The 57,671-nt window shown below is 28.9% G+C and carries 54 protein-coding genes and 2 riboswitches (2 of these 56 cut by a window edge); of the genes, 8 read left to right on the plus strand and 46 right to left on the minus strand.

Annotated elements, in window-relative coordinates:
- The 6 genes from IC173_RS11305 to IC173_RS11330 form a co-directional block, all read right to left on the minus strand.
- Nucleotides 1-943, minus strand: the 5' portion of a protein-coding gene (locus IC173_RS11305) for an acetyl-CoA hydrolase/transferase C-terminal domain-containing protein (protein WP_227855563.1). 365 nt of this gene lie to the left of the window's left edge; only the first 943 of its 1,308 coding nucleotides appear in the window; it begins with the start codon at nucleotides 941-943; the stop codon falls past the left edge of the window.
- 25 nt (nucleotides 944-968) lie between these two features.
- A complete protein-coding gene (locus IC173_RS11310) occupies nucleotides 969-1,244 on the minus strand; it encodes a hypothetical protein (protein WP_227432694.1) in 276 nt (91 codons plus the stop codon).
- Nucleotides 1,245-1,386: 142 nt separating this feature from the next.
- Nucleotides 1,387-2,883: a 4-hydroxyphenylacetate 3-hydroxylase family protein gene (abfD, locus tag IC173_RS11315; protein ID WP_227432693.1), complete on the minus strand. Its 1,497-nt coding sequence runs from the start codon at nucleotides 2,881-2,883 to the stop codon at nucleotides 1,387-1,389.
- Nucleotides 2,884-3,077: 194 nt separating this feature from the next.
- Nucleotides 3,078-4,469, minus strand: a complete 1,392-nt coding sequence (locus IC173_RS11320) for an aldehyde dehydrogenase family protein (protein WP_227482796.1) — start codon at nucleotides 4,467-4,469, stop codon at nucleotides 3,078-3,080.
- A gap of 31 nt (nucleotides 4,470-4,500) precedes the next feature.
- Nucleotides 4,501-6,045: an acetyl-CoA hydrolase/transferase family protein gene (locus IC173_RS11325; RefSeq protein ID WP_227824131.1), complete on the minus strand. Its 1,545-nt coding sequence runs from the start codon at nucleotides 6,043-6,045 to the stop codon at nucleotides 4,501-4,503.
- Between the two features lie 26 nt (nucleotides 6,046-6,071).
- Nucleotides 6,072-7,475 (minus strand): hypothetical protein, encoded by a 1,404-nt coding sequence (locus IC173_RS11330; protein ID WP_227855564.1) that lies wholly within the window; start codon nucleotides 7,473-7,475, stop codon nucleotides 6,072-6,074.
- A gap of 427 nt (nucleotides 7,476-7,902) precedes the next feature.
- Here IC173_RS11330 and IC173_RS11335 point away from each other — a divergent pair, with 427 nt between their 5' ends.
- Nucleotides 7,903-8,775 carry a LysR family transcriptional regulator gene (locus IC173_RS11335; RefSeq protein ID WP_227824132.1) on the plus strand — a complete coding sequence of 291 codons (873 nt, stop codon included), beginning with the start codon at nucleotides 7,903-7,905 and terminating at the stop codon, nucleotides 8,773-8,775.
- Between the two features lie 186 nt (nucleotides 8,776-8,961).
- Here the strand turns inward: IC173_RS11335 and IC173_RS11340 are convergent, their stop codons facing one another.
- The 11 genes from IC173_RS11340 to IC173_RS11390 all read right to left on the minus strand — a co-directional run bounded on the left by IC173_RS11340 (nucleotide 8,962) and on the right by IC173_RS11390 (nucleotide 21,595).
- Nucleotides 8,962-9,570: a hypothetical protein gene (locus tag IC173_RS11340; RefSeq protein ID WP_227482799.1), complete on the minus strand. Its 609-nt coding sequence runs from the start codon at nucleotides 9,568-9,570 to the stop codon at nucleotides 8,962-8,964.
- A 113-nt stretch (nucleotides 9,571-9,683) separates the two neighbouring features.
- The gene (locus IC173_RS11345) at nucleotides 9,684-10,763 is read right to left on the minus strand and encodes a M24 family metallopeptidase (RefSeq protein ID WP_227482800.1); all 1,080 of its coding nucleotides are present in this window, start codon (nucleotides 10,761-10,763) and stop codon (nucleotides 9,684-9,686) included.
- Nucleotides 10,764-11,110: 347 nt separating this feature from the next.
- The gene (gene grdD, locus IC173_RS11350) at nucleotides 11,111-12,256 is read right to left on the minus strand and encodes a glycine/sarcosine/betaine reductase complex component C subunit alpha (protein WP_227855565.1); all 1,146 of its coding nucleotides are present in this window, start codon (nucleotides 12,254-12,256) and stop codon (nucleotides 11,111-11,113) included.
- A gap of 10 nt (nucleotides 12,257-12,266) precedes the next feature.
- On the minus strand, nucleotides 12,267-13,799 hold the full coding sequence (gene grdC / locus IC173_RS11355; protein ID WP_227432685.1) for a glycine/sarcosine/betaine reductase complex component C subunit beta: 1,533 nt from the start codon (nucleotides 13,797-13,799) through the stop codon (nucleotides 12,267-12,269).
- Between the two features lie 252 nt (nucleotides 13,800-14,051).
- Entirely contained in the window at nucleotides 14,052-15,362 is a 1,311-nt protein-coding gene (gene grdB, locus IC173_RS11360) for a glycine reductase complex selenoprotein B (protein ID WP_227432684.1), read from the minus strand.
- 31 nt (nucleotides 15,363-15,393) lie between these two features.
- Nucleotides 15,394-15,867 (minus strand): glycine/sarcosine/betaine reductase complex selenoprotein A, encoded by a 474-nt coding sequence (grdA, locus tag IC173_RS11365; protein WP_227432683.1) that lies wholly within the window; start codon nucleotides 15,865-15,867, stop codon nucleotides 15,394-15,396.
- A gap of 134 nt (nucleotides 15,868-16,001) precedes the next feature.
- The gene (locus IC173_RS11370; RefSeq protein ID WP_227482802.1) at nucleotides 16,002-17,288 is read right to left on the minus strand and encodes a glycine/sarcosine/betaine reductase component B subunit; all 1,287 of its coding nucleotides are present in this window, start codon (nucleotides 17,286-17,288) and stop codon (nucleotides 16,002-16,004) included.
- 268 nt (nucleotides 17,289-17,556) lie between these two features.
- Nucleotides 17,557-17,874 carry a thioredoxin TrxA gene (gene trxA / locus IC173_RS11375; RefSeq protein ID WP_227432681.1) on the minus strand — a complete coding sequence of 106 codons (318 nt, stop codon included), beginning with the start codon at nucleotides 17,872-17,874 and terminating at the stop codon, nucleotides 17,557-17,559.
- A 76-nt stretch (nucleotides 17,875-17,950) separates the two neighbouring features.
- Nucleotides 17,951-18,898, minus strand: coding sequence for a thioredoxin-disulfide reductase (trxB, locus tag IC173_RS11380; RefSeq protein WP_227432680.1), 948 nt, complete (start codon nucleotides 18,896-18,898; stop codon nucleotides 17,951-17,953).
- Nucleotides 18,899-18,995: 97 nt separating this feature from the next.
- Nucleotides 18,996-19,367 (minus strand): GrdX family protein, encoded by a 372-nt coding sequence (locus IC173_RS11385; RefSeq protein WP_227432679.1) that lies wholly within the window; start codon nucleotides 19,365-19,367, stop codon nucleotides 18,996-18,998.
- Between the two features lie 103 nt (nucleotides 19,368-19,470).
- Nucleotides 19,471-19,581: riboswitch (glycine riboswitch) on the minus strand.
- Nucleotides 19,582-19,900: 319 nt separating this feature from the next.
- Entirely contained in the window at nucleotides 19,901-21,595 is a 1,695-nt protein-coding gene (locus tag IC173_RS11390) for a M3 family oligoendopeptidase (RefSeq protein WP_227855566.1), read from the minus strand.
- 506 nt (nucleotides 21,596-22,101) lie between these two features.
- Here IC173_RS11390 and yidA point away from each other — a divergent pair.
- Complete coding sequence (gene yidA, locus IC173_RS11395) at nucleotides 22,102-22,923, plus strand: sugar-phosphatase (RefSeq protein ID WP_227432677.1); 822 nt, start codon at nucleotides 22,102-22,104, stop codon at nucleotides 22,921-22,923.
- Between the two features lie 127 nt (nucleotides 22,924-23,050).
- Here the strand turns inward: yidA and saoL are convergent, their stop codons facing one another.
- From saoL to nadA, 12 genes are all read right to left on the minus strand, one after another.
- Nucleotides 23,051-23,692 (minus strand): MerB-like organometallic lyase SaoL, encoded by a 642-nt coding sequence (gene saoL, locus IC173_RS11405; RefSeq protein WP_255606497.1) that lies wholly within the window; start codon nucleotides 23,690-23,692, stop codon nucleotides 23,051-23,053.
- 12 nt (nucleotides 23,693-23,704) lie between these two features.
- Complete coding sequence (gene saoA / locus IC173_RS11410) at nucleotides 23,705-24,457, minus strand: ABC transporter ATP-binding protein SaoA (protein ID WP_227855567.1); 753 nt, start codon at nucleotides 24,455-24,457, stop codon at nucleotides 23,705-23,707.
- Nucleotides 24,457-25,263, minus strand: a complete 807-nt coding sequence (gene saoP / locus IC173_RS11420) for an ABC transporter permease subunit SaoP (protein ID WP_255613372.1) — start codon at nucleotides 25,261-25,263, stop codon at nucleotides 24,457-24,459. Before saoP ends, saoA begins: the two co-directional genes overlap by 1 nt.
- The gene (gene saoB / locus IC173_RS11425; RefSeq protein WP_255613373.1) at nucleotides 25,224-26,021 is read right to left on the minus strand and encodes an ABC transporter substrate-binding (seleno)protein SaoB; all 798 of its coding nucleotides are present in this window, start codon (nucleotides 26,019-26,021) and stop codon (nucleotides 25,224-25,226) included. Before saoB ends, saoP begins: the two co-directional genes overlap by 40 nt.
- A 4-nt stretch (nucleotides 26,022-26,025) precedes the next feature.
- A complete protein-coding gene (gene saoX, locus IC173_RS11435; protein WP_227855570.1) occupies nucleotides 26,026-27,114 on the minus strand; it encodes an ABC transporter substrate-binding subunit SaoX in 1,089 nt (362 codons plus the stop codon).
- A 35-nt stretch (nucleotides 27,115-27,149) separates the two neighbouring features.
- On the minus strand, nucleotides 27,150-27,608 hold the full coding sequence (gene saoC, locus IC173_RS11440) for a Cys-Cys-COOH (seleno)protein SaoC (RefSeq protein ID WP_227855571.1): 459 nt from the start codon (nucleotides 27,606-27,608) through the stop codon (nucleotides 27,150-27,152).
- Nucleotides 27,601-28,686: an efflux transporter SaoE gene (saoE, locus tag IC173_RS11445; protein WP_227482810.1), complete on the minus strand. Its 1,086-nt coding sequence runs from the start codon at nucleotides 28,684-28,686 to the stop codon at nucleotides 27,601-27,603. The genes saoC and saoE overlap by 8 nt, the downstream gene beginning before the upstream one ends.
- Nucleotides 28,687-28,712: 26 nt before the next feature.
- Nucleotides 28,713-28,970, minus strand: coding sequence for a thioredoxin-like (seleno)protein SaoT (saoT, locus tag IC173_RS11450; protein ID WP_255612853.1), 258 nt, complete (start codon nucleotides 28,968-28,970; stop codon nucleotides 28,713-28,715).
- A gap of 87 nt (nucleotides 28,971-29,057) precedes the next feature.
- Nucleotides 29,058-29,390: a DsrE-related protein SaoD gene (gene saoD, locus IC173_RS11455; RefSeq protein WP_227855572.1), complete on the minus strand. Its 333-nt coding sequence runs from the start codon at nucleotides 29,388-29,390 to the stop codon at nucleotides 29,058-29,060.
- Between the two features lie 305 nt (nucleotides 29,391-29,695).
- Nucleotides 29,696-30,532 (minus strand): carboxylating nicotinate-nucleotide diphosphorylase, encoded by an 837-nt coding sequence (gene nadC / locus IC173_RS11460; protein ID WP_227432665.1) that lies wholly within the window; start codon nucleotides 30,530-30,532, stop codon nucleotides 29,696-29,698.
- Entirely contained in the window at nucleotides 30,513-31,814 is a 1,302-nt protein-coding gene (locus IC173_RS11465; protein ID WP_227835359.1) for an L-aspartate oxidase, read from the minus strand. The genes nadC and IC173_RS11465 overlap by 20 nt, the downstream gene beginning before the upstream one ends.
- 12 nt (nucleotides 31,815-31,826) lie before the next feature.
- Nucleotides 31,827-32,741 carry a quinolinate synthase NadA gene (gene nadA / locus IC173_RS11470; RefSeq protein ID WP_227830724.1) on the minus strand — a complete coding sequence of 305 codons (915 nt, stop codon included), beginning with the start codon at nucleotides 32,739-32,741 and terminating at the stop codon, nucleotides 31,827-31,829.
- A 419-nt stretch (nucleotides 32,742-33,160) separates the two neighbouring features.
- On the opposite strand from nadA, the gene IC173_RS11475 reads away from it, so the two are divergent.
- The 3 genes from IC173_RS11475 (at nucleotide 33,161) to IC173_RS11485 (ending at nucleotide 35,642) form a co-directional block, all read left to right on the plus strand.
- The gene (locus IC173_RS11475) at nucleotides 33,161-34,618 is read left to right on the plus strand and encodes a carbon starvation protein A (protein ID WP_227432662.1); all 1,458 of its coding nucleotides are present in this window, start codon (nucleotides 33,161-33,163) and stop codon (nucleotides 34,616-34,618) included.
- Between the two features lie 225 nt (nucleotides 34,619-34,843).
- Nucleotides 34,844-35,272: a hypothetical protein gene (locus tag IC173_RS11480; protein WP_227432661.1), complete on the plus strand. Its 429-nt coding sequence runs from the start codon at nucleotides 34,844-34,846 to the stop codon at nucleotides 35,270-35,272.
- A 61-nt stretch (nucleotides 35,273-35,333) separates the two neighbouring features.
- Complete coding sequence (locus IC173_RS11485; protein ID WP_021385244.1) at nucleotides 35,334-35,642, plus strand: DUF1540 domain-containing protein; 309 nt, start codon at nucleotides 35,334-35,336, stop codon at nucleotides 35,640-35,642.
- A 142-nt stretch (nucleotides 35,643-35,784) separates the two neighbouring features.
- On the opposite strand, the gene IC173_RS11490 is transcribed toward IC173_RS11485, so the two are convergent.
- The 11 genes from IC173_RS11490 to IC173_RS11540 all read right to left on the minus strand — a co-directional run bounded on the left by IC173_RS11490 (nucleotide 35,785) and on the right by IC173_RS11540 (nucleotide 49,846).
- Nucleotides 35,785-36,807 (minus strand): AI-2E family transporter, encoded by a 1,023-nt coding sequence (locus tag IC173_RS11490; RefSeq protein ID WP_227432660.1) that lies wholly within the window; start codon nucleotides 36,805-36,807, stop codon nucleotides 35,785-35,787.
- A gap of 170 nt (nucleotides 36,808-36,977) precedes the next feature.
- Nucleotides 36,978-37,484 (minus strand): NUDIX hydrolase, encoded by a 507-nt coding sequence (locus tag IC173_RS11495; RefSeq protein WP_227432659.1) that lies wholly within the window; start codon nucleotides 37,482-37,484, stop codon nucleotides 36,978-36,980.
- A 60-nt stretch (nucleotides 37,485-37,544) separates the two neighbouring features.
- Nucleotides 37,545-38,246: a YczE/YyaS/YitT family protein gene (locus IC173_RS11500; RefSeq protein WP_227432658.1), complete on the minus strand. Its 702-nt coding sequence runs from the start codon at nucleotides 38,244-38,246 to the stop codon at nucleotides 37,545-37,547.
- 216 nt (nucleotides 38,247-38,462) lie between these two features.
- Nucleotides 38,463-39,533 carry a butyrate kinase gene (gene buk, locus IC173_RS11505; protein WP_227432657.1) on the minus strand — a complete coding sequence of 357 codons (1,071 nt, stop codon included), beginning with the start codon at nucleotides 39,531-39,533 and terminating at the stop codon, nucleotides 38,463-38,465.
- A gap of 53 nt (nucleotides 39,534-39,586) precedes the next feature.
- Nucleotides 39,587-40,162 carry an indolepyruvate oxidoreductase subunit beta gene (locus IC173_RS11510; protein ID WP_227432656.1) on the minus strand — a complete coding sequence of 192 codons (576 nt, stop codon included), beginning with the start codon at nucleotides 40,160-40,162 and terminating at the stop codon, nucleotides 39,587-39,589.
- 1 nt (nucleotide 40,163) lies between these two features.
- Nucleotides 40,164-41,951 (minus strand): indolepyruvate ferredoxin oxidoreductase subunit alpha, encoded by a 1,788-nt coding sequence (iorA, locus tag IC173_RS11515; protein WP_227855573.1) that lies wholly within the window; start codon nucleotides 41,949-41,951, stop codon nucleotides 40,164-40,166.
- A gap of 60 nt (nucleotides 41,952-42,011) precedes the next feature.
- Entirely contained in the window at nucleotides 42,012-43,271 is a 1,260-nt protein-coding gene (locus tag IC173_RS11520) for an aminotransferase class I/II-fold pyridoxal phosphate-dependent enzyme (RefSeq protein ID WP_227855574.1), read from the minus strand.
- Nucleotides 43,272-43,531: 260 nt separating this feature from the next.
- Nucleotides 43,532-45,523 (minus strand): sigma 54-interacting transcriptional regulator, encoded by a 1,992-nt coding sequence (locus IC173_RS11525; protein WP_255613374.1) that lies wholly within the window; start codon nucleotides 45,521-45,523, stop codon nucleotides 43,532-43,534.
- Between the two features lie 21 nt (nucleotides 45,524-45,544).
- Nucleotides 45,545-47,371, minus strand: a complete 1,827-nt coding sequence (locus tag IC173_RS11530) for a diguanylate cyclase domain-containing protein (RefSeq protein ID WP_413927128.1) — start codon at nucleotides 47,369-47,371, stop codon at nucleotides 45,545-45,547.
- Nucleotides 47,372-47,454: 83 nt separating this feature from the next.
- The gene (locus tag IC173_RS11535) at nucleotides 47,455-49,296 is read right to left on the minus strand and encodes a GGDEF domain-containing protein (RefSeq protein WP_227855575.1); all 1,842 of its coding nucleotides are present in this window, start codon (nucleotides 49,294-49,296) and stop codon (nucleotides 47,455-47,457) included.
- A 130-nt stretch (nucleotides 49,297-49,426) separates the two neighbouring features.
- Complete coding sequence (locus tag IC173_RS11540; RefSeq protein ID WP_227855576.1) at nucleotides 49,427-49,846, minus strand: DUF3785 domain-containing protein; 420 nt, start codon at nucleotides 49,844-49,846, stop codon at nucleotides 49,427-49,429.
- Nucleotides 49,847-50,171: 325 nt separating this feature from the next.
- Here IC173_RS11540 and IC173_RS11545 point away from each other — a divergent pair, with 325 nt between their 5' ends.
- Entirely contained in the window at nucleotides 50,172-50,354 is a 183-nt protein-coding gene (locus tag IC173_RS11545; RefSeq protein ID WP_227432649.1) for a hypothetical protein, read from the plus strand.
- Between the two features lie 332 nt (nucleotides 50,355-50,686).
- Nucleotides 50,687-51,703 carry an alpha-hydroxy-acid oxidizing protein gene (locus IC173_RS11550; RefSeq protein WP_227432648.1) on the plus strand — a complete coding sequence of 339 codons (1,017 nt, stop codon included), beginning with the start codon at nucleotides 50,687-50,689 and terminating at the stop codon, nucleotides 51,701-51,703.
- A 124-nt stretch (nucleotides 51,704-51,827) separates the two neighbouring features.
- On the opposite strand, the gene IC173_RS11555 is transcribed toward IC173_RS11550, so the two are convergent.
- From IC173_RS11555 to IC173_RS11565, 3 genes are read right to left on the minus strand one after another with little or no spacing between them, the layout of a single operon-like run.
- Nucleotides 51,828-52,424 (minus strand): peptidoglycan-binding protein, encoded by a 597-nt coding sequence (locus IC173_RS11555; protein ID WP_227432647.1) that lies wholly within the window; start codon nucleotides 52,422-52,424, stop codon nucleotides 51,828-51,830.
- A gap of 16 nt (nucleotides 52,425-52,440) precedes the next feature.
- Complete coding sequence (locus tag IC173_RS11560) at nucleotides 52,441-53,592, minus strand: M56 family metallopeptidase (RefSeq protein ID WP_227855577.1); 1,152 nt, start codon at nucleotides 53,590-53,592, stop codon at nucleotides 52,441-52,443.
- Nucleotides 53,585-53,959, minus strand: coding sequence for a BlaI/MecI/CopY family transcriptional regulator (locus tag IC173_RS11565; protein WP_255612849.1), 375 nt, complete (start codon nucleotides 53,957-53,959; stop codon nucleotides 53,585-53,587). The genes IC173_RS11560 and IC173_RS11565 overlap by 8 nt, the downstream gene beginning before the upstream one ends.
- A 716-nt stretch (nucleotides 53,960-54,675) precedes the next feature.
- Nucleotides 54,676-54,772: riboswitch (cyclic di-GMP riboswitch) on the plus strand.
- A 48-nt stretch (nucleotides 54,773-54,820) separates the two neighbouring features.
- Between IC173_RS11565 and IC173_RS11570 the strand changes: the two genes are divergently transcribed.
- Complete coding sequence (locus IC173_RS11570; RefSeq protein ID WP_227432645.1) at nucleotides 54,821-54,997, plus strand: hypothetical protein; 177 nt, start codon at nucleotides 54,821-54,823, stop codon at nucleotides 54,995-54,997.
- Nucleotides 54,998-55,548: 551 nt separating this feature from the next.
- Here IC173_RS11570 and IC173_RS11575 read toward each other — a convergent pair.
- The 3 genes from IC173_RS11575 to IC173_RS11585 all read right to left on the minus strand — a co-directional run.
- On the minus strand, nucleotides 55,549-56,559 hold the full coding sequence (locus IC173_RS11575; protein ID WP_227432644.1) for a biosynthetic peptidoglycan transglycosylase: 1,011 nt from the start codon (nucleotides 56,557-56,559) through the stop codon (nucleotides 55,549-55,551).
- Nucleotides 56,560-56,686: 127 nt separating this feature from the next.
- Nucleotides 56,687-57,193, minus strand: coding sequence for a PolC-type DNA polymerase III (locus tag IC173_RS11580; protein ID WP_227432643.1), 507 nt, complete (start codon nucleotides 57,191-57,193; stop codon nucleotides 56,687-56,689).
- 158 nt (nucleotides 57,194-57,351) lie between these two features.
- Nucleotides 57,352-57,671, minus strand: the 3' portion of a protein-coding gene (locus IC173_RS11585; protein ID WP_227855578.1) for a hypothetical protein. It continues 352 nt past the right edge of the window; 320 of the gene's 672 nt are visible here — the last part of the coding sequence; the start codon falls outside the window, past its right edge; its stop codon occupies nucleotides 57,352-57,354.

The following is a 57,671-nucleotide window of genomic DNA, read 5'->3' on the forward strand; positions in this document are numbered from 1 at the left end:
CAACTTGTATAGCAGAATTTATAGACACCATTTTATGTTGTTTCATTATAACTGCTGGATGATTTACATAGTCTACAGGTTTCACTTCAACTACTGGGTTATTATTAGCAAAATCATATAATTTTTTAGTTCCCATTAAAAATGTAACTGTCATTTTTTCTTTATCAACATTTTTATATTTACCATTTATAACACCTTTTTCATAGAGAGCTAGGGTTCCATCTGAAATCATTTCTGAATGAATTCCTAAATCTTTTTTATCTGTTAAAAATAGCATAACTGCATCTGGAATTCCACCAATTCCAAGTTGTAAAGTAGAACCATCTTCAATTAGAGAAGCACAATTTTTACCTATTGCTTCTTCTACTTCTCCAATCTTAGCAGGTTGCAGTTCATATAAAGGTTGTGACTTTTCAACTATATAGTCAAACTCTGATACATGAACTACTTCACCATAAGTTCTAGGAAATTGGTCATTTACTTGAACAATTACTGTTTTAGCAGTTTTAATAGCTTCATAAGTATAATCAACTGATGTTCCTAGGCTACAATACCCATGTTCATCTGGTGGAGTTACCTGAGCTAAAACAACATCACATTTTAATCTTTTCTCTCTAATTAATTTTGGTACTTCATGAAAGAATGCAGGAGTAAAATCTCCATCTCCATTTTCAATTGCCTTTCTTACATTTCCACTTACAAACATTGGATTTACTCTAAAGTGAGTTTCCATTCCCTCACCAGTATATCCACCACTGCCTAGACTTACCATATGCTTAATCTCAACATTTTTATACTGTTTTGCATTTTCAATCATTGCCTCTACTAGTGCAGGTGGCTCACCTACACAATGTGCAAATACTACTGTATCCCCATCTTTAATATGCTTTACAGCCTCTATAGCAGTACATAACTTACTTTGATACAATTCTCGCCAATTCAATGAAATCACCCCATCTAACTCTTATTTAAGCCTCACAAATCGCTGATTCTATTATATTTATAGCTCTTTCTATATGACTAAAATCCCAAATTTTAATATATGATTTCTTAACTTTATATTGTTGGTAGGATGCACATAAAGTTGTGCATCCTCCAATTATAAGTAATAAATCATATTCTACATCTTCTTCTGCTACGCTAAAATCTACTCTACCATTGAAGTGCTCTTTGATTATTGCTAGAGCCTTCCCTCTTTCGTATCTAGGGTTACAGCCCCCACAAAATCTAACTCCACAGGTCATGTGTAAATTCTCCTTCTAAAATCTCTTTTTATAACTCAAACTACTACTTTATAATCATTCTTATACGATATATTTTTTCATTAATTAGTATAAGTCAATATATTTTCCCATTTATATATCAACTTTTTTATATATTAACTTTTTATAAATTTAGAGCTTTTTCTTTTTTTATTCCTGCAATTGTCTTAGCTAATTCTTTCTTCTGATTTATATTTCCTTGTCTTGAAATCATTATTCTTTGTGCCTGTGGTGAACCTGCTCCATGCATTGACTCAGTTCTATAACCAACAGCAGATGAGCCAAGACATATATTTTCTAAGAATCTTAATATTCTCATTCTTTCTTCTGTTGAAGCTACTGAAGAAGCTTTAAAATATTTATTACATACTTCACCTATTGTCATTCCACTTGTTCCAACTTTTAAATCTGACTTGAAGTCTTTTTCTGAAGGCATAGTAACCATAAGCCCACCAGCTATATCTTCTGCAAGTCTCACTATTTCATAAGGGAATCTAGTTACATTTTGTTTACATACATTTGCAAGAAGTAAATCTATTTGATAGTTTCCAGCCTCTGTCTTATGTCCTTCTGATGAACATGCTATACCACAACAATATAAGCTTTCATTAAGGTGAGTCATTTCTATTAATTTATCTTTTATATGAGAAGCTTTGTTTGCTCCATTGTAATCAGCTGCTAAAGCTGCTGCTCCTATTATTACATCACCTACTCCAACTTTACATCCACCATAACTTTGTCTATGATATCCAGCAAATCTTTCTACCAACATACCAGAGAAATCCCACTCTCCGCATAAGAAGATTCTATCATTTGGAACAAATACATTATCAAATACTACTAGAGCTTCTTGACCTCCAAACTCTTTATTTCCTAAGTCAACATCTGCTCCCTCTTCTAATTTTCTAGTATCACAAGATTGTCTTCCATAAATCATAAACACACCTTCAGCATCTGAAGGAACTGCAAATGATACAGCATAGTCTTTATCTGCTTCAGTCATGCTTATAGTAGGCATTATAAGATGTTCATGTGAATTTATTGAACCAGTTTGATGTGCTTTTGCTCCTCTTACCACTATTCCATCTTCTCTTCTTTCAACTATGTGAAGGAACATATCTGGGTCAGGTTGAGCACTAGGTGATAATGCTCTATCTCCCTTAGGGTCAGTCATAGCTCCATCAACTACTAAATCGTTTTCTTGTATATAAGTTAAGTATTTTACAAAATTATCATGATAATTAGTTCCATGCGCTTTGTCGCACTCAAATGTTGTTGAATATACCGCATTAAAAGCATCCATACCTACACATCTTTGAAAACAAGAAGCTGTTTTTTGACCACATAGTCTTTGCATTTTAACTTTTTTTATCAAATCATCAGTACTTTGATGAAGATGACCAAATCTATTTATTTTTTCTCCTGTAATATTTGAAGTAACTGTCATTAAATCTGCATATTCTGGGTCATGTGCCAAATCATAAGTAGCTGCTACACAATTTATAGATGGTCTAATCATTGGATGGTCAACCCAATTTTTAACCTCTTCACCAAACATATAAACTTTAGTATTTAATTTTCTCAAACTTTCAATATATTGAGCTCCTGTCATTAATGCCATAATAAAACCACTCCTTCTCTTTTATAATAATTTTTATTTATGTTAATTTATAATACTTCCTTCTTTTGTTCGTCTTTCAATCTTCTAAATTTACTTCAATATTTTAAATTAAATTCATTTTTAGTTTAGATTCATTCTAAATTAAAATATATTTCTATTTTAATTTAGAATGAATACTTTTTTATATTTGAATTTTATCCCCAAAGTTCTTCATCTGTAGGTACTTCATTTTCTGGCATATAATAAGCAATTCTAGAAATATTAATTAAATGTTTGTAGTCAAGATTTTCAGAAATACTATTATTTCCCCAAGAACCACAACCTAAGGTATTTGTAGGTGCAAGACCATTAAAGAAGCTTCCTCCAGCACTTGTAGCACAACATTGATTAATTACAAATCTTGATACTTCTATATTTTCTCCTGCATATTCTATGTTCTTAATTGTATTTGAATGTATAGATACACTATGTCCTTTTCCTTCTACATTTAGATTTGCTTTTGCAATAGCTACTCCTTCTTCAAAGTCTTTATACTTATATGCAGATATAACTGGACACATTTTTTCTTTTGCAAGTATGTCTTCTTCACCTGGTCCATCTGCTTCTATTACTATTATTTTTGTATCTTTTGGTATTTCAACTCCTGCAATGTTTGCGATTGCATGAACTGATTGTCCTACTGCATCTTTATTCATAGATTTATTCACAAACATGGCATTTCTAAAAGCTTCTTTTTGTGCATTATCTCTAACTATAAATCCTTTGTTACTTTCAAATTCATCCATTACTTTATCAAACATTTCTTCTGCCACTATCACTGATTGCTCACCTGAGCAAATTATACCATTATCAAATATTCTTCCAGCTATGATTTTAGGTACTGCTTCTTTAATATCTACATCTCTGTCTATAATACATTGGACATTTCCTGCTCCTACACCAAGAGCTGGTTTTCCACTTGAATATGCAGCTCTTACCATTCCCATTCCACCAGTAGCAATTACTACATCTGCTGATGAAATTAAATTTCTCGTATTTTCTCTTGATTGTTGGTCAAGTATTTGTATTAGATTTTCTGGTGCTCCTATTTTTTCTAATTCTTCATTAATCATATCAACAGTCTTAGTACTACATCCAATTGCTTTATGATGTGGTGTTATAATAATTGCATTTCTTCCCTTTAATGCAAACATAGCATTACTCATAGGTGTAACTATTGGATTTGTACAAGGAGTTATTGCTGCTACAACTCCAATTGGTTTAGCTACTTTTGTTATTCCTGTTTCTCTATCTATATCAATTATACCAACTGATTTCTTATCTTTTAAATTATTATATATAACTTTCGCTTTACTTTTATTTTTAGCTACTTTATCTTCATATACACCCATTCCAGTTTCTTCTACTGCAAGTTTAGCTAAATATTCGGCGTTATAGTATACTACCTTTCCAACTATCTTCACTATTTTATCCACTTGTTCTTGAGTATAACATTCAAACTCCCTTTGAGCTTTTCTAGCCCTCTCAATGTATCCATTAATATATTCTTTGCTTAAATCTTCAAAGTTTTCTACTGCTTTTTCCATTTTTAATATTCCTCCAATTTATTAAATATTTTTATAATGCACTTTCAAAAGTTTCTGACTTCTTCATTGTACCTGTACTCATAAATTTACTATGCCATGATAAAGCTTCGTCTAATATATGAGGAGTTTGTTTTGCTCCATTTTGACATGCTCTATTTAGGTAATCCATAAGTTGATCTTTATAATCTGGATGAACACAATTTTCTATTATCTTAATAGCTCTTTCTCTAGGTGCAAGACCTCTTAAATCAGCATATCCTTGTTCTGTTACAATTACCATTACATCATGTTCAGTGTGGTCTACATGAGATACCATAGGTACTATTGATGATATATCACCATTTTTTGCAATTGATTCAGTACTAAATATAGTTATGGCTCCATTTCTAGCAAAATCACCAGAACCACCGATTCCATTCATCATCTTTGAACCCATGATATGAGTTGAGTTTACATTTCCATAAATATCAACCTCAATTGCAGTATTCATTGCAATTACACCAATTCTTCTAGCTATTTCTGGGTTGTTACTAATCTCTTGAGGTCTCAATATAATCTTATCTTTAAAGAAATCTATATCATTTTCAAATTTTATTAATCCTTCTGGTGATGGGCTTACAGATGTAGTTGATGCCATTGTAACTTTACCCATTCTTATTAAGTCCAACATAGAGTCCTGCACAACCTCTGTATAACAAGTTAAATTCTCAAATTCAGATTCACATAGTCCATATAAAACTGCATTTGCTACACTTCCTACACCAGATTGAAGAGGAAGTAAATTTTTTGACAATCTACCTGATTTTACTTCTTCTCTAAGAAATGCAATAATATTATTTGATATTTTTTTTGAAGCTTCATCTACAACACCCAATGGACGTGTTTTATCTTGCATATTAGTGATTACTATTCCTGCAATCTTATCTAAACCACAAGGTATATATGTCGTTCCGATTCTATCTTTAGGATGATTTATTTCTATTGGTTTCCTGTTTGGCGGATTTTCTGTAATATATATATCTGCCATACCTTCCATCTCCATTGGTTTTGCCAGATTTATTTCAACAATTACTTTGTCTGCACTTTTTACAAAAGATGGTGAATTTCCTATCCCACTAGTTGGTACAATATCTCCATTTTCAGTTATGGCAAGTGCTTCTATTATCGCTACATCCACTTTAGGTATAGTTTTATAGTTTAAAAATTGAGTAGAATGACTTAGATGCATATCTATATAATTGACATCACCTTTATTAATACTGTTTCTAAGTATTGAATTAGTTTGATAAGGAAGTCTTCTTTCAATTATTCCTGCTTCTGCCCATGCTCCATCTACTTCTGGTCCTAAAGATGCTCCTGAATATACAGTCAATTTTATCTTATCTCCACTTTTAACCCTTTCTGAAACCGCTAATGGTACTGCTTTTGGGTAACCTGAAGGTGTGAATCCACTAAGTCCAACAACCATCCCATTATTTATAAGTTTAGCAGCTTCATCTGCATTCATAATTAAATCACATAACTTTTTATTTCTTAATCTTTCGCTTAATTCTTCAAATACTCCTTCATTATTCATAAATATCCCCCCATATAAAATCTTATTTACATTGGAAGTTTGTGTAAAACTATAACCAATATAACTTTAGTTAACAGTGCAAATGGATAGGTAGCACCATACCCTGCTGCTGGGTCATCACTATCAAGAGCATCAACAGCAGCTCCAAGACCTGGTGTTGATGTCATACCACCACAGACAGCTCCAGATAACAAAATCCAATTTAGTTTGAATACATACTTACCAACTAAAAATCCAATCATCATAGCTGTAATTCCTACTACTATAGCTACTAAAGTTAGATGCATCCCAGATGTCATAATTGAATCAACAACTTTACCACCATATCTTAATCCAACTATTGCTAAGAAAAATACTAGCCCTATTTGTTTTAGAATATTTAATACTTTTTCTTCCATTCTGAAATTTACTATACCTATCTTACCTATATATCCAAGTATTAGAGATACAATTAAAGAACCACCAGTTGCCCCTAATGTAAAGTATCCTAATGGTCCCATGAACACGTGTATTCCTCCAACTAAATATCCGGCAAGACATGTTAAGAAAAATGTTATTATATTAAATGGAACTTCTGGTATCGTTTTACCACCAACGCTATCTCTAGCTTCTTTCATTTCTTTTTCATATTTTCTTCTTTCTTCTCTAAGGTCCATTCTAAATATTTTAGGAAGGAAATTTACTCCTAAAATCACTATTAATACTCCAAAAGGATAGGCAACTGCATGCCCTATACCAACACCTGCTTCAGCATATGCGATATACTTATCTATTTGCTCTTGAGTTAGTGATGTAGTTGTAGCTACATCCAATTTTCCCTCTGGATCAACTACTTTTAATATTTCTTTTTTATCTTTTATTGATGCTTTCTCAAACTCTTTTGATACATCTTCTGCATGTTTACCAGCTGTTTCTAGAGCAGCAGCTAGACCAGGAGAACTTGTTAGTGCTCCTGTATAAACACCAGAAACCTCATATGCACTACTTCCTTTATTACTTGATAGCAAAGTCATTGCATAAGTCATAGAGCCTCCTATAAAAGTTATAAGCACTCCTAAAACTACAAATCTAGCTCCATACTTCTTAAGTACAGCTTTCATATCCTTAGCAGCCAATAAACCAACTGCTGCAACAAATATAATTAGAAAAAAATCAAAGAAATCAGAAGAAATAATTCCATTGCCCATCATGATAGTTGCTGCCTTATACCCTGCTGCTGTCTCTCCTTTTGCTATTACTGAATTTCCTAAGCTATACACAAGCCATCCAATAAATAATCCTGTAAATAACGCTCCTGACACTCCAAAATTAAACTTCCCAAATTTAATTTTTCCAAATAATATTCCTGTAATTACAGCAGCGAACATAAGGACAAAAGGGTTCATTAAAAAATCCATTAACTCAAATTTCACCAAACCACTCCCTTTCATATTTTGTTATTAAATTAACGATATTTATTAAAAAATATATCTCTCCCCTCTTTGCAAACTTTACAAAATTATATTTTGTTATTAAATTAACATTTCTAATTAAAAAAATTTCATCCCTCTAACATTAGTTTTTTATGTTACAATTTAGTTAACAGTTAAATTACATAAATGCTAATTATTTTTAGATAGTTAAATTTTTAATATTCATTGATATAACTAGGTTTTAAATAGTTGTTACCTAAATTATATCAGCTATCATCTTTTGTTAATTTAATAATAGCACTATTCTTAATAGATTGAAAATATCAAAAACTTATGATATGATAGTTTAAAACTATTCTATTTTTCTACAATAATATACAAAACTTATATTGTTGTTAATTATATACTTGTCACTAATTACATAAATGAAAGGAACTATTAACCAATGAACATAAATTATCTATATTATTTCCAAACTGTTTGTAAATATAAAAACATGACTAAAGCAGCAGAAAGTATTCATATTTCTCAACCATCTATAACCTTAGCTATTAAAGAATTGGAAAAGGAACTCGGTTTTGAACTTTTTTTTAGAATAGGTAATAAAATAGATTTAACTCCTGAAGGTAAGATTTTCTTAGATAAGTCAATAAATTTCACGAGACAATTTGAGGATTTTCAAAGTGATGCACTAGATTTAGGAAAAAAAAGAAAAGCATCTCTAAAAATAGGAATTCCTACAGTTTTAGGTACTTTTTTACTTTCAAAAATACTACCTAGATTTAATGTAATTTATCCAGATATTGAGCTTAAAATTTTTGAAGTCCCAACCTTTGTGGGTGCCAAAATGATTGAAGAATCTACACTTGATTTTTGCATTGGTATAATTGATAGTGATATTTATGATGATATAGATTCAAAAACAATATATAAAACAGAATTATATTTAGTTACAAATCCTAAAAATGAATTAGCAAAACAGTCCATTATTTCAAACTATATGTTGAAAAATATTCCTTTTGTCATACTATCTGAAGGTTCTTATCACTACAAAATTATTACAAAAAGACTTGAGAAGGTTAAACCAAATATAATTTTACACTCAAATCAACTTTCTACTATTCGTTATTTATTAGAAAATGATTTAGCTTCAACGATACTATATAAAGAAATATTCCAGAATACCGAAAATCTCTGTTCAATTCCTTTAGAACGTGCAATTACTGCCAATATTGGTGTTCTTTGGAGAAAACATCAATATATATCTCATAGTATGAAACTTTTTATTGAATATATGGCTTCTATTCATATAAATTAATATTTCTACATATTATGTAAATACAGCATTATATATATTTTGATAAATATTATAAATATTTTTGAGTATCAGTATAACAATAAAATATATTATCTCAAAAGAATTACAATGATATACATTCATAACTTAAATATTATTATACTGATACCTTTAATATTAATTTTACCTATTTTAATACTCATATTTTTAATTGGGTTTACTTGGACAACCTAGCAAGAAACCCACGCATCCAGAGACAAAATCTCTCATCTGTGAAATAGTTCCTAGAGATGCTGTTGCTGGTGTTGTAAAATTTCTTACAATAAAAAGTACTATTAATGCTACTATACAAATCACAGTAGCTATAACAATTTGCAATTCACTAGTTTCTCCTTTTTCAATCTCTTCATCATTATTAACAGTCACTTTTTTATCATTATTTTGATAATTGTCACTTTCTAACTCAAATCCAATAGTATTTTTCACATTCATTATATTATTTTGACTTGGTACTTGACCGTTATTAGAAGAATTATCATCTATAAAAATATTTGAATATGCATCAGTATTTGTAACTTTTCTTGAAGTTCTACTTATAAAATTAGCACTTAAAAAGTATCCAAATATTGCTGCTGAAGTAGTTCTTATCACTACATCAATAGTAGTAGTATCTTGTGAGTTAACTTCATTGACAAACAATGTGTATATAGATTCAAACATGAGTATTGCCATAACAATTATAAGACATCTATCTATCAATTTAATTTTGTACCAGGCTTTTTTTATGTTTTTCATAAACTTATGTTTTTTATTCATGGATATTATCACCTCACATAATAAAATTAAGCCCTCTTTACTAAGATATGTAGAGAGAGCTTAATGGTGAGATTACAATATTATTTTGTGTAAAAAATTATATAAAAATTAAATTATTTGTCTAAAATCATCAAATCTTTAGGGAATTTAGTTAATCTTTCAGGTCCATTTTTTGTAATTAAAACAGTATCTTCTATTCTAACTCCTCCCCATCCTGGGAAATAAATACCTGGTTCCATTGTTATTATACATCCTTCTTCTATTGTTTTATCACCATAATTACCAATAAAAGGTTCTTCATGAACATCTCTTCCAACCCCATGTCCTATCCCTTGATAATAGTAATCTTCATATTTCTTAACAACTTTTCTTATTTCTGCATCTGGAATTGTAGCATGTACACCAGCCTTCATGTTTTCAACTCCAACATCTTGTGCTTCTTTAACTAAATTATAAATCTCTAATTGTTTTTCAGATGCTTCTCCAACTATAAAAGTTCTAGTTGTATCAGAAATATATCCATTGTACATAGCTCCATAATCTACAAGTACAAAGTCACCATTTTCTATAACCTTGTCACTTGGTTTACCATGAAGCAATGAAGTTTTTGCTCCTGATATCAATATAGTTTCAAATCCTATATTTTGAGCTCCATTCATTTTCATAAAATATTCTAGTTTTGTAGCTAATTCTATTTCAGTAACTCCAGCTTTTATATGTGGAACTAACTCTTCTAATGCTTTATCAGCTATTTCACAAGCTTTTCTTGTATTTTTAATTTCTTCTTCATCCTTTACATATCTAAGAGTCTCTACAATATTTTCTGTAGGTATCAATTCCCCTCCATCTTGTTCAACTAAATTTTTAAGTTCTTCATATTTATCAAATATTATATTTGTGCTTTCAAATCCAAGCTTTTTTATACATACTTTATCACACACACTTTTTACAGCTTTTGCCACACTTCTATCAAAATTATGCCAGTTTATAATTTCAAAACCTTTACAAACATTTTCAGCAAGCTCCATATATCTACTATCAGTAACTAAAAAATTTCCATCTTTACAAATAACTGCATATGCTTCTTCATCAGGAAAGCCACTTATGTAATTTACATTTGTTTTTTTTGTTAAGTATAATGCATCAAGTCCTTTAGCTTCTAACAATTCTACTACTTTTTCTACTTTACTCATGATTTTGCCTCCAAAAAATAATTTTTGCTTTAGTTATATTATATCACTAATAATGTTATTTTTTATCTTATAGATGCTTTATTTCTAAAATTTTTTCATATGTTATTAATATTGTTTATACATTTCCACTAATTTTTTACTTAGTATAAGTAACAACAAATAAGTAAAAAAATATTACTATGATAAAAACCCTTCCTATTTCTGTTTTATCAGTTATAAATATTTAATTATCTTTATATACTTACTTTGATAATAAAAATAATATAAGTTGAGTAACAAAAATAACATATAGTTATAGCGTAGAAGGCTATAACTATATGTTATTCATTTACATGTATAATTTATATTTATTTTGCAGTGTATCCAGCCTTGATTAAAGTTTCAACAGCTAAATCACCTTTAGCATCATTTACAAGAACTATTGGCCCTGTACAACCCATACCACTTTCAGCATAGATTCCATTTTTCCATAATTCAGATACTGCATCTTCTAAGTCCATTATATCAACACCAGCTATTTGACGAGTAACAACCTCTTTATCTGGCATTTTAACTTCTACTTTTTCAGCTTTAACTTCTTTTTTAGTAAGAGAAGCTATAATATCATCAAATTTTGCACTTTTAACTTTTGTAAATTCACTTCTTGCAATATTATTTATTTCTCCTTTTACAATATCATAAGCATATTTTAATGCATTAGCTACTACTGGAGAACCTGATGCTCTTGATACTATGAGTACTCTTCTATCATAGTCTTCTCCTACTCCAGGACCATACCCAAAGCCTTGAGCTTCATAGTCTCCACCTGTAGTATATGAAGAAAATACTTTCATAAATATATTTCCAGATAATGTATCAGTAACCATAACATCAGGTGCACCTACAAGTAAATCATTACCTCTCATAACACATCCACCATCTGCTCTAATTGAATCTGCAAATTCTATATCATATCCATTATCTTTTAACTCTTTTAAACATTTTTCAACTTGTCTAGCTCCATCAACATTAAGTATTCCAACTTTTGGATGTTTATTTCCCATTGATTTAGCTGTAGCAATACCATAAATAGCATTTCTTACCATTGCTTCTATTCTATTAGTAGCACTTGTTCCTGTTGTTGTTGCAAGTATCATTTCTTTTCCTTTTGCTGGAGTTATTACTCTACCTACTGTAGATACTCCTATTGGAAAATTATAATGCATAGTAACACAAGCATCTATATATCCTGAATCTAATAATTCTTCCATTTTTCCATGCATTTCTTTTTCATCATTAACTTCAACTACTTCAAGGTCAGTTTCCACTTTTGGACCAATAAGTACTATATCAAATAAGTTAGATTTTGCTAAGTGTGCACCATTAACCATGTTCTCTACACCATGTTCACTTCCAAGTGTAGTCACACCAATTCTTATTTTTTTGCCAAATTCGCCGCTTTCTATTGCATTAGCTACTTCTAAGAATACATCTGCGATTACTTTTTTTGACATATCCTCACCCCTATTCTTCTAACATATCTAATGCTAGTTTTTTCATAGATTCAGCTATTATCTTCTTAATTTCATCTTTAGATATTCCTGAAGTCTCTTCAGTAACACCTGTATTTCTTTCAGCTATAAAAGATACTCCATCAAATAAATTAGTCATTCTTCCTAAGAATAAACTACCTTTTCCAACTATCATAGCTCTATTTCTATCTCCTGTAGTTAAATCATCTATTAAAAATCCTATATAAGGAGCTCCTGATGGTATATGTCCTTGAGTTGGTGCCCATCCTGGTAATCCTTTATTAGTCACAAAATCTTTTAATTCTTTCTTCTCTAAGTCTCCACGCTTAACAGCAAGTGCACCTATCATTTTGTAGTTTGCTTCTGGAACATCTCCTGCTCCTGCTGGCTTAGTTATATCTGGATTTTGCATTTCAACTGAATATACATCAACATCTGTTATTTTTAAATTAGCTCTATCAAGACCTGAAGTTATAAGTGCTGTCATAACTGCTTGAGGTGAAGAACCAGTTCCCACTGTATGCTTACCTGTTAAATCAGTTCTTATAACTGGGTTTACACCATCATTTTCAGATACAAGTACTGCAAATCCTCCAACAACATCTTCAAGTACAGGAAGGCCTTTTTTAACATGGTCTTTAGCATTCATTCCAAGTTTAGCACTTGCTCCACCTGCTACTACCATTACATTTTTGTGTATCCCAGATTTTACTAAAGCTGCAGCTTGAATTAATGCATGTGTTGGTGCTGCACAAAATCCTCTTGTATCAGAACCAGTTGCGTTTTGAAGTCCAGCTATTTCAGCTATTGATTTAGCAAAGTTTCCTCCACCTCTTTGGTTTATATCTCCACAAGCTTCTTCTGAACACTCAATAACATAATCTATTTCAGCAGGGTCTATTTTACTATGTCTTAGCATTTGAATAGCAGATAAAACTCCAGATGCTTTTACTACTAAATTTTCAAACATTGTATGAGCATTTAAGTTAACATCTACGTCATGTGCTCTTTTTACATAGCCAACGAATTTTCCATCATGGTATAATCCTTCTGCTATGTGTGTTGCTACTAATTCCTTACCTTCTTCTATATCATCACCCTTTAATTTTCCTACAAATGGTGCAATTTCAGGGTAGTTATTTTCGATTTTTGGTTTTACTTCATCAATAAATTCTTGCGATAACTTTACTAAGTCAAATGCATCACTTATTTGCATTAAAGCTATAAACTCATCTTGAGGCATTATTTCACCAAATTTACCATTTCTAGTTCCCTCAACTTTTTGTTCACACCATGGCATTGGCAAATCTCTTAATTCTTCTGGTCTTCTGTTTCCTATGTAAACTTGATTTGGCATGTAGTTAACTACATCCTCATAACTTCTTATATGATTACCTACTTCTTGTAAAAATTCTGAATCTGGATTTGTTGCTCTTTCAACTGTACAAGTACTTCCATTTTGCACTATCATATCTGGAGTATGAATAAGTACATAGCCTGCCCCTTTTAAAACTGGATAAGTCATTTTGTGCACCTCCATAAATTTTATGAACACCTAATTTTAATTTCATTAAAGACTTCAATTATTATATTTTTATTTTATTGTATATTTTATTTTATTCTTTTTTTATGTATTTTGGTATTTTTTAAGATTTCATGAATGAATAACTCACATTTACCCATTCATGAAATCTATATTATTTTTTTGTGTATAGTTATTTTTTATTTTTAGTGTGTGTTTATATTTTTATCTATATAATATATGTGTGTGTTATTTTTATTTTTCAAATACTGTTTGACCATCAACTTCTGTAGTTAAAGCGTTTAATGCTTTTTCTACAAGGCCTCTTCTTAGGGCTTTTTCTTCTGTAGGGTCAAGTGCTGGATTTCCAAGTGGATGAGGTATTGCTATAGTTGGAACTATTCTGTTAGCCCCTACTGTTAACGAAATAGGTACTACTGTACACATATGAACTACTGGAAGTCCAGTTTTTTCTATTTCTTTTACCATCGTTGCACCGCAACGAGTACAAGTACCTCATGTAGAAGTTAAGATTACTGCATCTACACCATCAGCTACCAACGCTGCTCCAATTTCAGAAGCATATTTTTTAGAGTTTGCAACAGATGTACCATTACCTACAGTTGTGTAGAAAGTTTCATGTAATTTTCCTATTACACCTTCTTTTTCTAAGTCTCTAAGAACATCAACAGGTAATACTCTATCTGCATCTAAATTTGCATATACTGGGTCATATCCACCATGTGCAGTTTCATAAGTTTCTTCTGTTAAATCCATAACTCCTGCTATAGAATAAGTTCCATATTTAGAAGCTGAAGAAGATTCTATTCTATCTGGATTTCCTTTAGGAACTATACCACCAGAAGTAACTAAAGCTATTTTGCATTTTGATAAGTCTTTTACAGGATTACTTGGGTCAACTCTATCAAAATTTGGCATTGGATATTCAGTTTCAAATGACTCGCCTTTTATTTTCTTAATTAACATGTCAACAGCTCTCTTAGAACCTCTGTCTTCATGGAAGTAGTTAACTCTTATTCCTCTAGCTATGTATCCTTCTTCTTTAGGAGTTCCAATTTCTTCACCTTTAGCAAGTTTTATTGCAAGTTTAGCTATCTTAGGAAGTGCTTTTCTCATACCTGCTGCAGAATCAGAAGTTTCTACTACATAAACATCCTTTTTGAACATATCTGCACCTGGATTTTCAATGTACATACCTGTTAAAGCTGGTATACTTAAAGCATCTTTTACAACTTTAGTTATTGTTCCAGCAGCAACCCCATATCTACCAGCATTAAAGGCAGGCCCAGCTATAAAAAGTTGTGGTTCAAAACCTTTTATCATTGCTAAAACTTCTTCACTTGCGCTATCTATATTTTCATTGAAATAACTGTCTCCGCACACTACTGTACCAACTACTTCAATATCTTCACCTAATAATTTATCAAGTTGTAAACTTATTGGAGGTAAAGTTTCTGCCACATGTGGCTTAGTATCAGCTTTTTCTTCTCCACCTATACCAGCAAAGAACTGATTAATATAATGTACTACTCTTAGTTTTCCCATCTCTTAGTTTCACCCCTTTTGCTTTTAGGCATTAAAATTTGCAAAATTCTTCTCTTATACCAGACATTTCTTCTGCTATTTCTTCAACTTCTAAAACCATTTCCATCATACTTATTTGATCTTCATATACAGTTTCATCAAATAATTCTTTCATTTGTTCCTCTACAACATGGTAAACACTTAATCCTAAAGCAACTCCAGCAAGTGGTCCAGCGAAAGTTGGATCCCCCGCAGTTACTGTTTCGGCTGCAAGACCTGCAGCTTCGGCTTCAGCAGCACCTAGTAAAATCACAACATTTTCAGCTCCGAATTTATCAGCAGCTTCTTTAACTCTGTTTTGATTTTCTAAGTCCATAGCCCCAGCAGCTGTTCAGACAAAGCATTCTGTAGATGAGAAAACAACCTCTGCTCCTTCTACTGTTTTTACACATTCTTCTATTGCAGGTCCTGGTATACCATCACGGTCACCTATTATAAGAACCTTTTTATTACTAAGTAAACTCATAATAATCCTCCTCATTATATTTCTAATTATTTATATATCCATAACATTCATTATGTTTTGATAGATTTATTTACAATTTTTTTAATTGATATTACTCAATCATGATATTACTAAATCGTTTAATGAAATAACTCTTAATATCCTTTAGCAGTTAAATGACCAAATCCTGTTTCATTAGTTGCACCTGTTATAGCTTGTATTTCAACTTCAATAGTTCCATCAGCTTTTAAACTTCCATCAGAACCACCAGCTATTACATCTACTACTTCTAAGTGTCCAATTACCTTATCTAACTTAGGAAGTACTACAACTTGGTTAGCATTTCCACCTGTTACAACAGCATCTGCTCTTACATCTGCATCTGCAAGTGATTGAGAACCTCCATCACGTCCAGCATATTCATCTGTAACTATAACTGTTTTTACACCTTGCATTTCTATTTTTTTGCAGTTCATTATAAGGTCAGTATCTGGATTTCCAAAACCTTCTTGTGAAACTATAACTGCGTCTAATCCTAAGTATTTACATAACTTAGAAGTCCAGTTTGAAGATCTTTCTTTATCTGCTAGGTAAACATTTTCATTAGTTATAATTACACCTACAAAATTTATATCTTTACCATGTCTTGCATATAAGTCTTCAACAACTCCATTGTTTATATGAACATAACTTGGATTTTTATCACATGCAGAAACACAGTTACCACTTACAATTGCTCCGTCCATTAATTCTGTTGGATATAATAAAGTTGGTACTATTTGTTTTGCATCTACACCATATACATAAGTGTCATGTAATAATCCTTGAGTTTGAAGCATGTAAACATATCCTACTTTTGGAAGTTCTGGATACTCTTTTATTGACTCAAGAAGAGGTTTAGTTTCATACACTGAAACTTCGTCTGGAGTAAGATTTCTTGCTGCTTCTCCTAAATACATTGCTGCTTTGAATCCTATCATTCTAACAGCTTTCTCATGAGCGTATTGTTTTAAACCATCAATAGGTTCAGCTACTACTACTACATTATTTAATTTAGAAAATGGAGTGTATTTAGCCCCTTCTCCAGTCATATCTACTATACCTTCTTGGAAACCTACTATCTTTCCAGTAGTTACAACAGCTACACCTTTTAAAGCATGAGTTTTTCCTTCTCCTACAGTGTCAACCTTAGACATGATACCTGGGAATATTCCCCCATTACCTTCAACTTTTACTCTTGGCTCAATAACATCTTTTACAGGTGTTATTCTTATGCTTTCACCTGGACGAGCTAATTCTATATCTATAGACTTAATATGCTCATCTCCACCAATTTCTTGTAGCATCTCTTGCTTATTGATGAATAATACTCCATCTTTCACTTCTGTTACATCACCAAATTGAATATCTTTTATAAAGATTTTCCCTAATTCAAGACGCATACTTGCACCTCCTGTTATTTAATTTTGTATATATGCATTTGAGTTTTTCTCAAAGTTATATCAATATTTTCTAACTTATTTTAAAGATGTTTTCATATTGTGTTTTTATGTCTTGATATTTGTTTTATTACTAAAAATTCTTTATCGTAAAAAAAATATTTTATCCAAAATTATTTTTTTAACAAACTAAGACATAAAAATCCTTTTTATTTTACTTCTAGACTTAAATCGATTTTTTCTTTGTTTTTGTTAATATTGTATCAATATATTAAAGATATTTTTTAATCATATCTTCTATATTAGTAATTGTAGCATCATCCTTAGTAACTTCGTCTACTTTTTCTCCATCTTTGTATATAGCCATAGTTGGAAGTCCTAATACTTTTTGTTTTATCGCTAATCTTCTAGCTTTTGTTGTATCCATTTTACAGAATTTTATTTTATCCCCATAAGTTTCAGCTAATTTATGAACATCTGGCATTAAAGCTTTACAAGGTTCACAACCTTCACTCCAGAAATCAACAAATACAAAACCTTCTGCGTTTAAAACTTCTTCATCAAAAGTACTTTTATCTAAATCTAACATTTTCATGTTCCCCCTTGAAATTTTTATTTTATTTTAATATTTTAAATATTATTCATTAACTTTACTTTATAGCTTTTTAGTTTTCAAACTTTTCATCAATATATTTTTCAGCTACTATAGATGCAATTGCTCCATCGTTAGTTGCAGTTACAACCTGTCTTAGAGTCTTAGATCTGCAATCACCTGCTGCAAATACACCTGGTATATTAGTTCTCATGTCTTCATCAGTTATTATGTAACCTTTTTCATCCATATCAACTTTGCCTTTGAATAAATCAGTTTGAGCATCTAATCCAACGAAAACAAATACTCCCATTGTTCCATCCTCTTCATCTGCAAAGTATTCATGAGTTTCTCCAGTAACTTTATTCTTAAATACAACTGATTCTAATATTCCATCACCTTTTATTTCTTCTATTACTGTATCTAGTAAAAACTCTATCTTTGGATTAGCCTTTGCTTTTTCTTCAACACTTTTAGCGCATCTAAATCCTTGTCTTCTATGTACAATTGTTACTTTTCTAGCAAACTTAGTTAAATACATTGCTTCCTCTAATGCACTGTCTCCTCCACCTACAACAAAGACTTCAAAGTCTTCAAAGAAATCTGCATCACAAGTTGCACAATATGAAACCCCTTTACCAGTAAGTTCTTTTTCTCCTGGGCAACCAATTTTTCTTGGTGTTGCTCCTGTTCCTATTATTACTGCTTTTGCTCTATATTCTGCCTTTTGTCCTTTTAAAACTTTTATATCTCCATCTAGTTCAGTATCTACAATGTTGTCTCTTAACATTTCTGCTCCGAACTCTTTACATTGCTCAACCATTCTAGCTATTAGACTTGGTCCTGTTGCATTTGGAACTGACCCTGGATAATTTGCAATTTCATGTGTTATTACAATTTGCCCACCAGTCTTATCTTTTTCTAGGATTAGAGTTTTCAACTTTGCTCTTGCTCCATAAAGACCTGCTGCAAGCCCTGCTGGTCCTGAACCAATTATTACTAAGTCATACACATTTTCCATTTTGACTTATCCTCCCCAATTAAATTTCTTAATTTTTATTTAATATTAAATCAGATTTAATATTTATGCTATTTTAATAACTTTTTAACAAATTCATTTATTCATACTGCATTCTTTGTATTGTATTATAAAATATGTCATAATCGATTACTCTAAAGTCATCTTGAACGCTTTCTGTCCATGCTGGAGTCTTTTTATTATTCTGAAATTTACTTGCAGTTATGATTGCTTCTTCAATTAAGGTTAAAGAGTTTATATCCAAACGATTTCCTTGTTTTAGTATAACTGTTCTATAAGGTGTCTCATTTGGTTTTACACTCCCATATAGTGGATGAGATAAAAGTTCATATCCTTCATGTATCAAATCTCTACTTGTTTCTAAGATTCCAATATAAGTTGTATCTTTAAATAAAACTTCTCTGTCTTGAACTTCTTCTTTTACTTTTGGATTATTTGTGATTATTATCATTTTTTTACTCTCTTTCAAATTTTTATTTATTGCTCGATAAATAAAAAACAGGAAAAACAAATCTCCCAATTTGTCTTCCCTGTTAAAATCATTTTCAGAGACCCGTCCAAGTACAGTCATCTTTACCTGAGAATTTCATTTAATCTTCTGGGTATGTAAGATTAAATTTGTCCCTTCGGTCGCTTTTTATAAAGCAGTCTCCCATACTCTTCCCCCGGATTATTATATTTTCAGAAAATTGAAAAGTTAGCAATTTATCTTTTTATTTTTATAAATAGCTTTTTTCTATCTCTGTTGACTTAAGTATATAAACATTCTATAAAATTTGCAATAGTTTTTTTATATGTATTTTGTATACATTTTTACTTTTTTTTCCAAATGTTGATATTACATATTTCCTGTATTTTCTTTTTTTTTTAAGTACAAATCTTTTTTGGTTTATTATTTCATATTGATTAAAAACATAATCATTTTTGTAAGAAAGATATATGTTTTTAATTCTTAAGCTGGGAGAACAAATTTCTCATAATTTTTTACAAATTGATGTCATTTATTTCATCAAACCATGATTTCACATCACCTATAACAGATTTTATACAATCATTGTCAAATGGAGAATATAGATTTCCTATACTTACAATATCTAAAAATGACTTTGTTCCACCTACTTTACAGATGTTTATATAGTCATTCCATCCAGAGTCTTTGTCTTTAATCATTTTTTTCCAAAATTGTAATGCACAAATTTGAGCTAATGCATAATCTATATAGTAAAAAGGATTTTTAAATATGTGACCTTGTTTAAACCACCAGCAACCTCGTTCTAAAAAAGAATTATCATCATACTTTCTATGTGGTAAGTATTTTTTCTCTAAAAACCTCCATATTTCTTTTCTTTTTGATTTGTCAATATTAGGATTTTTATAAATATAATGCTGAAATTCATCAACAACTACTCCATAAGGTATAAATTTAATTGCAGATGATAAATGAGTAAACTTGTATTTATCTGTGTCTTCCTTAAAAAATAACTTCATCCATGGCCATGTTATAAATTCCATACTCATTGAATGAATTTCGCAACTATCCAGTGTAGGAAAATTAATCTCTGGCATTTCAATCCATCTGGACATATACAATTGAAATGCATGACCTGCCTCATGTGTCAATACATCTATATCATCAGATGTTTGATTAAAGTTAGAAAAAATAAATGGCGACTTGTAGTCTGGTATATAAGTACAGTACCCACCAGCCCCTTTTCCTTTCTTTGTTTCTAAATCCATAAGTTCGTTTTCTAACATAAAATTAAAAAATTCACCAGTTTCTTTAGATAATTCAGCATACATTCTTTTTCCATTTTCAATTATGTATTCTGAATTGCCCTTTAACGTTGGATTTCCTGTTAAAAATTCTAAGCCTTCATCTATGTAACTCAAAGATTCTAGACCGGTTCTCTTAGCTTGCTTTTCATAAAGTTCATCAGCCAGTGGTACAATATATTTTAATACTTGTTTTCTAAAATTTTCAATCCTATCTTCTCTGTAATTACTTCTCATCATTCTAATATATCCAAGCTCTACAAAGTTTTTAAAACCTAGTTTTTTTGCTATTTTATCTCTCAGTTTAACTAATTTATCAAATATATCATCAAATTTAGGTTCATTTTCTTCAAAGAAATTATAATATGCCTTATTCGCTAATTCCCTTGTTTTTCTAGACTTAGAACACATAAACATTCCCATTCCAGATAAGTTTCTCTCTTCTCCTTCAAACATTATCTGTGCAGATGCTAAAAGTTTAGTATACTCTGAACACAATTTATTTTCTTCTTGTAATTCCTTTATTATATCTTTAGAAAAACTTTTTAAAGAATAATCCACTATTGTAAAAAATTGTTCTCCAAATTCTTTTTTTAAATTAGATTTAAATTTAGAATTTACTATAACATTATAAAAATATGAATTTAATTCTTCATATAAAGGCATGTATTCGTCCCAATATTTTTTTTCCTCTTGATAGAGTTTATTAAGAGTATTTATACTGTATCTTATAGATGCTATGTTTGACAACGTTTCTATTTTATTTCTCAAAAAATTAATTTTATGTATATTTTCTTGTTGTTCATCATAACAACAAGAATTATCTATTTCCTCTACACACTTTAAAAACTCTTTTTTTATACTATCATAATTTGGTCTTTCATACTTAAACTCTGAAAACTTCATTTAAAACTCTCCTTTATAAATTTGTTCTTTATTTATAAATATAGTTTTATATGCATTACATGCTATTATTTACATGTATTACATACTACTATGACTTTATAAATTATTATTTTGAGTAATATTTACATTATAATCATGTTGAATAATAACATATGATTATTGTAATTACAATATTTTATAGAATAAAACTAATTACTATACCAACTTTAATAAAGCTTTCATATAAAACTATTAACCTTTATAGTATAAGCTTATCTCTACATCAAAATGCAAACGATGCCATTTTTTATAGTTAACTTTTATACACTCATAAAAGATACAATCTTACATAAGTATGTTATATAAGTAATAATTTTATCAAAAAATTAATACTATTAAACTTTCTAAATTGCTTATCTCTTGGTATAATAATATACACATTAAATTTTCTACTGAAATTTTGTTCAACACTAGTTGTGTCAACGTTTTCATTAGGAAATTGAGGATATAAATTACTGGAGGTTGATATGTACAAATTAATCGCACTAGATATTGATGGAACAATATTAAATACAAAAAGAAAAGTTACTCCTGAAGTATTTGAATCTATTCAAGAAGCAAAGAAAGCTGGAGCTAAAGTAGTTATAACAACAGGTAGACCCCTTCCTGGTGTCAAAGGACTTTTAAATCAATTAAATCTAACAGATGAAGGTGATTATGTTATATGCTTCAATGGAGCTATGATTCAAGAGGTTAAAAGTGAAAAAATAATACATAATGTAGAGATGACTTTAGACGACTTTGATTTTATATACAACAATGTTTGCAAAAAATATAATACCAAAATACACATAAATACCATGACAAATTTAGTTACTCCAAACGAAATTCCTGGTAAGTACACACTTCATGAAGCTAAATTGAATGATATAGAAGTTAAATATATACATAAAGATAAAATTGATAAATCTATTAAAATCTGTAAGGTTATGATAGTTGATGAACCAGAAAGATTAGAAGAAATTATAAAACAACTTCCTAAGAATTTATTCAATAGATATACTATAGTAAGGTCTGCTCCCTTTTATTTAGAATTTTTAGGTAAAACTACTAATAAGGGTACTGCACTTCAAACATTATGTAATAATCTAAATATACCTATAGAAAATGCTATTGCTGTTGGTGATGAAGAAAATGACCAACATATGATAAAATATGCAGGACTTGGTGTGGCTATGGGAAATGCACGTAGTAGCATAAAAGAAATTGCTGATTATGTTACTGATACCAACAATGAAAATGGAGTTGCAAAGGTTATAAACAAATATATACTTAATAAAGCTATCTAAATATCTATAAAAACTAAAAATATCCCTTTAGATTTAAATCCATCTCATATATATGTTAAATACTAATAGTGTATATTGTATGGATATTTTGTCTAAAGGATATTTTTAGTTTTTGATAGGTACATTCCTATACTAATACTTTTTGTTCAAGTTTAAATATTTTATACGACTCTACTATTGCTTCATTAATGTCCAAGCAATATATATCTTCATCATCTGATAATCCAGCTTCTTTTGTCCATGCATCAAAATCATTCTTCGTCCAGAAGAAATTCATTACATTTCAGCAACTTGCTGCCCAATTTGAATGCTTATCAAGGTTTATATGAAGCACTCTTAAATCTGGATTGTTTACATATTCAATTTTTTCATCTTTTATAAATATTTCTATTTCTTTACCTGTGGCACTACAAATAGAATTTATTCTTACATCTTGATTAAATGTGCAAGAAGTTCCTATTGCATCTATAGCACACATTGCACTGAAGCTTCTATTATCACTTAATGTAACTTTATGATTAGTAGGTAATGCTGATACTGGATATATAAAATTTATGCTATCTCCATCAACAACCATTATATTTTTATCAATAAAATGGTTCAGTGTAGTTTCTAGGTATTCTTTTTCTAAGCTTAAATTTATACTTATATGTTCAATTACTTCTTTAAGTGTAACACTAGAACAATTATCTATTATCATATCCATAATAGATATTCTTATCTTTCGTTGTGTGTCATTTAAACTATTGTATTTTTCTATTTGACTCATTTCTACTCCTCTTTAAACATCATAACATTTTGACAAAATGTCAGTTAATTTATTCTTATATTCTTCATATTCTTGGCTCCCTCTAGCCCTAGATCTTGGAATGTCTATATTTATATCGTCAAGAATTCTTCCCTTATCCCTTGACATTACTATAACTCTATCACTCATATATACAGCTTCATCAACATCATGAGTTACCATTAATGCAGTTATTTTCTTTTTTGTCCATATTCTTTCAAGTTCTTCTTGTAAGTTTTGTCTCATTTGAAAATCAACTGCTCCTAGTGGTTCATCCATTAATAATACTTCAGGATTACATGCTAAAGCTCTTATCATAGCAACTCTTTGTTTCATTCCTCCAGACAATTGATGAGGAAACAGATTTTCTTTCCCTTTTAAATCAGACATAACCAAAAGCTCTTCCAACATTTCTTCTCTCTTTTCTTTCGGTATTTTCTGCTGTTTCATAGGAAATAAAACATTGCCCCTTATAGTCTTCCAAGGAAATAGAGCGTAGTTTTGAAATATGAAAGCTCTATCTATACCTGGTTTTTTAACTATTTTATCATTTATAAAGACATCTCCACTTTCTGCCTTTTGAAATCCACCTATTATAGTAAGTAAAGTTGTTTTTCCACATCCTGATGGTCCTAAAAGACAAACAAATTGACCATTTTCTATATCTATACTTATATCTTCCAAAACCTTTGTATGTATTTTGCTATTTACAAATGTTTTATTTATATCTCTCACACTTAATTTCATTAATCTGCAAACCTCCATCTACAAAGGATTTTATTTATAAATTTTAGTACTCTATCTATTATAAATCCTATTAAAGCTGCAAATATCATAAGCCCAATTAATACATCTGTATGCATCAAGGTCTGAGCTTGTACCATGGAGTAACCGAGACCGGCACTCGTAGCTATGAACTCGGCTCAGATAACAGACATCCATCCTGTACTTATGGCAATTCTTGAACCAGTCAATATATCTGAAAGAGATGCTGGTACTATTACATTTGCAAATATTACAATTGGCGATGCCCCCATACTTCTAGCTGCATTATAATAATCCTTTGATATTGCTCTTACACCTTGAATAGTATTTAAAATTATAGGAAAAACTCCTGAAAAAGCTATTAAAAATATTGTTGGACCATCCCCTATACCAAACCATACTATTGTAAGAGGAACCCATGCCATTATAGGAACTTGTCTTACAGAATCTACTACTGGAGATAAAAGCTTTTCAAAAGTCTTAGAAAATCCCATAATAAATCCTATTGGAAGTCCAAACAATAATGCATACATAAATCCTTTAAGCACTCTTTGCAATGTTATAAACAGATTAGTCACTGTCTCTACATCTGTCACACAGTAAAAGAAACCTTTTATTACATCTACTGGCATTGGGAGCAATAAAGAACTCCCTATATCTTTTGCTGCAAAATGCCAGACTAAAAATATACTAACTAAAAGTATTATTTTATATAAAATGTCCATACTACTTTTAGATTTTTTCTTAGCTATTGTATCTCCTCTATCTTTAGAAATTTTAATTTCCAACTTCTTATTTCCTCCATATCTATATTTCTTATATTCTTATACTCTTTTAATGCTTTTTTAAATATAGTTTCTTTCCTTAAATTATCAACACTTTTATTGTATAGTTTTATAAAATCACTATACGACTTGCTTTTCTCAAACTCCTTATTCACAACTAATACATAGGTATCATAGTCACCTAATTTAGCTGTAGATTTTTTTTCACCTTCTAATCCAATTGCTTTTATACAGTCTATTACAACACCATCTACTAAATTACTTTCTAGCCCATATGCTAGTGCTGTCCCTAATAATGGAGAAATTTTTATATTTTCATAGTATTTTTTTACTAATTCAGATTGATAATTTCTATTTTGAATTATTCCTATTTTTTGAGGATTGTTCTTCTTTAATAAAAATATATCTGAATTTTGAACTACTGTACCAACAATTTCAAACTCACTAGTTGCATTCATATACTGTTTTGCTGCATCTTTACATATGATTGCTATATCTATTTCCTCTGAACTCAGAGCCCATTGCATTGTACTTGCTCAGCAATCATTAATTGTAAAAGTCTCCATTACATCACTTACTTTTATGCTTTCAAAGTAATCTTTGTTTATCATATAATTTATTACAAAACCAGAGGTATCATCAGATACCCCTATTCTTAATTTTCCTTTTATTTCTTCTTTATCTTCAAAATTAAAAAATATTATAAATATACTTCCTAAAATAATGACAAAAAGTATTATTATATTTTTTATTCTCTCCATTTATTTATAATACCTTTGCTTTCCAATCTTCATAACTCATACCTTTTGGAAATTTGGGATTAACTTTTTCTTTTATAAACTTATCAAAGTCGTCTGCCCCACAAGAATCTAATAAGCTTGTATCAATTGTATCTTCATATTTAGGTATCTCATCTAATGCCTTTAAATCTTTATACATTTGTAAATTGTTTTTGTATTCTTCTCCTGTAACTTTCCAAGTAAGCGTTCTATCTTCTCCAACTGTCTTTTTATAAATAGTTCTAAGTGCAACTTCTTCTTCTACATTATAATATTTTGCAAATATTTTAGCTGCTTCTGCTGGATTTGTATATATATATTCTATTGCTTTAGTATGAGCTAAAACCAATTTTTTTGCTAAGTCTGGGTGCTCTTTTATAAAGTTTTTATTTAATGAGAATGAACAACAGTTATATTCTTTATTATTAGCTTTTTCTTTATATTGAGTTGATGCTATTATTTTTCCTACTCCATCATTTTCAGTTACAGAACCCCAAGGGTCACAAGATGTAAATGCTTGTATCTTTCCAGTTTTAAGAGCTAAATATTTATCTTTATCTGAATCCATATTTACAACTTCATATTTTGATGGGTCAGTTGGTAAACCTGTTTCTGGACCATAATCACTTATCCATAAGAAATCACTCATATCTGTTGCAATTTTTTTGCCCACTAAATCCTTAGGTTCTTTTATATCATTTGAAACTATTAAATATTCAGACCCACCAGTGTGATTATTTGCTGCTATTGTTATTGGTGAACCTTTAGGTATAGCTCCTACTAGACCCTTTGTTCCTATATAACCAGCATCCATCTTACCTGCTGCCATTGCTTCAGGAACTTTACCATTCCCAACAGTTTTTACATTAAGACCTAAATCTTTATATATTCCTGCTGCTTCTGCTACTGGTCCAGCTGTCATATGGTCACAATTATAATACCCTACTGTTATCGCATAATCATCTTTTCCACCTTTTTTCCCCTCTTCCTTTGGTTTACTGCTACATCCAGTTAATATGGATGCCCCCACTGCACTAACTAAGATTAATGCTTGAATCTTTTTAGATACTTTCATTTCAATTTCCCCTCTTTTATGTATTATTTTTATTTTTAGCAACACTTGTCCATATCTTCTCCAAATAAATCGACAAGTTTTTTACCCTCTACTCTATAAATAGCGTATCCTACATTGCCATTTTTAGAACCTGACACTATTACTTCTATTGGTGGCTTCCCATCAATATTTTTAAAAGTTATAGTTTGATTCTCTATAGGTGCTGGTATTGGTTTTGTTATATAATGGCTCTCCGCATCAGAAACTACCACTGCCATTTCATTTGAATTATTACCTTTTTTATATATAACTACTAAATCTTTTTTTCCATCATTATTTAAGTCTTCTTCAGCACAGGTTATTATATCTTCCTTATGATTTTTCTTGAAATATGTTAATGTTTCTTGATTTACATTTGGAATAGAGTCATTTTGTTTAAGGTTATCATCTACTACCCTTGATAAGACTATTAATGCAATTATTACACATGATATTATAACTACCTTTTTAAGCATGATTTCCTATGACCTCTTTCATCTTTGGTATTACTGCTTTAAGTGCAAATAAAATAATCAAAATAGTGCATATATATTCAAAACTATCTGGTATATTTAACATTAGTTTATTTGCTAATTGTATTGAAGAATTTGTTGTCTCTAAATTCACAGTATTGTTGTTTGCCAAAAGTAAATTGGTTATATAACCTATTATTATTGAACAGAGTGTTAGTGTAACTGAATATATAACAACAGTTCTTTTTCCAATAAGTTTACACATACTTATAAGTTCTGGTAAGTTTGTCGCTGCACCAGCTATCAAAAATGTTATCGCTATCCCAGGAGATGCTCCACTTGCAACAAGGGCTGCTATAAATGGAATATGTCCTACAGCACATACATACATAACACATGCAAGTATTGATATACTTCCAAGAGATAGTAAACCTGGATTTCCTAAGTATTTTTGAATTATACTATTTGGAAAAATTGTTGTTATAAATCCCGCAAAAAGCATTCCCATTATTACATATTTACTAATAGTAAGTGCTAACTCTCCAAAGGACCATTTAAGCCCATCAACCATATTTTCTATAAAGCTTCTCTTTTCTTCTTCTAATTCTATAGCTTCTTCATCTGAGTCATTTTGCAAAAATAATTCTTCTTTTCCAAAGGTATTCCCCAAAACTCCTACTAAAAATGGTACTAAAAATCCAGATATAAGATAAATGATTGTAATTTTAGGTCCCAAAAGACCTAAACAAAGAACTACAGCTATTGGATTTATTATTGGAGTTGATGTCATAAAGGCAAGTACTGGCCCTAAGTATGCTCCGGAATAGTACATACTTATGCCCAATGGTATTACGCCACAACTACAAATTGGTAAAAACATTCCTGAAATAGTGCTTTTAATCAGAGAAGAAAACTTCTTATTTCCAAGTTGCTTTTGAAACCTTTTTGGCGTTAAAACATTGTGAAGAACTCCTGCCAATATAAAACTTATCATAAGCCATCCTGATGCTCCATTTAGTGTAACTATAGAAGCTACCACAGTGTTTTTCACTCCACTTAAAACAATTTCTAATATATTCATTTTTACTGCTCCTAATTTTTAAACTTTTAACTATTATTTATAGCTTCTACTATTGCCTTTTCAATGGTATCTTTGTTTAATCTATCATACTTCTTTTTTTGGTTTATTATTAAGGTTCCTTTTGTTATGATTCCATACTTCTTGACATATGAGAAATCTTTACCTGCTTGGTAAAGTTTTACTTCTAACTTGTCAGTATACTTCTCAGAAATTTTTTTTATAAACACTCCATGCTCATCACAAGATGGTCAAGTATTTATGAATTCAACTAAAATTTTAGACATTTGTTCATCCCCTACTCTAAACAATTTATCTTTTACTTAAAATAATCCACAGAAAAATTTTTTCTATGGATTGTATTCCGCAAGATTTTATAATGTTATAACTTGGTCTATACCTGCACCACCTAAACAAGCATATAAATTTGGGAAACATCCAATTGTAGCTCCATCGACCAACTTATCCTCTATCCCTCTTTCTATAGCACACTGGTCACAAGCCATTATTATCATATCTGTCTTTTCATGTAATTTACTTAATCTTTCTCCCACTGGGTTACCTTTAGACAAAAATAAGGTATTATCCATAAAGAAAAACATACCTAGGACATCTACTCCATGAGTTCCTTGTTCTAATTGTGGTATTATCATTTTGTCTAGAATTTTATGTGAGTTAGTACTACTAAAAATATAAGCTACTTTCATTTTTATTCCCCCTATACTTTTTATCTAAATTTTATACAAAATTTTACATATGTAATTATATTATAAGTTTATTCGTATTTATCTGTAAAATAGATAATAACAATATTATCCAATAGAAATATAGTGTTTTTCTATATTTATTCAATTATTTTTTGATTATTTCATCATTTTGGTTAACTTTAATAAATAAAAAATAGATTACTTAAATTTATCTAGCTTATTTAAGTAATCTATTTTAATTATTTATCACATTATTAAATTAAATCTATTCAATACTTTTTTATTAAATTTATTTTAGTCCTGTCTTATATATTTCTTAAGTTTTTCATACTTATATCAAGTGCTTTCACTGAGTGTGTAAGCGCTCCCACAGAGACAACATCAACACCAATTTTTCCTATAGATTCTATTGTATCTAAATTTACATTTCCAGAAAACTCTACAACTGCTCTCCCATTTATCATTTCTATAGCCTTTTTTGCTGTCTCCAAATTCATATTATCTAACATTATTATATCTGCTTTAGCTTCTATAGCTTCTTTTACCATTTCTAGAGTTTCCACTTCTACCTCTATTTTTCTGACAAAAGATGTGTTTTTTCTAGCTAATTCAACTGCGTTTTTGACGCCACCTGCAGCTCCAATATGATTATCTTTAAGTAATATTCCATCAGATAAATTAAATCTATGATTGCATCCTCCACCTACTTTTACAGAATATTTGTCTAAAATTCTAAGATTAGGTATTGTTTTTCTACTATCCAATAGTTTAGTATTTGTACCTTCAAGTTTTTCCACATACATACTTGTAGCAGTAGCTATTCCGCTCATTCTTTGTAAATAATTTAACGCTACACGTTCTCCCACAAGTAAGTTTCTAGTATTTCCAGTTAATACAGCTATCTTTTCTGCATTATTTACCCTATCACCATCATTTTTATACAACTCTACCTCTACATCTCCAAGTATTTCAAAAACCCTTTTAAACACACCTAAACCCGCTATTATACCATCTTGTTTACAAATTAAATCTACAGTAGACTTAGAATTTTCATCTACAATAGAATTAGTTGTTATATCCTCACTTGGAACATCTTCTATTAAAGCATCTTGTATCATTTTATCAATAATCAAATAATTCATCGCCAAAATCCTCACTTGTTCTTTCTATTTCTTTTATAACTAATATTTTATTCTCTTCCTTTATTTTTTCTACATCCACCTCTATATTTGCTACTTCTATAAACTTCACTTCTATACTACCTATAACTGAGTTTATATTTTTAGCTGCTCTTTTTGAAAATACAAGACCTTCAAGTAGTGAATTACTTGCTAGTCGATTAGCTCCATGAACACCTGTACAACTAATTTCACCCACTGCATATAGGTTCTCCATAGATGTTTTTGAATCTAAATCAACATGTATCCCTCCCATAAAATAATGTTGTGCAGGAGATACTTTTATATATTCTTTGGTTATATCTGTTCCTCTATTTAAACATTCATTGTATATAAAAGAAAATCTATTGATTAAATATTCACTATCTAAGTGTGTTGCATCTAAATATACATAAGGCAAATCATCTTTTTCCATTTGTTCAAAAATAGCTTTTGAAACTACATCTCTTGGAAGAAGTTCATCTACAAATCTTTTTTTGTTTTTGTTTAAAAGTTTAGCCCCTTCTCCTCTCAAAGATTCAGATATAAGCATCCTTCTACCTTCACTATTTTCTTCATAGAAAGCTGTTGGGTGTATTTGAATATATTCTAAATTTTCTATTTTAATATTATTTCTTAATGCTATAGCAATTCCATCTCCTGTAAGGTGTCTTTGATTCGTAGAATTTTTAAAAAGTCCACCAATTCCACCTGTAGCTAAAACTACTACCTTTGAAAAGATATGAATTTCTTTTTGAGACTTAAAAATTCTAGCTCCTATACACTTATTACCATCTTTTAATATATCTAAAAGATAAGCATCTTCTATAAGAGTTATATTTTCCCTAGTTTTAGCTTCTTTTAATAGAGTCTTAAAAACAACTTCTCCTGTATTATCTTTGCTATGAACTATTCTATTTACGCTATGAGCTCCCTCTCTTGTATAGTCTATCTCTCCATTTTCTTTGTCTAAAGGCATACCATAGTCTACTATTTGACCTACATTTTCTATAGATTCATCTGCAAGAACTTTGACTGCTTCAACCCTATTTTTATACTGACCAGCCTTCATTGTATCTTCTACAAAAGATTCTATATCATCAATATTTCTAGCAGTTGAAATTCCTCCTTGTGCAAGATATGTATTGTTGTTTTCAATTGTAGATTTTGATACTACTAACACATTTAAATTTTTATCCAAATTTAATGCACAATATAGTCCCGAAACACCACTTCCAATTATTAAAACATCCTGTTCTAAATTCATAAGTCTATCCCTCTATCCTTCTGCTAATCTGTGCATATTAAGCAGTGAATTTAAAGCCTTTTCCATAATTTCATCTTCTACAATAACTTCGTTTTCCATATTTTTAAGAGTACTATACAAATTCTCTAATGTTGTTTTTTTCATATCTGTACATAGTATTCTTCCACCAGGAATATAAAAATTTTTATTAGGATTGTTTTTCTTTAATTCATGTAAGATACCCTCTTCAGTTGCTATTATAAAATCTGTATTTTTGCTGTTAGTAGCATATTTTATTATTCCTGATGTACTACCTACATAATCACCTAAGTCTCTTATTTCTTTTTTACATTCTGGATGTACCAATACTTCTGCATCTTTATACTTTTCTTTTAATTCAATTATTTCTGCAACTTTTATATTGTTGTGATATTTACAATATCCATCCCAAAATATAAATTCTTTATTAGGGAATTTTTCTGCAATATATCCTCCTAGGTTCTTGTCTGGGAGGAATATAATTTCTTTATTATCTATGTTTTCTAATATTTTAATTGCACTAGATGATGTAACTGAAACATCACAATGTGCTTTAACTTTAGCTGTAGAGTTTATATAACATACAACCAAAGCATTTGGATACTGTTGTTTTAGTTTTATCACGCCTTCTTCATCTACCATATCTGCCATAGCACATCCAGCGTTACTTACTGGCATCAATACAGTTTTTTCAGGTGATAATATCTTAGCACTTTCTCCCATAAATCTCACACCACAAAATACAACCACTTCTTCTTTACAATCTCTAGCAATTTCACTTAAGTAATACGAATCTCCAACTGCATCTGCTAATTCTTGTATTTCTGGTGGTTGATAAAAATGAGCAAGTATTATTGCATTTTTTTCTTTCTTTAGCTCTTTGATTTGATATGTTAAATCTTTATCCATAATTGCACCGCTTTCTATATGTACTAGTGTATATACACCTGTAAATTCATTATATCACTTGACTATTTTTTCTTCAAGAATTTTAGACCTCTTAATATTGTTAAGATATAGACACTTACACTATCAATTAATTTATCATTTTTTTACCTCTATTTAAATTATTTTTTTTGTATTTTTTAATTTTTTGTAGAATATTATCGGAATATTTTTTATATTCTTTCTTGTTATAATATTGAATTTTTTTCCAAATACCTGTATACTAAGTGCATGATTATGTATATGTATTTATTTCTGAAATTATATTAGTTTTAATACTTTATAGAATTTGTAAGTGTTTTAAGTATAAAATCTTATAAAAACTTACACATTCAAACAATATGTATACAGAATCCAAAAAAATTTATAAATGGGGTGATGTTATGACAACATTCTTAATTGGTTTGGCTATTTTACTAATAGGAGGTGCTTTATACGGCGCTTATTGTGAAAAAGTATTTGGCCCAGATGACAGAAAAACACCTGCACTTGCTCAGAGTGATGGAGTAGACTATGTTCCAATGAAAAAATGGAAAAATAGTCTTATTGAGTTGCTTAATATAGCTGGTACAGGACCGATTTTAGGACCTATACAAGGTATTTTATTTGGTCCAATTGCGTTTATACTAATTCCTATTGGTTGTGTATTAGGAGGAGCTTTACATGACTATATGAGTGGAATGATTAGTATAAGAGAAAAAGGAGCACAGATGCCTTCTCTTATCAGCAGATTTTTAGGTAATAAGGTCTTTCAAGTTTATAATATCTTCCTTTGCTTATTAATGCTTTTGGTTGGTGCAGTTTTTATTTATACACCTGGAGATTTGGTAGTTACTCAAATTCTAAATATGAAATCAACTATCAATAATCCAGTCGTTTGGATAGTTTATGGAATCATCTTTGTATATTATTTATGTGCAACACTATTTCCAATTGATAAAATAATAGGAAAAATATATCCAATATTTGGAGCCATTCTACTTTTATCTGCTGCTGGTGTTGGAATTGGAATATTTACACAGGGTTATGACTTAGCCAATTTAAGCCTAGCAAATTGGAAAGGTATCCATCCTAATGGAATTCCTCTTATCCCTACATTCTTTGTTACAGTTGCTTGTGGTATTGTTTCTGGATTCCACTCAACTCAAGCTACTCTTATAGCAAGATCAGTTTCAAATGAAAAAGAAGGTAGAAGCACTTTTTATAATATGATGATTTTGGAAGGTTTAATTGCCATGATTTGGGCGGCAGCTGCTATGGGTATTTACAATAAAGGAATACCTAGTGAATTAATAGGTTCTCCTGATGTAATAGGTTTAGTTGCTAGAGACTTACTTGGTTCTGTTGGTGGTATTATAGCTATAATAGGTGTTATTGTTTTACCAATAACTTCTGGAGATACAGCTTTAAGATCTTTAAGATTAATGCTTGCAGATTATTTCCATTATGACCAAAAAGAAAAGAAACATCGTGTTATATTATCAATCTGTATATTTATTCCTGTTATAGCCATCCTTATATTTGCAAAACTTAGCACTTCTGGATTTAATATATTATGGAGATATTTCTCTTGGAGTAACCAAACTATTGCTATATTCGCCTTTGCTATGATTACAGTTTATCTTATAATAAAAGAAAAAAATTATATCATAAGCTTAATCCCAGGTATGTTTTATTCTTTTGTAATTTCTAGTTATATATTCAATGCTCAAATTGGATTTAACTTAAGTATAAATATATCATATATTTTAGCTACCATTTTTACTGTTTTGTATGCTGTTTTAACTGTATACTATGGCAGAAAACTAAAAAGCAAAACGGATACAAATCTAGCTAGCTAAATATAAATATTATTAGATTTTTATTAAAACTTTTAATTTTAAATAACTCAATAAAAAGAGGCTGTCTCAAAATAGAGATTAGCCTCTTTCTTATTAAATACATTAATAAATAAACATCCACCTTTTATTGGAATATTTATCCTATATATTTAATATAAATAAATAAAAGATTTAAAATAATCTACATTGTTTATATACTCAAAATAATTTTTTGGAGGAATACTTATGAATAATAAATTACATGAACTAGAAAAAAATTTACCAGAAACATCTTGTTCTTTTTGTACACACCTTTCATTGAAGGGGCCTAGCCTAGATTACAGATATGATATTAAATGTGTTATTTCAGATACCAAACCTGATTTTAGAGGATGTTGTGAATATTTTGAGCCAGAATATACAGACTTAAATACGGGAGATTTAGACAATCTATACATAAACTTTCTTGAGACATGCCTTAAGGTAAACTATAATGATTATATTAATTCTATGTACTGGAAGTTGTTTAGAGAAAGAACTTTACTAGAGAACAACTTTAAATGTTCTATATGTGGTTCAACTGAAAATATTGATGTGTATCATATTAATAAAAATTTAGGAAGAGAAACTTCTGAAGATATAATTGTTAAATGTAAGAAATGTAATTGTAAATAAGTGTATAAAATTCAAATAACTTCACATAATAAGTTTAAATAAAAAACTTAGGAGGTTATTTATGAAAAATAATAATTTAAATTGTGATGCTACTAACTGTGCTTATAATACTAGTGGATATTGTTATGCTGGTAGCATAAAAGTAGATGGAATGCAAGCAACTACTACAGGAAATACTTACTGTGCTTCTTTTGAAGACAAATATACATCTGGTATAACTAGTCGTTCTAATGACACTAACCAAGTTGATACAGATAATATTCATTGTGAAGCTGTAAAATGTAAATACAACAAGAATGAACTTTGCAAAGCTGAAAAAGTTCATATAAACTCAGGAAATGCAAGCTGTGAAACTTTTGAAATGAAATAATTTCATTGATACTTAACTATTTAGTATTTATAAAAAATAAAATGGAACCTATAAAACAGATACCTTTTAAAAGATATCTAGTATAGGTTCTTTTTTACAATTAAAGCATTATGTATTAGGAAGTAAATGTAATTATAAGTTATCATCTTGAACTAAATTTTACACCAAATATATCCATAAGAAACATAAATATTGGAACTCCAATTAATAATCCCCATACACCTAAATAATGCTCTCCTACAAGTAAAATAATGAAAACAAAACAAACTGGAAGTTTTGTTCTATTTGACATCAACTTAGGATTTAATATATATGTTTCCACTGCATGCACTATACAAATCATGGCCAAAACGCCAAATACTTTTGCTATTCCTCCTATATTAAGGGCTATTACTGTTAATGGAATTAAAGACACTATAACTCCAGCTACTGGAATAAGACCCAAAACAAAAATCATAAGCCCTAAAGCCCATATTTGAGGAAAACCCATAAATCCTAAAAAAATCATAGAAACAATAGAATTTATAAATGCAATCATTACTTGTACTTTCATTACATCACCAAAATTTTTCACAAAACTTTTTCCAAAAAATACAAGAGAATTATAGATGAAAGAAATTTTACTTTCTGCAAGTTTATTTCCAAATTTTTTAATATCATTTTTTTCAAGTAAAAGCAGTAAACTAAGTAAAAAAGCTAGTAATATATTTATCCCAAAACTTCCAACTTTAGTTGCTGCTGATGCTATTAACAATCCTGCCTGTGAAATATATTTATTAAAATCCAACTTTGAAACAATAGGATAAATCTTTGGCCCTAAAGATTGAGCAAATTGATTTACATCAAAATTACTTAAAATCCTGCTTAACTCTGTAAGTTGAACTATAATTATTGGCACAACTGCATAACTAATTAGTACTAATAATATAGCAAATAACGAATATAATACTATAATTATTAATGAATCAGGAACATAGAAAGAAAATAATTTCCTAATTCTTTTTCTTATGGAAACTAATAAATTATAAAAAACAAAAGTCATTATAAATGTTAAAAGCACCATATTTAACATATACCAAAATGTAATTAAAATAATCACTACCACAGATATAGAAACAATCTTATATTTTGAACTATCGGGTGTCAATTCTTTATTATTCTCCACAGCGTAATCCTCCCCAGATTTTTACTACTTAACAATCAAACTTATTACTCTAATTCTAAAATCTAATTAGGAGAACATTAAAAATAATGCATTAATTCTTCCTAATACAACATTAAATTTTAGAGAAGATAATTTTAGATAATACATACTTATATCTAATTCTGCCTACATTATATATTTAAATCATTATTATCTATATCAGATAGTAAATCATATATCTCTGGATATTCAAAAAATAAGCCCTTTTTTAATAATTGTCTTATTTCACCTGTACTTACCCATTTTATATCACTTACTTCTTCTTTTTGTAAAATTGCATTTGATACATCATACTCTTTTTTAACTAAATATACATCCCATAAAGTATCTCCATGAATCATACTTCTAAAAATCTTTATCTCATCTTTGGATATATCAATTCCTATTTCTTCCTTAGCCTCACGAATTGCACCATCTAAACTTTCTTCTCCAGAAACAATACATCCAGTTGTCATCCCCCATATATTTGGCAGTGTCTTTTTATTTTCAGACCTTTTCTGAATTAAAACCTGAAAATTACTATTTACAATCCACACTTCAACTGCTAAATGATAATATCCTTCTTCAATAGAATTATCTCGCTCTATAACATTTCCTGTTTTAATTCCATCAGCATTATACAAATCCCATAATTCCACTTTCAAATCTCCTTACTTTCCTTATAAAGTTAACTAAAATATAGATACATTTTAGTATAATTAATTTTGTTCATTTTTTATTACAATGCTTGATTTACATTTATGTTCATCATTTTTCTTTTCTTTCCACTCTTTTATATCATCTATAATGAATCTATGTTTAAGAGATTTTGTATCAAATTTAAACATTCTAAACACTATTTGTAATACATACCCTAAACCTAAAGCACTTACAAGTGTACCAATTCCTACAGAACCACCTAATAACCAACCAGCAACGAGTGCTAATATTTCAAGAACTGTTCTAACAAGACGTACAGACCTATTAGTTTTTTTCTGAAGAGCAATCATAAGACCATCTCTTGGCCCACTTCCAAGGCAAACTCCTAAATACAAAAAACTAGCTATAGCAGCTAAGATGATTCCTATAACAACCATGAATACTCCTATATAAGTATTACTTGCATGAGGTATCACACCTGAAAATATTACTAAATCAATGAAAATTCCTATAAATGTCATATTTAGCAATGTACCCCATCCTATATTTTCACCAAAAACTGCATCCAATATAACGATTATAACACCTACCAATATGGACGCCTGACCTATAGTTATACCTAATTTTATAGATAAACCTTGATGAAGCACATCCCAAGGCATAAGACCAACATGTGCATTAACCATAAGCACAGAAGAAATTGCAAATATAAAAAAACCTGAAAACAACCTTATCATACTTTTTAAATTAATTTTTCCCATTAAAAATCACTCCTCATAATAATAATAACAATAAATACCAATAAAATATATATATAAGTACAAAGTTTTACAAAATTTTTCATCATTTTAATATAGAATTTCAATCATAAAAAAAGTGGCAATCCATATTTTACACGTCTTCACCTATATTCTAAGCTTTAGTGTAAAAATAGATATACCACTTTTCTAATATTTAAACATTTTTAGTTAATTTAATTAATTTTCACTATAAATTCTAGCTTCTTCTTCTCCATTTAGCACTCTAAGAGTTCCAAAAGCAAGTGATTCTAACTCATTTTCTCCTGCCATAATTTCTACTGGAGCTATAAATTCAACTCTCTTTTTAACCATTGAAGTAAACATTTCAGAATATGCAATTCCACCTGTTATAATTATAGCATCAACTTTTCCATCTACTACAGTTGCTAATTCTCCAATTCCTTTTGCCAATTGATATGCCATTGCCTCATAAATAATTTTGGCTTCTTCATTTCCTTCTGCTATCATCTTTTCAACTTCTCTAGCATCTACAGTATTTAAATATGAAACTATACCACCTTTACCTCTTATCTTTTTAGTCATTTCTCTTTCTGAGCATTGACCTGAATAACAAGCAGCTACTAATTTTGTAGCAGGAACTCTTCCTGATCTTTCTGGTGAAAATGGCCCTTCATCATCAGATAACATATCAACCATTCTTCCTTTTTCATGAAGATAAATACTTACTCCTCCACCAATATGAGCTACTATTAAGTTTAAACTCTTGTAATCTTTACCTCTATCTTTAGCATATTTTAAAGCCATTGCTCTAGTATTTAGTGCATGCCCTGCACTTGATCTATCCATTCCACAAAGCCCAGATACTCTTGCTATATCTATGAGTTCGTCTACTGCAACAGAATCATAGATATATGAATTTATTCCAAGTGGTTCTGATATTGCATGTGCAACAACTGCTCCTAAATTTGAAGCATGCTCAAGTACTGGTCTATGTTTAAGTACATCAATCATTTCTTCATTTACTAAATATGCCCCTGATTTTACTGGTGGTAAAACTCCACCTCTTCCAACTATTGCACTAAGAGATTTTAAATCTATATTGTTTTCTTCAAGAATACTTAAAACTGCCTCTTTACGCATTTCAAATTGGTCTTGAATTGTATTATATTTTGCAATCTCCTCTGCTGGATGGTCTATCGTCTTCACAAAAATTTGTTCTTCTCCATCATATACTCCTATTTTTGTAGAAGTAGAACCTGGATTTATGGCTAATATTCTATAAGTCATACTTTTCTTCCTTTCGCATTAATTTCTATAGTTTATCTTATATATATTATAAACTATTTGCCAACCATTTCCATACCTTCATGGAAAGCTTTTATATTTAACTCGACAAATTTTGGTTTAACATTTTCACTTATAATTTTTTCCCAGTCAATAGACTCTAGTTCCATAGATTTAACTAGACATCCTAATAAAATAACATTCATTATCTTTGCATTTCCTAATTCTTCAGCTTTATCTGCTGCATTTATCACTTTTGCATTTAATCTATTTAATTCTGCATCTATATCATTTTCTTGATATTCAGCTCCTCCGATTAAAACAGTCATAGAGTCTATTCTATGATTATTTACTAAAGCTTTTCCTTCTGGCTTTAGATAATTAAACCATCTTAAAGCTTCCATCTTTTCAAAAGATACTAAAATGTCTGCTCCTCCAATTTCTATAACTGGAGAATGAACACAATCTCCATATCTAACTTGTGAAGAAACTGAACCTCCTCTTTGGCTCATACCATGTATCTCACTCATTTTTACATCATATCCAGCTTCCATCAATCCCATAGTTAATAATTTACTAGCAAGTATAGTTCCTTGACCTCCTACACCTACCAAAAGTATACTTTTAGTCATATTATTTTTCCTCCTTAACTATTGCTTGTTTTGGACAAACTTGTGAACATACTCCACATCCTACACACTGATTTCTATCTATATTTGATAATTTATTTTCTTTATCAAATGATAGTGCTGGACATCCAGTTTTTAAACATAATTTACATCCTATACACTTATCATGGTCAACCTTACACTTAGTTTTAAATGGATTATTAAACTCTTCTATATCTTCTTTAGAGAATTTTTTAAGTACACATGGCCATCTTGTGATTATTACAGATGGTTCATCTTCTATAGCCAAAGCCCAATCTAATGCTTCATTTACTTCTTTTAGATTATTAGGGTCTATAACTCTTACATGTTCTATTCCACAAGCTTTGACTAATCCTTCTATGTCAACATCTTTAGTTTTATCACCTTGTAAAGTATATCCTGAACCTGGATTTTCTTGATGTCCTGTCATTCCAGTTATTCTATTGTCTAATATTACTGATATAGAATTACCTCTATTGTAAACTACATCTAAAAGACCATTTATTCCTGTATGGAAGAAAGTTGAATCTCCAAGTACACCTACTAATCTCTTTTCATTTCCTTCTTTCATGTTAAGAACTTTTTGAGCACCATGTGCAGTTCCAAAGGCAGAACCCATACAAACAACATAATCTATTCCATTATATGGAGGAGCAAATCCAAGAGTATAACATCCTATATCTCCACCAACTATTAAATTTTTTCTCTTTCCAAGTTCATAGAAGAATCCTCTATGTGGACATCCTGCACAGAAACTTGGTGGTCTTGGTGTTACTAATTCAGTTTTATATTCTATAGTGTCATTTGTTTTTCCAAATATAGCTTTTCTTAAAACATCTGGTGTCATTTCTCCATATGGAGGTATTACATCTTTTCCAATACAATCTATTCCATACGCTTTTATTTGTTCTTCTATAAATGGGTCGTTTTCTTCTATTACATATATTTTATCTACTTTGTCTGCAAATTCTTTTATTTTTTCATAAGGTAATGGATTTGTAAATCCTAACTTCATATATGATGCATTTTTTTCAAATACTTCTTTAGCAAAATTACAACACATACCTGAAGCTATAACACCTATTTTTGTATCATTTATTTCATAGTAGTTTAATTCAGTTTCATTTGAGAATTTTTTAAGAGTTTCCATTCTCTCTTCAACAACGCCTCTTCTTATTTGAGCATTTACTGGAACAGTAACCATTTTTTTAGCATTTTTCACATACTCTTTAATTTCAACTTCTTCTCTATCATAACACTCTACTAAACCTTTTGAGTGACAGAGTCTTGTTGTAACTCTATATAAAACTGGTGTATCATATTTTTCACTTACTTCAAAAGCTTCTTTTATCATATCTTTAGCTTCTTGGCTAGTTGATGGTTCAAATAAAGGTATCTTTGCAAACTTTGCATACATTCTATTGTCTTGTTCATTTTGAGATGAATGCATTCCCGGTTCATCTGCAGTAATAAGTACCATACCACCATTTACGCCTGTATATGCATAAGTAAATATTGGATCCGCTGCAACATTTACACCAACATGTTTCATAGAAGCCATAGTTCTTGCTCCTGCAATTGAACCCCCTATAGCAGCCTCAAGTGCTACCTTTTCGTTTGGAGCCCATTCTGCAACTATTGCATCTTTATATGTTGCTAAATTTTCTAGTATTTCTGTACTTGGAGTACCTGGATATGCAGATGCATATTTAACACCAGCCTCATAGGCTCCACGTGCAATTGCCTCATTACCTGTCATCAATTGTTTCATATAAAATTCCCTCCATCTACAATTATTAAATTCATAGTCCACCCAATTTGTTCAATGAAATTAATTATTTATTTTTACTTCTAAACTTTCAAGTGCTTCTTTTATAATACTTGGTGCTTTCTTACATTTTTCTTCTGAAACTGCACAAACTGCAAATCTTAATCCCATCTTCAATGGAATTGCAAATACATTGTGTTTAGTTAATTCTTCACATACTTCTCTTGGATTATCACATGGTATACTTACAAAGAAACCTGCTATATATGGAAGAATTTCTAATCCTACTCTTTCAGCTTCTTTTACAAATACATCTGCTCTTCTAGTCAGCATTTTTTTGTATACTTCTTTTTCCTCCTCATATTCTTTGAATTTTTTAGGGTCATTTACAATATTAGATAGAACTGCCATAGCACTTCTATTGCAATTTGACCAGTTTGCTCTACATGAATGAACACATGAATAATGGAACTCTTCTGCTACATCTTCACTTGAAGATATACAAATTATAGCTCCCATTCTCATTCCATAAGCTGTAAATCCTTTTGACATACTAAAACCAACTAATATAAGAACGTTTTCAGGCAAGTTGGAAAATTTCTTAAAGAATTTTCTACATACATCATCATCACCTGCAAAGTCAATATATGCTGAATCTACGAAAAATATTATCTTTTTGTCTTTATCTTGTGCAACTTCTTTTGATAAGTCTAATATTTTATCCCACTCATCATCTGCAACACTATATCCTGTTGGATTGTGAGCTGGTGTATTTATAATTGTAAAAACTCTTCTTTGTTTTTCTGCTATATTCACAAAATTTTCTTTGAATGAATCAAAATTAAATTTTCTATTTTCATCAAACAATTGGTAGTTTACTACTTTTCTATTAGCTTCTTCAGCTATACTAACATATGGACTCCAAAACCAATCAGATGTTAAAACTTCGTCACCTTCATTTGTATAATTCCATACAGCTAGTTTTATTGCACCACTTCCTCCTGGTGAAGCTAATACTCTTATATGTCCTTCTGGTAAGTAATCTCTAAAAAATACTTTTTTAACTGCTTTTAAGTAGTCTGGCTGACCTTCAAGGGCTGCATATGCACCTATATCACAGTTATCTAATGCTTTATATTCATCATATACAGTTTTCATTGTTATTAATTTTCCTGAGTCATCCATTAGAGCGCCTATTGTTGCATTTATTACATTATCCATACCTAAAGCTTTTTCTGCTGCTTGAGCTCTTCCAGATAAGCTAAATATAACATCATTTTCTTTTGGCCACATTGCATGCTTACCAACCATACTTTGACTCATACCATCACCCCTAAAATTGTATTTACTCTCACATTTATATTAAGCAATTAGCATGCCAACAAATTTAACTTTATGTAAAACTACTTTTGTTTAGAATTCTGATTTTTTTCACTACTAAAATTAAGTGTTTAAGTTATTTTTCTTACAAATCTATGTGCTTGTCTGAAAAAATAAAATTCTACAAAAAAATAATGTTAATTTTTCTTAACATTCGTTTTGAAAAATTAACATCACTTCAAAATAATTTATATGTAATTATGTCAAATATTTTTATTATACTTTTTCCATAGAGATGTTCTACTTATTCCAAGAACTTGTGCAACTTCATTTTTGGAAAGCCCCTGAGCAAAAAGCATGCTTATTATTTTTTCTTCAACATACTTATTTACTTCTTTTATATCTATACTTACCTTACCATCATTTATCTTACTTATATCTATGACTTTATCTGTAGTTTCCATACTTGCTGTTGTTTCAACATTAAATTCTTCTACACTAGAACTAGGTACTACTTCTTTAGCCTTAAAGTTTTGCTCTTTTCTTAATTTAATTTTCCCTGTCACAACATACTTTTGAGCTATTGTTTTTAGCTCTCTAACATTTCCAGGCCAACTATAATTATATAGCGCATTTATCTCATCCTTAGTTAGAGCAAAATTTTCATCTATACTGTTTATTCCATGTAAACCATCATCCTTTAAAACTTCATTTACAAAATTATTAAACAATGGTATTATATCTTCTCTTCTATCTCTTAAAGGAGGGATATTTATCTCTAAACTACTTAATCTATAAAATAAGTCAGCTCTAAATGTACCCATAACTATTTTTTCTGTTAAAGATTCATTGGTAGCTGCTATGATTCTAATATCCAAAGGTATTATGTAGTCAGAGCCAATTCTCATTATTTGTCGCTCCTCTATTACTCTTAATAGTTTTGTCTGAATATTAAATGAGAGACTGTTTATTTCATCAAGAAAAAGAGTTCCTCCATGAGCAAGTTCAAATAACCCTCTTTTTCCACCTTTCCTAGCACCTGTAAATGCACCTTCTTCATATCCAAAAAGCTCACTTTCAAGTAAATTTTCTGCTATAGTAGCACAATTTATAGCCACAAAAGGCCTGTCTTTTCTTTTGCTTATATTATGTATACTATGGGCTATAATTTCTTTACCAGACCCACTTTCTCCATAAAGTAGTGTTGTGTAATCACTTTTCCCAATTTTTTTAGCTTCTTCAATAAATTCCTTTGTTAATTTATCTTTAAATAAAAAATCATCAAAAGTATATCTAGCATATAGACCTTTTTGATTTAAATCAAACCTTATTTTTCTTTCTAAATTTTGTAGCTTAGTTATATCTTGTATTATTCCTAAAACTCCATAAGTGCTATCATCTACTTTTATTAATGTTGTTCTAGTATTAACAATCAAGTTGTTTATATTTCTTATCTTCCTATCTTCTACATCATCTTTCTCATGTAGACAATCTAATAGCCATCCCATTTTTGGAAATATATCTAGAATATATTTATTAAGCGCGCATTTTCTTTCTACTTTAAGCATGTTTTTTGCACTTTCATTGTACAAAATTATACTTCCATTACTATCTATAGCAATTACTCCATCTTTTATACCATCTAATATATTTCTTAATACTTCATTATTAAATTTTTCCTCGCCTAATGTATCTAATAATTTCTTACAATACTCAACAGCTTCTCTTATAGATTCGTCACTGGCAGTTGCAAATACACTATCAATACCATATTGTCTCGCAAAAGAACACGCTAGACCTCCACCAACTATTACAACTTCATCTTTTTGGTCTATATACTTTACAACCTTACTTCTTATTTCGTATTTAGATTCAAACCATTCTTCAGTTATTTCAGTACTTATGACATTTCTCCAACCAACATAATCAAAAGAAACTTCATTATCTCCAAGTATTAATACTACTTTTTTAGAATATCGCTTTGCCATTTCTATTGCTCTTAGAAGGTCGGTTGATTTCATATTCATGGGTATTACAGGTACACTTACTGTGTCTATTACTAAACTATAACCTCCTCCTCTACCGATTATAGCTTGAGCACCTTTCTCAACAAGTATACGTCCTTGATTTTCCATTAAATCAAGATTAAGTATGTCGATTATTATAGTTCCATTTTCTACATCTTCTCTATATAATTCTTCTATTCTTTCTTTTAATTCAATATCAGAGGCTATAATTCCTATCTTCTTTTGCAATAAAATCACCTCAATTTTAAATTATAGTATATACTGATTTCTACCTGCTTTTTTTGATTTATATAGGTTTTTGTCTGCATCTTCAATTAATATCTCGACATCTTTTCTACTACGACATCTTTTTATACTTACTCCAGCACTTATAGTCACATAGTTTTCTACTTTAGAGTATATATGTTCAATTCCTTCAAATTCAAGAAGTTTAAAAATTCTTTTAATATATATTTCTATCTTATCAATCTCTTCAACATTTATTGATTTTATAGAATCTACTAGTATTAAGATTTCCTCTCCTCCATATCTAATTATGTGTTCAGTAATATCTATAAATACATTTTTTATAATGTCAGTTACTTTAATTATAACTTTATCTCCTGCTGGATGACCATAGTTATCATTATAGCTTTTAAAATAATCTATATCAATCAATATTGCCATCATATTTTTATCTCTATCTTCATTGAATAAATTCAATTGTTGTTCTAAGTATCTTCTATTATATAGTCGAGTTAGTCCATCAGTTAGAATATCATTTTCCAATTTCTTATTATTATCTACAAGTAATCTTAAACTTTCTTGTTTTTGTCTTAATTCATATTGTTTATGAATACCTTGTGATGTTTTATAAGAATTGTTTTTTTCCCACTTATCTGAATACCAATCCATACTTTTATAATATTCAATTGCTAGTTTGAACTCTTTTTTCAATTCATATCCTTTTGCTATTAGGCCATAAAATATCGACAGTTTTTTAGGATTTAATGAACTTTTTTTAACTAAGTTTAAACCTTTCAAATAATATCTTATTCCTTCATCTACATTGTTAAATTTTATATATAAATCTCCATATAACTTATAAATATAATCTAATTTAGAATTATATATAAAAACATCTCCAAAACTTTTATATATGTTTTTTGATAAAATCAAATATGCATTTACTCTTTCAAAATTACAAGTATCTTTCTTTAACTCTATTTCGGCTGAATATAAAAATATGAATGAGTACAAATAATCTTTATATACGCCTTCAACAACATCCATCAGTTCTATAGTTTTTTCTAAAACAACTTCTGCTTCTTTATTCATATCTTCTTTTAAATATGCCCATATAAGGTCTATTTTTATTGCTACTCTTTCAGTTGAACATACTGAATTATTATTATGTGCAACATCTAGTGCATTTTTTATATACTTTATGGCTTCTCTGTTATTCCCACTTTCTAAATAACAAAGGCTTATTATACATTTGCAAAAAGCTTCTATAGAATATAGATTATTTTCCTGGGCTAATCTTAGACATTCAATCAAATACTCCATACTTTTTATAAAGTTGTTAAATAAGTATAGATATACCCTACCAAATATATAATTTGCTCTACTTACAAGAACTTTATTTTTTAATTTTTTAAAAAAGGATACTTCCTCTACTAATAGTACTACTTCAGATTTAGTTTTATATAGTGCACTTATTTCTACACATAAACTCATATTAAACAAAACCAATAATTCATTCAAACGTTGTTGTTTTATAATTTTTTTGGCTAAAAAATAAAAATGATTTGCTTTATCGTATTTTTTTATAGAAATAGCAGATAGAGTAAGATAAATATAAATCTTAGATATTATATCTGCATCATCTTTTAGTGATAATTGTTTAATATCTTTTAGTGAAACTATCAAATAATTATACGATGCTTCTCTATCTTTTTTTACATAGTTTATTAGACTAATTAAATATAAAATATAGACTCTATCTTTAGCATCTATTTTTGTATTTAAAAGGTCTTTGTGATAATCCAAGATGTAGTTTAAATCGGTCAAATTCAGATAGAACTTAGTCAACATATCATATTCTATCTTTTTTATATTTCTCTTTAAATCTTCTATTAAACTCCCTTTCAAGTAAATCACCAATCCTATTTCAAGAGTTAAAAATTCTTAAAATCATAATAATGCAAACATCTATTTCTTCCAGTTTGTTTTGCTTTGTATAAGGCTTTATCCGCATTTTCAATTATTTCACTTATATCTATACTACTATTTTTACAAGTATCAATACCAATACTAATCGTCAAATCATCATTTAAGAATTTTTTTACAACCTTACATAACTTTTTTCCAAATACTTTGCTTTTTCTATAATCTTTGCATATAGACAATATTAAAAATTCCTCTCCTCCATACCTTATAACAGACATGTCCTCTTTTAAATATTTTTTTATTATCATAGTTATATTTTTAAGAGCAATATCTCCATTATAATGACCATGAGTGTCATTGTATTCCTTAAAATAATCTACATCTATCATAAATGCAGAACTGTACTCACTAATCTCTTGTTTTTCTAAGAAATTATTTAAATATGCTCTATTATAAGCATTTGTCAAAGGGTCGATGTATTTTTTCTTATCTAAATCGAGTTTTATTTTTTTCATATTATTTATTTCTTTTTCGATATGTTCATGTCTATAATTTAAGGAGTCTATATAATTTCTATTCCTAGCTTTCATATACATCTGTTTTAACTCATAGTACATTTTAAAGTATCTCATACTCATTTCATAATCTTGTATCTTCTCAAAACACATGTGTATAGTTTTATATGCTTCTTTCACATAATTATAATTTTTAGCTTCTTTAGCCTTTTCAAGAAGTTTTTTGCTTGTAATCAAAGACTTTTCATAATCTTCAAATATATAATATATATTAATCTGATGATAAATCACTTCTAAATCATATATTATATACTCTTCTACATTATTTATGTTATTTAATAAACTTTTAGCCCGATTTAAATAACAAGTTGATTTCTCAAATGATTTTTCATTACTTTCTGCATAGTACATAGCTAGATTTATACATAAGTCTAATTTTTCTACTTCTTTTAAATCTTGATTCTTAAATTTTTCCAAATATACTTCAGATTTTGCTAAATTATTTATAGCACCTGAATAGTCTTTAGTTTTTATTAATAATTTAGTTATGTTATTTGATGCTCTATACTTTTGAATTATATTTACGTTTGTATATTTCTTATTCTTTATTACTTCATTAAAGTATCCTCTTGCTCCTTCATAATTTTCAAAGGAACATTCACATTCCCCTAGCTTTATATCGCATAGTGAGCATACTTCTATATCTTTTGATAACTCTGCATATTTTCTTGCTTTTAAGAAATTCATTTTAGCAATTAATGCATCATCTAAAAACAAAAAATATATCTTACCAATTATAAAAAAATATATTTTTTTACAATTAAAATCATTAGTTTCTTTTACTTTTATATATAAGTCTTCTATTTCCTTAATTATTATAGAAGAATCAATACATTTACTTGCTTTAATATAAATCAATTGAGATTCAAAGATAATTTCTTCCACTAAAAAATTGCTCCCCTTACAAATAAGATTAAATTTATCTATATATATATCTGCTCTATTTACATCTTCATTCTTTAAACTTAAAATGGCTATTTGTGAATAAAAGCGTGCTAAAAACACATAATCTTTAGGTAAGTATTGTTCAATATATTTACAGGAAATCAAAATATACTTTTTCATTTTTTCACTAAATCCTTGAATACCATACAGTAAAGCTAGCAAAAAATTTAATTTTAATAACATTAAACTACTTTGTTCAGTTTTGTAGGAATTAATTGAATTGTTAATTTCATCAATTCTTTTTTCAACAAAGTTATTATTATTTAATAGTTTTTCATTCAAGGTCAGCTTAAACATTGAATCTAAAATTATACTATCTATATCTTCCAAATATTTATTATATATTGTAACCCACCTCCGACTTTCATTATCTCATAAATTTAGTAATTTTCCATACTATTTTTAAAAAAAGTCGGTGTCTTAATTTAGAAATTTCTCCTAAATTAAGACATAAATTACACTAAACTATACAATTTTCTATTTGAATTATATAATCTTGACAATTTTCGCAAATTATCACACTTACAATGTAACTATTATCAACTTTATTTGCTCTTGATAATTTATTAAAAGACATCCCTTTATAATCACTAGATATATTACTTATTACATATTTTCCATCCTTACTAAAAATATAAAAATGATATTCTAAAAACGGAAAGAATTTTTTCTTTTCTTTTACACCCTCCAAGCATAATGGGCATGCTTCTTGATAGTATTCTATATCAAAATCAACATCTTCTGATTCATTAAGTATCTCAATTATTTTTGGAATGCTTATTTCTTGAATTGGACTTTCTTCATCATTTATTAAAGCACTGCAATTATCTTCTTTTAATAAATATTCCTTGTTTTCATATATAAACTTGTACAAACTCATATTATATCCTCCTAATAATTATTAATCTCCCAAGTTATTCTACCACTTAAACATTCTTAATAAAAGTAATTGTTATATAATTTTATAATATTTCTTATTAAGTAAGTTATATACATATATTGTATACATATAATTTACTTAATTATCTTAAAACCCAACTTTACGTTTTGAACATCCAGTTTTTCAAAACCTATTGTCAAAATTCACTTTACCTATTAATATAAGTATATGAATACAGAGATTGGATATAGATGTAACACACTTAACTATTTTATAAGATACGATTTAGTATCAAATTTTATATATTGTATAGGGGGAGATACAGATGTATAAAGATAAAAGTGATGAATGTATACACTTAATGACTGCATATATTGATAGCATAAGTGGATATTATTCATTTATAGACACACAATTAGATGACTTTATGGTGAAGTATGGTGAAAACATTGTTGATTCAAATTTACATAGCATAATGATGTTGCTTTGTAAATGGGGATTAGCCTAACATTTCGAGCAACTTTTTTGTATATTGTATTCTATATTATTTATTCATTGATAAAAAAGAAATTGACATAAATTTAAAGGCTATATATAGATTAAAAAAATCTATATATGGCCTTTTTGAATTTTAATAAATATCCTATATATATACTATATCAACAAAAACAATTTAAGTTTATTTATCTAATATGCTATAATTTACTTACCTACAATAATAAAAATATCTAATATGTATTATTCAGTTTAACTAATCACAATATCATCTCTTCATTTACAATTAAGATATTTTCAATATAGTAATACTCAATTTTAATATAATGAAAAGGAGAATTTGATATGAACTATAATGAATTATTAGAATCTGCTAGAGATAACTTTAATGGAAAATGTAAAGTCTGTAAGATTTGTAATGGATTAGCTTGTGCTGGAAATGTTCCTGGCATGGGAGGAAAAGGAAGTGGCTCTTCTTTTATAGAAAATAGAAGAAGCTTGGAAAGAGTAAAAATAAATATGAGAGTAATACATAATGTTTCAAATCCAGATACTACTATCGAGTTATTTGGTAAAAAAATGAGTGCTCCTATATTTGCTGCACCTGTATCAGGTACTATGTTAAATATGGGTGGTAAGATTTCTGAAAAAGAATACATAGAACCTGTTGTTAGAGGTTGCTCTAACTCTGGAATCTATGCCATGGTTGGAGATACCAATGTAGATACTTTTTTATTGGATAATTTAGACGTTTTAAAAGATAATGCTGGAGATGGAATTGTATTTATAAAGCCTTGGAAAAATTCAAAGATAATAGAAAAAATTAGATTATCTGAAGAGGCTGGTGCTTTTGCAGTTGGTGTAGACCTTGATGCTTGTGGATTAATTAATAATCAGCTTCAAGAAAATCCTTTTTCACCTAAGACAGTTGAAGAGATTAGAGAGTTGGTTGAAGCGACTAAATTGCCTTTTATAATAAAAGGGATTATGACTGTGGATGATGCTTTGATGGCTGTAGAGTCTGGAGCTAGTGCTATTGTTGTTTCAAATCATGGTGGAAGAGTGCTTGATTACACGCCTGGTACTTGTGAGGTGCTTCCAGATATAGCTAAGGTTGTAAAAGGAAAGATAACTATACTTGCTGATGGTGGTGTTAGAACTGGTGTTGATGTGGTTAAGATGTTAGGTTTGGGTGCTGATGCTGTTTTGATGGGAAGACCTTTTGTTACTGCTTCTTTTGGTGGAGGTCTTGATGGTGTTGAGTTTTTTATAGATAAGGTTAGGAATGAGTTATGTGAAACTATGATTTTGACTGGTTGTCAAGAGGTTAAGGATATTGATGGTAGGGTTATATGGAAGTGATTGTAAAATAGTTTTATAGCATATATATTTAAATAGTATATTATTTCACATGTAAAAATAGTGTCTCATTTAAATTAAAAAATTACATTGAGACACTATTTAATATGTTTTTTAGATTTTAATCCTATGAAAGAGTAGGGTCAGTTAGTCTACCCAACTTATCCCAAGTAGCTGGTCCAACTACTCCATCTGCAGATAAACCGTATTTTTTTTGGAAACGTACAATTGTATTATATGTATCGCTTCCAAAAACACTATCTATACTTAAACCATAACCAAGTAAAGATAACATAATTTGTGCAGCTTTAACTTCTTTTCCACTATCATCTTTACGTATAACTTTTGTTGTACTTATAGTCAGATATTCATTACCCATAATTGTTATAGTTTTAGCATCTATGTTATAAGAAACAGTATAACGTGCATAAACACCTTTACTATTATCATCATTCATTAGATTAGCCGATTCTGGAACAAATATCTCATCATCTGGCTTAGGTTCTATATTTGCATCTTCACAATTCTGTTTATGTTCATCTCTTATTTCTTGTGGCGCATTTTCATATGTATATATGTATCCAGAAAGAGTAAAAGAATCTATATTTTTCTCTGAAACAACTTCCTTACTTCCTCCTTTACCTGTGTCAGCAAATGCTACACTTGTAAAAGTAAGCATTAAACAACACATAATCGCTAATGTTTTTTTTGATTTTTTTAACATAAAATCCTCCTTGTAATTATTTTATTAATTGATTGTAATCTTTTATATTCATTTCTATTATGTCATAGTCTCTAGGTATTTTACCTTGTAATTTGCATTTATCTTCATAAAATTTTCTAATTTTACTTGGCGCATCTTTATAATAAATATCTATAATTTTATCAGTCTTCTTATTCAATAAAAATTCATTAATCTTGTTATTCATTCCATTATTACTCTCATCAATTTTAATCTGAGCATCAACTTCAATAAAAGATGTTATCGAAGTCATAAATACCAAAATAGTAATTAGTATTCCACTTCTACCTTTCTTCTTAACAATACTATTTAGTCTTTTTTCTAAATTTGTCTTACTAAACTCTGTTGTCAAAATCCCACTTTGATAATTTTTACTTAACTTAATTGACTTTATAAGTGCTAATGCATATTCTTTCTTCTCTTTTAGAGAACAGTCATTCAAAACACTTTCATCACAACATAATTCACAATCGATATTTACTCTATTGCTCATTATATAAACAAGTGGATTAAACCAATATATTATTTTCACAAATAACACTGCAAACTTTATTAAAAGATCTTTATTTTTAAAGTGCATCAATTCATGTCTTAAAATCCAATTTAACTCATCCTTACTATAAGGATAATCTGGTAAAAATATGTACGATTTAAATAATCCCATACCTGCTGGACTTATCAGTTCATCAGAACCTCTTAATTCAATTTTCTTTTTTATTTTTAACTCCTTCAATAAATCTTTATAAAGACAGTTAACATTATCTTCTTCTATATCATAAGATACATCGACAACAAGATTTTTAAATTTTGTATACTTTACAAAAGTATATACTGCAATAACCATAGCTACAAATATCCATAAACAAGCTAAATACAACATAAAATTATTATCTGTAGGAACAGTGATTTCTGTAATATTATTTCCTACTACATTATTACTTTTTGATTCTTTTACTTCATACACTATTGTATAATTAAACATAAAAAGCAACATTCTAAAGACTATTACTAACCAAATATAATAATTGAACTTTTTACTAAAATTCTTAAATAAATATCTTTTCAAAAATAATAATAGACAAATACCAAGACTACATACAATAGTTGTCTGTATAAGATTTTCAAAAACTTGTATCATATAACTATTCATCCTTTAAATTATCAAAGTAATTTTCTAGAAAATCCAGCTTATTTTTATCTATAGCTTCATCCTCATGTAAAGCTGAAATTAAACTTACCAAAGAATCATTATGTATATTACTTAGGAAATCCTTTGTCTCAAAGTTTAAGTATTCCTGTTGCTTAACCACTATTGTGTAATGTGTATATCTATCTATTTTTTGAGCATATAAGAATTCTTTTTTTACTAGTCTTGATAAAAGTGTCAGTGTTGTGGTTTGTTTCCATCCATATTCTTGCTCCATTGCTTCAATAACATCTTTTGATGTCACTGTAGCATCTACTCTCCAAATAAATTTCATTACTTTTAGTTCTGCTTGTGGTATTTTTTTTATCATGATTTACACCTCCCCCAAAACTCTTTCTAACATAATTCTACAACAAGAGAATTTTTTAGTCAAATACTTTATGAAAAAATTGTGAATTTTTACATTTTATGTTAATTTTCTAATCTTTTTTAAAATATTATAAGTTAGATTTAATAATACAATTCATTAAATTTTTTATTATATTATTAATAACGACAATATATTAATATTTTTTATCTTGAGTAGTACCTAATTATGAATATTCTTTTTTACATGCAAAGAACATTATAATACTTTTTGGGGAAATAAACTAGACTAATCTTTAAATCGCTTTTGATATTAAATTTTTATGTATATTTTTTAAAAAGCTTTTGTTTCAAAGCTAAAATACTTTCTTTGTTTTATTACCACACTATAGTGTAAGTCAATTTATGCATAAATAAATTCTATCTCAATAGAGTCTTATATGCAAGAGAATTAAAGCAAACCTTTTCATCCAATTTTTACCATATAAGTTTTTTAAAATTCTTCTTTTTTCATATCCTATCGTTTCCTAAAGCTTTTTCTAGCCTAAGTCAATAATAGGCACCTTTTAACAAACAACCACATAGAAGTATTTCCATATAATTTATGCATTCGTTTTATTTTTTTAAGCAAAATTTATTTCATAATTTAAAATCTTTTTTATTTTCTCATAATAATATTGAATAATGGATTATATTCTAGTATTATATAGGTGTAGAATAAAACTAAATCGGCAAAACTAGAGAAATTTAGTGACGCAAAGCTATAGGGACTAAGACTTATAAAGTATCTTATGAGTTATGTCAGCCAGTTGCCAAAAAGATATTTTCTTTTTGTTTTTATGAAAGTTTTTTAGGGGGATGTAAAATGTTTATAGAGAAAATAGATACGTGTACACATGTATTAACTGCTTATATTAGTAGTTCACATGATTATTGTAATTTTATAGATACACAGCTAGATGATTTTATGCTAGAGTACGGAGAAAATGTAGTAGAATCATATTTATATCAAGTGATGGTCTTGGTAAATAAGTATAATTAGATAGATTTTATTTTCTAGAAAATCCTTTTTAGTTTTATCTACTTTTAAATAATCTTATAATAAATGATACGAATTTAATTCAAATATATTTCTTTTTTGTATTATAATCGTTATGGTTTTATTTTTTATAAAATCCAATAGAATAAAAATACAAAATAATATCAAAAACAAAAAAAGAAACTACAATCTATTGCTCTAGAGTGAATTTTCATAATCAATCATAGTAAGTTATTTTTTATAACACTCAATTTTTATATCAAGCTAAAAATCGCTCTTTCACAGAGTGACTTTTTACTTTTTGAGAAATAATATATATTTCTTAAGAAAGAATAAATGTATATAAATCTAGCTCTTAAAATAACACTCTAAATAAAAATTCCCTCATTTCTCCAGTTCATTTCTTATTAATAGATTGACTGTAGAATATAAAACTATAAATATTTTCAAGAATATATAAAATAATTTGCCACCAAATTACAACTTATAGTAGCAATATGGTGACAAATCAAACTTTTGTTATATTATATTAGAAACACTAGTTTTTTTATTTTTTAATCAATTTCTGACTTAAATGGAGTGTCATCAGCTTTTGCTATTCTGTATTCTTTATCAGTTATATAACCAAGTTCATGCATTTTATACAACACAGTCAACTGTCTCTTCTTAGCCTCTCCATGGTCAATATACCTCGCAGGATTATTGGTCATCCCCGCAAGCATAGCACACTCAGCTAGGTTTAACTCTCCAACTTTTTTACCAAAATACACTTCAGCTCCTTTTGCAGCTCCATATGCATTTTTTCCTAGGTACATATTATTTAGATACGCTTCAAGGATTTCATCTTTACTCATAATCTTATTCATCTGCTTTGCATTATACATATCCCTTATTTTTCTCTTCATAGTTTTATCATCACTTGTAAGCAGATTTTTTGAAACTTGCATATCTATAGTACTTCCACCTTGTGTTGTGTCTGTAAACACATTATTAAGTACTGACCTAGCTAAGGAAATAACATCTACTCCTTTATGCTTATAAAATCTCTCATCTTCTATTGAAACTATAGCCTGTTTTAAGTCCTTTGGCATTTGTTTTATACTGACAACCTCACTACTTATATATTTAGACTTAATTAATTTTTTAGTGACTTCAGGTGAACCTTTTATAGCTGAAACTGTAAAAATTGCACCTGCCACTGAAAATATAATAAGTGCCACTAACATAACAGATAATAATGCTCTAGCTATTTTAATTCTCTTTTGCTTTCTTCTTTTTTTGCTTTTTAATTTTCTATCTCTTTGCTTGTACTCAACTCTTCGTCTATCTCTCTGACTATAATCTGTATTTAAAGGTCTTACATTATCTCTTGTAAAACTATCTCTTTTTATAATATTTTGTGAATCTACCTTTTCACTCATTCTTTTACTAGAGGCTGTCTGAGAATTTTTATTTTTTTTACTTGTTGAAGTATAAGAATGTTTAGATTTTTTATTACTATCTTTATTATTACTAACTTTTTTACGTCTTATTTTATTATTATCATCATCATTGTAATAACCCATTTTAGTCTCCCTTCTTTATATAAGGTACATTATACATTGTTCCACAAAATAAATCAAAGAACAAAATTGTAAGTTTAAGGGTCAATTTTATAAAGGATATTTTCACTAATTTTCTCTATATTTGCGATTAATATTCATCTTTTATTTTTAAAAATAGCTTTGCAGTTGCTAAAGTGTCACTATCAGCTCTATGAGCATTTATATTCTCTATATTGTAATAAGCACAAGCTGTTTCAAGCTTCTTATTTTTTCCTTTATAACTTTTACATTTTTTTAATAATTCTAGTGTACATATATAATTATTTATTGGCTCTAAATCCAACTTTCTAAGATAGTAATTTAAAAACTTTAAATCAAATTTTGCATTATGTGCAATTATAGTTCTATCACCTATGTATTTTCTAAATCTAGGTAAAACCAACTCTAAAGACTCCTCTTTTTCTACCATTTCATTACTTATGTGTGTCAATTCCGTTATAAATGAAGAAATTATACCCTTAGGTTTTATTAACCTTGAATAGTTTTTTACAATTTCGTCATTTTTTATTTCTGTTACACCTATCTCTATTATTTCACAACCTTTATATGGATCTAATCCTGTAGTTTCTAAATCTACAACTACATATTCTCTCATATCTCTTCTCCTTATTATCAAATGGATATATTTATATTCTATATTTATGCAATATACTAATCAATACTTAATTTTATATGATATATGAAATTTTTACAAATTTTACTAAATATACAGCAGATATTCCATTATAAATAAAGATTATTTTACTATAATAATTAAATTTTTATCTTATTATCATTTAATCTATTTTGATAAACATTATTATTTAATTCTTTATTGCTTAATTCTTTAAAATCTAAACTTTTACATTGTTCATCATTTTCCCATATTCCTGCCTGCTTATTTCCATCACTTTTATATAATACACCTTTGCCATTTTTCTTATTATCTAAGAAATAACCTTTATATATATCATTATTTGGATAAGTTAATTTTCCTAGACCATTTTTAAAACCATCTTTAAATTCCCCTGTATATATTGAACCATCTTTATAAGTATATTTACCTATTCCATGCATCTTATCATCTTTCCATA

This window comes from Clostridioides sp. ES-S-0048-02 (assembly GCF_020658495.1).
Taxonomy (GTDB): Bacteria; Bacillota; Clostridia; order Peptostreptococcales; family Peptostreptococcaceae; genus Clostridioides.

Coding starts and splice junctions, on each gene's coding strand:
- IC173_RS11310 (WP_227432694.1), bottom strand. CDS start 1,244: ATGACCTGTGGAGTTAGATTTTGTGGGGGCTGTAACCCTAGATACGAA.
- abfD (WP_227432693.1), bottom strand. CDS start 2,883: ATGGCATTAATGACAGGAGCTCAATATATTGAAAGTTTGAGAAAATTA.
- IC173_RS11320 (WP_227482796.1), bottom strand. CDS start 4,469: ATGGAAAAAGCAGTAGAAAACTTTGAAGATTTAAGCAAAGAATATATT.
- IC173_RS11325 (WP_227824131.1), bottom strand. CDS start 6,045: ATGAATAATGAAGGAGTATTTGAAGAATTAAGCGAAAGATTAAGAAAT.
- IC173_RS11330 (WP_227855564.1), bottom strand. CDS start 7,475: ATGAAAGGGAGTGGTTTGGTGAAATTTGAGTTAATGGATTTTTTAATG.
- IC173_RS11335 (WP_227824132.1), top strand. CDS start 7,903: ATGAACATAAATTATCTATATTATTTCCAAACTGTTTGTAAATATAAA.
- IC173_RS11340 (WP_227482799.1), bottom strand. CDS start 9,570: ATGAATAAAAAACATAAGTTTATGAAAAACATAAAAAAAGCCTGGTAC.
- IC173_RS11345 (WP_227482800.1), bottom strand. CDS start 10,763: ATGAGTAAAGTAGAAAAAGTAGTAGAATTGTTAGAAGCTAAAGGACTT.
- grdD (WP_227855565.1), bottom strand. CDS start 12,256: ATGTCAAAAAAAGTAATCGCAGATGTATTCTTAGAAGTAGCTAATGCA.
- grdC (WP_227432685.1), bottom strand. CDS start 13,799: ATGACTTATCCAGTTTTAAAAGGGGCAGGCTATGTACTTATTCATACT.
- IC173_RS11370 (WP_227482802.1), bottom strand. CDS start 17,288: ATGCGTCTTGAATTAGGGAAAATCTTTATAAAAGATATTCAATTTGGT.
- trxA (WP_227432681.1), bottom strand. CDS start 17,874: ATGTTAGATTTAGATAAAAGTACTTTTGATGAAGAAGTTTTAAACGCA.
- trxB (WP_227432680.1), bottom strand. CDS start 18,898: ATGGAAAATGTGTATGACTTAGTAATAATTGGTTCAGGACCAGCAGGG.
- IC173_RS11385 (WP_227432679.1), bottom strand. CDS start 19,367: ATGATAATAATCACAAATAATCCAAAAGTAAAAGAAGAAGTTCAAGAC.
- IC173_RS11390 (WP_227855566.1), bottom strand. CDS start 21,595: ATGAAGTTTTCAGAGTTTAAGTATGAAAGACCAAATTATGATAGTATA.
- yidA (WP_227432677.1), top strand. CDS start 22,102: ATGTACAAATTAATCGCACTAGATATTGATGGAACAATATTAAATACA.
- saoA (WP_227855567.1), bottom strand. CDS start 24,457: ATGAAATTAAGTGTGAGAGATATAAATAAAACATTTGTAAATAGCAAA.
- saoX (WP_227855570.1), bottom strand. CDS start 27,114: ATGAAAGTATCTAAAAAGATTCAAGCATTAATCTTAGTTAGTGCAGTG.
- saoC (WP_227855571.1), bottom strand. CDS start 27,608: ATGCTTAAAAAGGTAGTTATAATATCATGTGTAATAATTGCATTAATA.
- saoE (WP_227482810.1), bottom strand. CDS start 28,686: ATGAATATATTAGAAATTGTTTTAAGTGGAGTGAAAAACACTGTGGTA.
- saoD (WP_227855572.1), bottom strand. CDS start 29,390: ATGAAAGTAGCTTATATTTTTAGTAGTACTAACTCACATAAAATTCTA.
- nadC (WP_227432665.1), bottom strand. CDS start 30,532: ATGAATTATTTGATTATTGATAAAATGATACAAGATGCTTTAATAGAA.
- IC173_RS11465 (WP_227835359.1), bottom strand. CDS start 31,814: ATGAATTTAGAACAGGATGTTTTAATAATTGGAAGTGGTGTTTCGGGA.
- nadA (WP_227830724.1), bottom strand. CDS start 32,741: ATGGATAAAGATTTAACATATCAAATCAAAGAGCTAAAGAAAGAAAAA.
- IC173_RS11475 (WP_227432662.1), top strand. CDS start 33,161: ATGACAACATTCTTAATTGGTTTGGCTATTTTACTAATAGGAGGTGCT.
- IC173_RS11480 (WP_227432661.1), top strand. CDS start 34,844: ATGAATAATAAATTACATGAACTAGAAAAAAATTTACCAGAAACATCT.
- IC173_RS11485 (WP_021385244.1), top strand. CDS start 35,334: ATGAAAAATAATAATTTAAATTGTGATGCTACTAACTGTGCTTATAAT.
- IC173_RS11500 (WP_227432658.1), bottom strand. CDS start 38,246: ATGGGAAAAATTAATTTAAAAAGTATGATAAGGTTGTTTTCAGGTTTT.
- buk (WP_227432657.1), bottom strand. CDS start 39,533: ATGACTTATAGAATATTAGCCATAAATCCAGGTTCTACTTCTACAAAA.
- IC173_RS11510 (WP_227432656.1), bottom strand. CDS start 40,162: ATGACTAAAAGTATACTTTTGGTAGGTGTAGGAGGTCAAGGAACTATA.
- iorA (WP_227855573.1), bottom strand. CDS start 41,951: ATGAAACAATTGATGACAGGTAATGAGGCAATTGCACGTGGAGCCTAT.
- IC173_RS11520 (WP_227855574.1), bottom strand. CDS start 43,271: ATGAGTCAAAGTATGGTTGGTAAGCATGCAATGTGGCCAAAAGAAAAT.
- IC173_RS11530 (WP_413927128.1), bottom strand. CDS start 47,371: ATGTTGACTAAGTTCTATCTGAATTTGACCGATTTAAACTACATCTTG.
- IC173_RS11540 (WP_227855576.1), bottom strand. CDS start 49,846: ATGAGTTTGTACAAGTTTATATATGAAAACAAGGAATATTTATTAAAA.
- IC173_RS11545 (WP_227432649.1), top strand. CDS start 50,172: ATGTATAAAGATAAAAGTGATGAATGTATACACTTAATGACTGCATAT.
- IC173_RS11550 (WP_227432648.1), top strand. CDS start 50,687: ATGAACTATAATGAATTATTAGAATCTGCTAGAGATAACTTTAATGGA.
- IC173_RS11555 (WP_227432647.1), bottom strand. CDS start 52,424: ATGTTAAAAAAATCAAAAAAAACATTAGCGATTATGTGTTGTTTAATG.
- IC173_RS11560 (WP_227855577.1), bottom strand. CDS start 53,592: ATGAATAGTTATATGATACAAGTTTTTGAAAATCTTATACAGACAACT.
- IC173_RS11565 (WP_255612849.1), bottom strand. CDS start 53,959: ATGATAAAAAAAATACCACAAGCAGAACTAAAAGTAATGAAATTTATT.
- IC173_RS11570 (WP_227432645.1), top strand. CDS start 54,821: ATGTTTATAGAGAAAATAGATACGTGTACACATGTATTAACTGCTTAT.
- IC173_RS11575 (WP_227432644.1), bottom strand. CDS start 56,559: ATGGGTTATTACAATGATGATGATAATAATAAAATAAGACGTAAAAAA.
- IC173_RS11580 (WP_227432643.1), bottom strand. CDS start 57,193: ATGAGAGAATATGTAGTTGTAGATTTAGAAACTACAGGATTAGATCCA.